Origin of the sequence: Acinetobacter sp. SFA (assembly GCF_001647535.1) — a bacterium.
GTDB classification, from domain to species: domain Bacteria; phylum Pseudomonadota; class Gammaproteobacteria; order Pseudomonadales; family Moraxellaceae; genus Acinetobacter; species Acinetobacter pecorum.
This window is the reverse complement of sequence record NZ_LSZI01000017.1, coordinates 173015-228742: the sequence shown is the minus strand read 5'-3', so window position 1 is coordinate 228742 and position 55728 is coordinate 173015. Positions and strand designations below refer to the sequence as shown.

Genomic DNA, 55728 nt, shown 5'->3' with positions numbered 1-55728 from the left:
CTTGTCCACCTGAAGTGGCCCAAGCCAGTGCATTACCTTGACGATCGGTAATAGTCACAATGGTGTTATTAAAAGAAGCGTGAATGTGTGCGACACCTTCAGAGACGGTACGAGTGACCTTCTTGCGTGCGCGAGTATCTTTAGCCATCTTTTAGCTTCCAGAAATCTTATTTCTTAATAGGTTTGCGCGGACCTTTACGGGTACGTGCGTTAGTTTTGGTGCGTTGACCGCGGACAGGCAAGCTGCGACGATGACGAAGACCGCGGTAGCAGCCTAAATCCATTAAACGTTTAATGTTCATGGAAATTTCGCGACGTAAATCACCTTCGGTCGGAACCTTAGCAACTTCTGCACGAATCGCATCAAGCTGAGCGTCATCTAATTCACGGATCTTAGTAGTTGGAGCAATACCAGCAGCAGCTAAGATAGCTTTTGAAGTATGGCGGCCAATACCAAAGATATACGTTAGAGAGATAACAGCATGCTTGTTATCCGGAATGTTTACACCGGCAATACGAGCCATTCAATTTTCTCCAAAAAGGCAGTAGATAATCAACCGCCCCACAAAAATCTTGAGGGGCGGATAATAACCTAATTCGCCTACAGAAATCAACAGGTCTTAATCAGATTAACCTTGACGCTGCTTATGACGAGGTTCTGCGCTACAAATTACGCGGATAACCCCATTACGACGGATAACTTTACAGCTACCACAAATTTTTTTAACAGAAGCTTGTACTTTCATGATGAAACCTCAAGTGCGCTTATCCCTTAGGATGAGCAGTCGTTTTTCTCATTAACGTTTGATTATCGTACTGGTGCAAAGTGAGATGTGATTGCAGCTGAGCCATAAAGTCCATCACCACTACCACAACAATCAGCAAAGAAGTACCACCCAAATAGAATGGAATACCAAATGAACTTTGCAATATCATCGGCATCAAACAAATGACGGTGATATAAATCGCGCCAATAAACGTCAAACGATTGAGAATATGATCTAAGTAACGAGCAGTTTGCTCACCTGGACGTATACCAGGCACGTAAGCTCCGCTGCGTTTCAAGTTCTCTGACACTTCTTTAGGACTAAATACCAGTGCTGTATAGAAGTAACAGAAAAAGATAATTAACGCACCAAAGAGCACCAAATACAACGGCTGACCAGGCGACAACACCAATGCCAAATCTTGCAGGCTACGTTTAATAAATCCAGCATTTGGATCTGCACTGCCCACCCATTGACCTAAGCTCGCAGGGAACAAAAGCAATGAACTGGCAAAAATTGCCGGAATCACACCCGCCATATTAATTTTTAATGGCAAATGTGTCTGCTGTGCAGTAAATACACGACGACCCTGTTGTTTTTGAGCATAGTTCACCGGAATGCGACGTTGCGCTTTCTCGATAAATACGATCGCTGCCAAGACACCTAAAGACAGTAAACCAAAAATTACCAAGCCGATTAGGCTGGTCTGGCCATTATCTACAGATGACAATGATTGCATAATCAGATTAGGCAATCCGGCAACAATACCCGCAAAGATGATCATGGAAATACCATTTCCCACCCCACGTTCGGTAATCTGCTCACCTAACCACATCAAGAACATGGTCCCGGCAACCAGTGAGGTTACTGCAGGAACATAAAAAGCCAAACCAGTATTCAGGGTAATTCCCTGACTGATGAGGCCCGCACACATACCTATTGCCTGTACCAGCGCCAAGAATAAGGTGCCTTGTCGTGTGTATTGATTAATTTTACGTTTGCCTTGCTCGCCTTCTTTCTTTAAAGCTTCCAGCGAAGGAACCACCGTTGACATCAGCTGCACAATAATCGATGCAGAAATGTAAGGCATGATCCCCAAAGCAAGAATCGACATTCGTTCTAATGCCCCTCCAGAAAACATGTTAAACAAACCCAGGATCGTACCTGAGTTTGCATTAAACAAGTTTTCCAACGCAGCATTATTGATGCCTGGTACTGGAATATGCGCTCCTAGTCGAAACACCAACAACGCACCAATGAGAAACATCATTCGACGAATAATTTCACGGTATTTCACATGAAATGGTTGGCCTTTCATCATGTTGACATGACCTGAAGAACTAGGAGTCATAGACACTGGGGATTACTCCTCGACTTTGCCGCCAGCAGCTTCAACAGCAGCTTTAGCGCCTTTAGTCAATGCAACACCTTGAATAGTGAATGCACGAGTAATTTCACCAGAAAGTACGATACGAGCACGAGTCATGTCTTTACGTACAACGTTCGCAGCTTTTAAAGTTTCTAGAGACACGATGTCGCCTTCAACTTTAGCAAGCTCAGATAAACGTACTTCAGCAGTTTTCAAAGCCAATTGGCTAGTGAAGCCGAATTTAGGCAAACGACGATAAAGTGCTGTTTGACCGCCTTCGAAACCTGGACGAGTACCACCGCTCTTACGTGAGTTTTGACCCTTGACACCACGGCCACCGGTCTTACCAACGCCAGAACCGATACCACGGCCTAGACGAAGGTTGTCACGTTTAGCACCTTCTGCAGGTGCAATTGTATTTAAACGCAGAGTCATGGCTTATTCCTCTACACTAACCATATAGTAGACTTGGTTGATCATACCACGGTTAGAAGGTGTGTCTAACACTTCTACAGTATGACCAATACGACGCAGACCTAAACCTTGCAGGCTAAGCTTGTGATTTTTCAAGCGGTGCGATGCAGATTTAGTCTGGGTAACTTTAATCGTTTTCATGATTGATTACCCTTGAATTTGTTCTACTGAAAGACCACGTTTCGCAGCAACCTTTTCAGGAGTAGTCATATCACGCAAACCATTGAAAGTTGCGTTTACTACGTTAGCAGCGTTAGTAGAACCACGGCATTTAGTCAACACGTTACGTACGCCTACAGCTTCTAGAACTGCACGCATAGCGCCACCAGCAATTACACCTGTACCTTCAGAGGCAGGCTGCATGAATACGCGACTAGCGCCGTGACGTGCATGAATTGGATGCTGTAACGTACCATCAACAAGGTCAACAGTAATCATATTGCGACGAGCAGCTTCAAGTGCTTTAGAGATAGCAGCTGGAACTTCACGTGCTTTACCACGACCAAAACCTACGCGACCATTACCATCACCCACAACAGTTAATGCTGTGAAAGAGAAGATACGACCACCCTTAACAACTTTGGCTACACGATCAACGGCAACCAGCTTTTCAACAAGACCTTCGTTTTGTTCAACTTTAGCCATGATTAGAACTCCAAGCCGTTTTCACGAGCAGCATCAGCCAAGGCTTTGATACGACCATGATATTTAAAACCAGAACGGTCAAATGCAACTTTAGTAACACCAGCTGCTTTAGCGCGTTCTGCGATTAAAGCACCTACTTTTTGAGCTGCTTCAACGTTACCAGTTGTACCCGCACGTAGAGTAGCGTCTAAAGTAGAAGCTTGCGCTAATACTTTGCCGCCATCTGCAGAGATAACTTGAGCATAGATGTGACGCGGAGTGCGGTTTACACACAAACGAGTCGCACCCAATGCACGGATGTGCAAGCGTGTGCTTTTCGCACGACGCAAACGGGATTGTTTCTTTTCGTTCATAAGAACCTCGCGCCTTATTTCTTCTTAGCTTCTTTACGAAGTACAACTTCGTCAGAATAACGAACACCTTTGCCTTTATATGGCTCTGGTGGACGGTAACCACGGATATCTGCAGCAACCTGTCCTAAAGCTGCTTTATCAGCAGATTTAAGAATGATTTCAGTTGCAGTTGGAGTTTCAGCAGTTACACCTGCAGGAAGTGCATAATCGATCGGGTGAGAGAAACCAAGGTTAAGATGAACAACGTCACCTTTAACCGCAGCTTTATAACCAACACCGATAAGCTGTAACTTACGTTCGAAACCTTCGCTCACACCTTTTACAAGGTTGTTAAGCACAGCGCGAGCAGTACCAGCTTGCATCCAAGCGTCTTTCGACTCTTCTACTGGAGCAATAGCTAATGTACCGTCTTCCTGTTTAAGCTCGACCAGCGCATGCAGGTTGAAAGACAATGTACCTTTAGTGCCTTTCACTTCGACCTGCCGGCCGTTCTGAGTAACTGTTACACCGTTAGGTACAGTTACTGGGGCTTTAGCCACACGAGACATGAGGAATCACCTATTAAGAAACAAAAGCAATAACTTCACCACCAACGCCTGCAGCACGTGCAGCGCGATCAGTCATGATGCCTTTGCTTGTAGAAACAATTGCAATACCTAAACCTTGCTTAACGCTTGGAAGTGCATCTTTACCGCGATACTGACGTAGACCTGGACGGCTTACGCGTTTCACAGTTTCAATAACTGGTTTGCCTTCGAAATACTTTAAAGTCAAAGTAAGAGTTGGTTTGCCTTCAGCATCCGCAACTTCTACGTTTGAAATATAACCTTCTTGTTGAAGTAAGTTAGCAATTGCTACTTTCAACTTAGAATTAGGCATAGAAACAGATTGTTTCTTCGCCATTTGTGCGTTACGAACACGTGTTAGCATGTCGGCAACGGTATCTTGCATACTCATCTATAGTGCTCCTTACCAGCTTGCCTTAACAACGCCAGGTACATCACCTTGCATTACTGTTTCACGTAATTTGTTACGGCTTAAACCGAACTTACGGAAGTAACCATGAGGACGACCAGTTAAACCACAACGGTTACGTAGACGTACTGGAGATGCATTACGTGGTAATGCTTGTAATTTCATCATCGCTTCGAAACGTTCTTCGTCTGATGCATTTACGTTTGCAATAACAGCTTTTAATTCAGCACGTTTTGCAGCGTATTTAGCAACAGTAGCTTCGCGTTTCAATTCGCGATTAATCATACCTTTCTTAGCCATATCGACCTCTTATTTGAACGGGAAGCCGAATGCACGCATAAGCGCACGGCCTTCGTCATCGGTGCGAGCAGTCGTAGTAATGGTAATATCCATACCACGAATACGATCAATCTTGTCAAAATCGATTTCAGGGAACATGATTTGTTCCTTAAGACCCATTGAGTAGTTACCACGACCGTCGAATGATTTCGCAGAGAAACCACGGAAGTCACGAATACGAGGGATCGCAATCGAGATCAAACGGTCCAAGAATTCGTACATGCGTTCGCCGCGTAAAGTAACTTTACAACCGATCGGCCAACCATCACGGATTTTAAAACCAGCGATTGATTTACGAGCTAACGTAAGTACTGGTTTTTGACCAGCGATAGCTTGCATATCTGAAAGAGCACCATCAAGGAGTTTTTTGTCAGCAGCAGCCGCGCCAACACCCATGTTGATCGTGATTTTAGTGATGCGAGGAATCTCCATCACATTCTTAACGCCCAATACCTCTTGTAACTGAGCTTTAAGTTCGTCATTGTAACGTGTTTTAAGTCTGGCCATGGCCTATATCAACCTATTACTTCGCTACCGCCACTGATTCACCATTTGATTTGAATACGCGAGTTTTCACGCCATCAATCACTTGGTAACCAACACGGTCAGCCTTTTGGGTTGTAGCATTAAAAACTGCCACGTTTGAAATATGAAGCGAAGCTTCCTGAGTTACAACGCTACCTTCAGCGCCTGTAGCACGGTTCGGCTTCTGATGCTTCTTCACCAAGTTAAGGCCTTCAACCTTAACACGGTCATTAGAAACAGACAGAACAGTACCCTGTTTGCCTTTTTCTTTACCTGCGATCACAATTACTTGATCGCCTTTTTTAATCTTAGCCATGATCGCCTCTTATAGAACTTCAGGAGCCAATGAAATAATTTTCATGAACTGTTCAGTACGAAGTTCACGAGTCACTGGTCCGAAAATACGAGTTGCAATCGGCGCTTTGTTGTTGTTCAAAATAACAGCAGCGTTATCGTCGAAACGAATCACTGAACCGTCTGCACGACGGATACCGAATTTTGTACGAACCACAACCGCATTCATCACGTCACCTTTTTTAACACGTGCGCGTGGAATTGCTTCTTTTACAGTAACTTTAATAATGTCGCCAACAGAAGCATAACGACGATGCGAGCCACCAAGTACTTTAATACATTGTACGCGGCGTGCACCACTGTTGTCTGCTACGTCGAGCATAGTTTCGGTCTGAATCATTGCCCTACTCCAAAACCGAGCAACACCGGTCGAAATTTCGAAAGGCTCAAAGAGTACTCGAAATTGACCGATGATGCAACAAGAACGTTAATTACTCAGCAGCTGCTTCAACAACTTCAACTAGAGTCCAAGACTTAGTTTTAGAAATTGGGCGGCTTTCTTTAATGGTTACAACATCACCAGCTTTCGCTGTGTTGTTCTCATCATGAGCATGTAATTTTGTTGAACGGCGGATTAATTTGCCATACAACGGGTGTTGAACTTGGCGTTCAATAAGCACAACGATAGATTTATCCATCTTGTCGCTTACAACTTTGCCAGTTAACGTGCGGACTGTTTTATCACTCATTGTCCGTTCCCCTGTTTTTCGGTAAGGAGGGTCTTAATACGAGCAATAGTCTGACGAGTAAGTGCAACTTCATGCGATTTACCCAATTGACCAGTTGCTTTCGCCATACGAAGACGGAATTGGTTAAGCTGTTGCTCATCAAGCAAAGCTGTCAACTCTTCTACCGACTTTTCACGTAGATCTTTAGTTTTCATTACATTACCGTCCGAGTCACGATAGCGGTTTTAAACGGAAGCTTAGCTGCTGCAAGCGTAAACGCTTCGCGAGCCAGTTCTTCGTTAACACCATCAATTTCGTACAAGACTTTACCTGGTTTGATTTGGCAAACCCAATATTCCACAGAACCTTTACCTTTACCCATACGCACTTCAAGAGGCTTAGAAGTAATCGGCTTGTCCGGGAATACACGGATAAAGATCTTACCACCACGCTTAATACGACGGCTAATTGTACGACGCGCTGCTTCAATTTGACGCGCAGTCATTTGACCACGTTCAACTGATTTAAGTGCAATAGTACCGAAAGATACTGTGCTACCGCGGTGTGCTAGACCAGTGTTACGGCCTTTCTGCACTTTACGGAATTTAGTACGCTTAGGTTGCAACATGGATTATTCTCCTTTTTCAGCAGAACGATCATTGCGACGACCACGACGCTCTTGACCTTCACCACGACCACGACCGCGTTTAGCTGGACGTTCTTCTGCTGGAGCTGGGTTCATGACTTGTTTCATGCCGCCCAAGATCTCACCACGGAAGATCCAAACTTTAACACCGATCGTACCGTAAGTAGTCTCAGCACGCATAGTCGCATAGTCGATATCTGCACGAAGCGTATGTAGAGGTACACGACCTTCACGATACCACTCAGTACGAGCAATCTCAGCACCACCTAAACGGCCTGAAACTTCTACTTTGATACCTTTAGCACCAGCACGCATGGTGTTTTGTACCGCACGCTTCATAGCACGACGGAACATTACACGTTTTTCCAATTGAGAAGCGATAGCTTCAGCAACTAGACGCGCGTCTAAGTCTGGACGATCAATTTCATTGATACTTACTTGCGCAGGAACACCCATGATAGATGTCAATTCGCGTTGTAGTTTCTCAATATCTTCGCCTTTTTTACCGATCACGATACCAGGACGCGCAGTGCTAATAGTTACTTTAGCAGCGCCTGTAGGGCGTTCGATAAGAATATTGCTGATCATCGCGTTTTTAAGTTTTTTAGTTAAAAACTCACGAACTTGAAGATCTTTAAGCAAGTATTCAGCGTATTGTTTCGGATTCGCATACCAGTTAGCGTTATGACGTTTCACAACACCTAGGCGGATACCGATTGGATGAACCTTCTGACCCATATCAAACCCCTACCTTAACGGTGATGTGACAAGTACGCTTAGTAATACGATCTGCACGGCCTTTAGCACGTGGCATAATACGTTTCAGGCTCATGCCTTCATCAACGTAGATCGTAGAAACTTTAAGATCGTCTACATCTAAACTGTTATTGTGTTCAGCGTTTGCAATTGCAGATTCCAACGCTTTCTTAACTAGAACTGCAGCTTTTTTGTTGCTGAAGTTAAGAATGTTAAGAGCGTGCGCAACAGATTTGCCGCGGATAAGATCTGCAACCAAACGAGCTTTTTGTGCCGAGATAGCGGCACCGCGTAATTTAGCAGTTACTTCCATCATAGCACCCATTAACGTTTAGATTTCTTGTCAACACCGTGACCGCGATAGGTACGAGTTGGTGCAAATTCACCAAGCTTGTGACCAACCATGTGTTCAGAAATGATCACAGGAACGTGGTTACGGCCATTGTGTACAGAAATTGTTAAACCAACAAAATCCGGTAGGATCATCGAACGACGCGACCAAGTTTTGATCGGCTTACGGTTATTAGCCGCGATAGCCGCTTCAACCTTAGCGAACAAGTGCGCATCGACGAATGGGCCTTTTTTCAGAGAACGAGGCATTGTCAGATTCCTTTACTTGTTACTTAACGCGACGGTCGCGAATAATCATCTTAGTCGTACGCTTATTGGTACGTGTTTTGTACCCTTTAGCTTTTTGACCCCATGGGCTTACAGGTTGAATACCTTTATTACGCCCTTCACCACCACCATGTGGATGGTCAACTGGGTTCATCGCCATACCACGAACGGTAGGACGAACACCACGCCAGCGTGATGCACCAGCTTTACCTAGTGAACGAAGGTTGCTTTCTGAGTTAGATACTTCACCTAACACAGCACGGCATTCAACGTGAATTTTACGCATCTCGCCTGAACGTAGACGAACGATAGCGTAAGAACCGTCACGACCCAACAGCTGAACTGAAGTACCAGCTGAACGAGCTAACTGCGCGCCTTTACCGATTTTAAGTTCGATGTTGTGAAGAGTAGAACCGATTGGCATGTTGCGAAGCGGCAAGCAATTACCTGGACGAATTGGAGCATCGTTACCAGACTGTACTTTATCGCCAGCGCGAAGGCCTTTAGGAGCGATGATATAGCGACGCTCACCGTCAGCATACAATACAAGTGCAATGTGTGCAGTACGGTTAGGATCGTATTCGATACGCTCTACAGTTGCAGGAATACCATCTTTGTTACGTTTAAAGTCAACTAGACGGTAGTGCTGCTTGTGACCGCCACCAACGTGACGAGTCGTGATGTGACCGTTGTTGTTACGGCCGCCAGTACGTTTTTTAGCTTCTACCAACGGAGCGTATGGTGCGCCTTTGTGAAGGTGATTATGAACCACTTTCTCTACAAAGCGACGTCCTGGAGACGTTGGCTTACATTTTTGAATAGGCATAATTCTCGTCCTTATTCCGCTGTGCTTTCAGCGGTATCGCCCAAGTCAGCCATTTCTACATCTTGGCCAGCTTTCAGGGTGACGTATGCTTTTTTAACATCAGAACGACGTCCTAATGTTTTACCAAAGCGTTTAGACTTACCTTTAGTGATAGTCGTATTAACTTTAACAACTTCCACACCAAAGAGTTGTTCCACTGCTTTTTTGATTTCAAGCTTGTTTGCATTTAATGCAACTTTAAACACTTGAACACCAGCAGTTTCACCTAAAACTTGTGCTTTTTCTGAGAATACAGGTCCTTGCAGGACTTGATAGATACGTTCGTTGTTCATCCGAGTTCTACCTCAATTTTCTTAGCAGCAGCTACAGACATAACAACTTTGTCGAACGCAATCAAGCTAACCGGATCGATTGCAGCAGCATCAACCACATCAACGTGTGGAAGGTTACGTGCAGCAAGATACAGGTTCTCATCAACAGCATCAGTAACGATCAATGCGCGAGTCGCATTCAAGTCGTTAAGTTTTGCAAGCAATTCTTTAGTTTTTGGAGCTGCAACAGCAAACTCTTCAACTAAAACTAGGCGATCTTGACGAACAAGCTCAGCCAGGATGCATTGCATAGCACCGCGGTACATTTTACGGTTTACTTTTTGAGACCAGTCTTGTGGACGAGCAGCAAAAGTTTTACCACCGCCAACCCAGATTGGGCTACGAATAGAACCAGCACGAGCGCGGCCAGTACCTTTTTGACGGAATGGTTTTTTACCACCGCCAGAAACGTCTGCACGTGATTTTTGAGCTTTAGAACCTTGACGACCACCAGCTAAGTAAGCTGTAACAACTTGGTGTACAAGAGCTTCATTAAATTCACGACCGAACGCAACTTCTGATAATTCAACAGCAGAGCCGGAAACAGTATTTAAATTCACGTTATTTCCCCTCAGGCCTTGATAGTAGGACGAACAGTTACGTCGCCACCAGTAGCACCAGGAACCGCGCCTTTAACAACAAGAACTGAACGCTCAGTGTCGATAGCAACGATTTCAAGACCCTGTGTAGTTACGCGTTCAGCACCTAAATGGCCAGCCATTTTTTTGCCTTTGAACACGCGACCAGGAGTCTGGTTTTGACCAGTAGAACCTAGAACACGGTGAGAAAGTGAGTTACCGTGAGTAGCGTCTTGAGTACGGAAGTTCCAACGCTTAACACCACCTTGGAAACCCTTACCTTTAGAAGTACCAGTTACGTCAACAACTTGACCAACCTGGAACATTTCAACGGTAAGCGTACCACCAACTTCACGACCTTCAAGCTCAGCTTCTGAAACACGGAATTCTTGTACCAGACGACCAGCAGCAACACCCGCTTTCGCGAAGTGACCTTTCTGAGCGTTAGTTACGCGAGATTCGCGACGTTCACCAGTAGTGATTTGAATCGCTTGATAACCATCAGTTTCAAGCGTTTTGATTTGAGTGATGCGGTTAGGATCAACCTCAATCACTGTAACAGGCACAGAAACACCAGCATCTGTAAAGATACGTGTCATACCGCACTTGCGACCGACTAAACCAATAGCCATGTGCATAAACCTCTAAAAAAGCGGCCTAATTAACTTAGAGTGTTAATTAACCCGAAAGCCTTAACCCAATGCGATCTGAACATCAACACCAGCTGCAAGATCTAACTTCATCAATGCATCTACAGTTTTGTCTGTAGGTTGAACGATGTCGATCAAACGCTTGTAAGTACGGATTTCGTACTGGTCACGCGCGTCTTTGTTTACATGTGGTGATGTTAAAACGTTAAAACGTTCAATACGTGTAGGCATTGGAATTGGACCACACACTTGTGCGCCAGTACGTTTTGCGGTTTCTACGATTTCTTGAGCTGATTGATCGATCAGACGATGATCAAAAGACTTAAGACGGATACGAATTCTCTGGTTAGACATACCAGTAAACTCCAAGCCAAATATATAAAGAATCACTCTTGACGCATCTCACCCCACTTTAATGTGGGCAAGTGTCAAGAGCAGTGAATTATCACTAAGGTCATGATCGATGCCACGACTGTAACGATAGTTAACTACTTTATTCGCAGTTAACCCCCTTCCTATTGAAGGGTCGCTTATTATAGCCATTGTTTATTGCATAAGCAAATCTCTTTTATGGTTTTATCCAAGTTTTAAATTGATGACTTAAATAATGGCTTATTGATTGAATATCAGGCAGTTTTTGCCAGAACATATTCTATCGCACGGTTTAATATATGATTTCCTTCAATAAATTTCTGTTTTGGGGTTTTTTTTAGCTCAACCAAGTTTTGTACATATCTTCCTGAAAATTGCCCCAGCTCTTCCTCATTTTCCAAAAACAATTCGAGTGTTTCGGGTGTAATTTCTGGATGAAACTGGAAACCCAATACATTTCTGCCCAGTTGATACATCTGATTACGACAGGCTTCATTTTCTGCCAGATGGATTGCACCTTTGGGCAGTTCAAAAGTTTCATTATGCCACTGTAGAATATTGAACTGCTCCGGCAAGCTAAAACACGATTCCGGCAGATTGACTACCCTCTGCACCGTGGTCCACCCCAATTCCTGCTCCGGATTGCGGCTAACGCCTGCACCCAGGGCATTTGCAATCAACTGCCCACCCAGGCACAGGCCAATTGCCGGTTTACCGTGTGAAAGATAGCGACGCAACCAGCGTTTTTCTATTTTTAACCAAGGGAAATTTGCTTCATCATTCACACTCATGGTCCCGCCCATAATGATCAGCAAATCCACCTCTTCTACCGCAGGCAATGCCTCGATCTCCAGAGGTGGGTCTACAGGTAAAGCAAAAAATTCAGTCGCGGTAATTTGCGCCTGATGCTGCTTCAAAAACTCATAACAACTACCGAAACCTTCACCAGCAATATGCTGAAAATAATGCACTTTTAAATGCGACTTCATGCTCCTCAACCTATTTTTTTAGCTATATGGCTTTAGCTTTTGCAAAAATGAAGCCAAGTTTTTTCTACCCCTGCTGTTTTTAAACAATTCATAACGTAACTGGCAGTGAGTCACAGATTCTCTTAAGCTAGAGTAATATTTGATTACATTTGAGCGCATTCACGTGAAACAAGACTCTCAAACTCGCCTGATTCATGCACCACGAAAGGCCCCTCAATTAATTTCAACCATCCAGCCTCCCCTCTATCGTGCATCGACCATAATTTTTAACAATACCGATGCCCTGTTTAATCGCCATTGGAGCGATGAGTATGATTATAGTTATGGCACGCATGGCACACCCACTACGTTTACTCTTGGCGACAATATCGCCCAACTCGAAGGTGGCTTGTATCATCTGCTCGCACCGAGCGGTTTATCTGCGATTAATCTGGTGAATTCCTGTTTTTTAAGCCAGGGGGATGAGGTTTGGGTAGCTGACAACATCTATGGCCCAAACATGGAACATTTACGCAATCTGGAGAAGCGTTATGGAATTACGGTTAAAGTCTATAATCCGATAGAGATTGAAACTTTTCAGCCTACAGATAACGCCAAACTGATCTGGCTCGAGGCTGCCGGCTCAGTGACCCTGGAATTCCCAGATTTGACCGGTTTGGTGAAAAAGGCGCAGGCGCATAATATGGTGACTGCACTGGATAATACCTGGGGTGCAGGTCTGGCTTTTAATGCCTTTGATTTTGGTCATGAACATTTAAGTGTAGATATTACGGTACATGCACTGACCAAATATCCAAGCGGTGGTGGCGACATCCTGATGGGCTCAGTGGTCACACGAGATAAAGTCTTGCATAACCAACTGTTCCGTGCGCATGCCCTTCAAGGCATTAGTGTTTCTGGGGATGATGTGGCTCAGGTACAACGCAGTCTGGCGTCTATGCAACTGCGCTATGAACATCAGTCACAAAGTTGTCTCACTATTTTGGACTGGCTTAAACAGCAAACTGAGCTTATACAGGTATTGCATCCTGCTGATTCTGACAGCGCAGGCCATCCATACTGGAAAGAAATTTGCAGGCAAGCGCATAGTGCCGGTCTGGTCAGTGTAATCTTTGACAGCAAATACACAATACAGGATATCCGGAATTTCTGTGACAGTTTAAGCCTGTTCAAGCTTGGCTTTAGCTGGGGTGGTCCTGTCAGTCTGGTCATGTTATATAACTTAAATGACATGCGCGTGCTGCAACATTCCCACCTAAAAGACGGCTTACTGGTGCGATTCTGTATTGGTCTGGAACACCCGAAAGACTTGATTCAGGATATCCAGCACGCCTTGGAACAAATGAAAAAACTTAAACATGAATAATAGAAAGATCTATGGATAGATCAGCTGTTATTGCTAAAACTATTCCAGATAGGATACCGACGATGTTCTGTAATCATCATTTGCCCAGCGACCTGGCTTGATTGCAGGCACCACCGGTATCGTAAAGCTCCCGTGTTTAAAAGTATTGGCAGAGAGTTTTTTGAATTGGTGTACCCATGCCAGTGCCGATCTGGGATAGATCTGATGCAAAAAAACCACTCCATTCGCCTTCCGATTTCTGCAATGAGCTTGCTAATGCTGGCATCTAAACAACCCAACAAGCTGAAGAACATACAGCCAAGCAAGGTAGAGAAATAACTTTAGATATTATCGGCACGTTGACCACAAGTGCTGCCTATAGTCTGGACAGAAGAAGAACGAAACAGAAAATTATCCAAGGTTTACTTAACCCCCTTTTCAGGCGCACATAACCCTCTATTTTCCGATCATTATCACACTTCTTATGGAATATTTTTATATTCCATAATTTTTATAGGGTTTTATGGAGTGACACTATTGTAAAGCTTTTTTAAAAGATGTAATTTAAATACATCTTTTAAAAACAACTGCAGACAGCTCCCATGAATCCACAACATATTGAACTTGTACAAGCGACTGTTCCTGTTTTACGTGAAAACGGCGTAGCACTTACTACATATTTCTATAACCGCATGCTGAACAACCATCCTGAGTTGAAAAACACCTTCAACATGGATCATCAAAGTACCGGTCGTCAACCACGTGCCCTGGCTGCGGCAGTCTTGGCCTATGCCGAGAACATCACCAACCCGGGTGTTTTGGCCAAAGCCATCGAACGTATTACCACCAAACATGTCAGTCTGGATATTCAGCCAGATCAATATGCGATTGTCGGTGAAAATCTGTTACATTCGATCAGCGAAGTTTTAGATGTACCCATGGACTCCGAGCTGATTGCAGCCTGGAAAGAAGCATATATGCAACTGGCTGATATCCTGATTGGTGTAGAAAAATCCAAATATGCCACTCTAGCTTCTGAAAATGGTGGCTGGGCCGGCTGGCGCGAATTTGAAGTGGCAGCAGTCAATGATACGGATGCAGGTAAAATCTTTACACTCAAAGCTAAAGATGGTGCAGCGATTGCAAGTGCGGACGCAGGTGAACATATTTCAGTACGAGTACAGGTGCCTGAACAGAACATTCGCCAGCCACAGCAGTTCAGCTTTGATCAGGCTCAAAGTGGACAATATCAGATTACTGTGAAAGCTGAAGAAAACCCAACCGCGTTTTCAGTGGCACAAACACTGATTGACCATTATCAGGTGGGTGATATCGTCGAAGTGTCTGCCCCGCTCAAGCTTTAATGTCAAAAACGGTTTAGACTAACATCAGATCCTGATTAAAAGCTCCATTCGTGGAGCTTTTAGCATTCAATTCTTTCATTTTCTAGCTGTTGAACTTATGCAACTCAATAAATTCACTGACTATGCGCTTCGAATCCTGATGTATGTCGCACAGCCACGTGACTTCCCCTATACCATTGCAGAACTAGCCGAGCGCCTACAGGTTTCGCAAAACCATGCCATGAAAATCGTGCACTTTATGGCAAAACAGGACTGGCTGATTACTACCCGTGGTAAAGGGGGTGGCATACGTTTAAATCCAGCCAGCCTGAACCTTCAGCTAGGACAGATTGTGCGGATTCTGCAACACGACAGCAATGTAGTGGAATGCAATAATCCCCCCTGCGTATTACGTCCAACTTGCGGTTTGAAAGGTATTTTAGATACTGCAGTCGATCAGTTTTATCACAGTCTGGATCAATATACGCTTCAAGATGTTGTTCTACCCAAAGATGCACGCTTTAGTTCAAAGTCCCCGATCGGCCTGATTAATCTTTAAAGTCTTTCAGTTCACATCTTATGAGTTATTCTTGCGGCAATGTTCGCTTGCCTGTGCGACTTCCTTTATAATGCTTCTTTGTAGATCATTTATTGAAGTTGAGTTATGCACCACAGCAGAGGAAAATCCAAAAACAGTAAGACAGCTCATGCGCCTAAGCAAAAGATCAGCTACGAGAAAAAAGTTGATTCTGCCATTACTGAATATGCTGTGCGCTCACTCAACTGGCTACGTAAAGCCGAATTTTTAATGAGTGCGCCCAAACTTAGTCTTTGTGTAGAAGATACTGGCTATGAAATTGCTTTTGCTGGTCGCTCGAATGCAGGGAAATCCAGTGCGATTAATGCCCTGACCAACCAGAAACAGTTGGCACGCGCATCCAAAAAACCTGGCCGCACCCAGATGATCAATTTTTTTAGCCTGGGCAATCCAGATCAGCGTCTGGTCGACTTACCCGGTTATGGTTATGCAGCTGTACCTGAAAAAATGAAACTGGTCTGGCAAAAAGAACTGGAAAATTACCTGATTCATCGCCAGAGTTTACAAGGCCTGGTGCTGCTGATGGACATTCGCCATCCACTGCAACACTTCGATGTGATGATGCTGGAATGGGCCTATTCCCGCCAGTTGTTCGTACATGTCTTGTTAACCAAGTCAGATAAACTGAATCGTGGTCCTGCGTCCAAAGCCTTGCAGGAAGTCAAAGCGGCATTGAAAAAGATGAAGCTGGATTTCTCGATTCAACTGTTCTCATCAATGAATAAACAGGGTCTGGAAGAACTGGCCAGCGTCATGGGTGGCCGTTTGAACTTTACTTTAGATCAAGCCTCTCAATATGATCTGGACAGCATTCCGGAAGCATCAATCCATGATTTCAATGAATCGGATGAACCCCTTGAAGAACTCGAGCTTAGTGAATCTGATTTGGAGCATGTTGCTGAAGTATCGATGCATGCTTTAAATGAAGCTGAAGAGCCGCTTGAACTGCTTGAGCAGGATCCATCTGAGCTTAAAGCAGCAGATGAACTGAATCAGAACAAGCATTCTGAAGATTAACCATCTCATCAGAATTGTCTGGGATCATTCTTGATTTATTAAAACTTCCCTTATAAAAAGCAGACCAATGGCCTGCTTTTTTTTATTTTTAAATGCTTTAGCAGTCTGCTGCTTGAAGATCGGGTTCACGTGTATATCGATCCACCACGACACTGATCATCATATCACCCTGAACATTCACGACTGTGCGTACAGTATCGAGCAAGCGGTCGATCGGTAACAAAATGGCTATCGCCTCGGCAGGCAAACCGACCGACTGCAAGACCATGATCATGGTCACCATACCGGCACTCGGAATTCCCGGCGCACCCAAGGATGCAATCATCGCCGTGGCACAGACCACCAACTGCTGTCCCAGACTGAGATCCAGCCCCATTAAGTTGGCGATAAACAAGGCTGCTGCCGCTTCATAGAGTGCCGTGCCATCCATATTTAACTGGGTACCCAGTGGAATCACAAAACCTGCAGTCTGGGGCCGTACCCCTAAATTTTCCTGTGCGCATTTCATCGACAAGGGCATGGTAGCCGAACTGGAACTGGTGGCAAATGCAGTAATCAGGGCGGCTCTAGTACCCTTAAAGAACGTGATGGGATCCATCTTGCCGAAAACCCACAGCAATAGAGGCAAGACCACAAGACCATGGAAAACTGTGGTACCTGTGACCACTGCAGCAAATTCAGCCAGACGACTCAGTACAGAAATATCTTCAGTAGCGATCAGCTTGGCAAGTAGTGCAAAAATTCCGAGCGGTGCCAATTTCATGATCCAGCCAATCATCAACATCATGATGTCAAAAAACTGGAGACTCAGTTTGCGTACGGTACGGAAGCTGTCTCCACCTGCCACTAGCGCCACACCGATAAACAAGGCGAAAATCACCACTGCCAAAACGTTGCCATCCGCAAAAGCTTTGAACGGATTGATCAGGGTATTCTGAATAAAATTGGTAAAGAAAGATGAAGGTGTCAGGGTATCCGGTGTTTGATGTTGCGCCATGGCATCCTGGAACATCAGTACATCAACACCCTTACCGACATTAAACAGATGGGCACAGGTCAGACCTAAAATGAGCGCCAATGAAGTGGTTGTCACACAGCACATCAGGGTGATTTTCCAGGTTCGACTCAACTGTCCACCGGCCTGCAGATTCGACACCCCGACCACGATTGAAGTAAAAATAAGAGGGATCAAAATCATTTTAAGCAGCCCAATGAAAAGACTGCTGGCAATTCCAACCCCGTACAGGCCGATATCAAAAAACGTGCTTTGTGGAAATGTCGTCAGCAGGAATCCAAACAGCACCCCCAGTACGGCGGCAATTAAAATTTGCGTATTTAAACTCATCTTTTCATGCATTTTTAATATTGATCTTAAGCCGCACTATGCCATGCGTGTTCTATAGAATCGAGTAGTATTTTATAAACAGGTCATGAAAACATGACATTAAATAGCCATTTATATGCTACTTAAAAAAACAAAAAAAAACGAATCTGAACATTCGGTTTGTTGAACAAGAATAACCATTATTGTGTTTCGATTTCACGCAAACGGATCAGGCCTTCCTGAGTCGTACTACAGACCAGTTCGCCATTTTGCCACATCCGGCCAAAGTTCAGGCCACGTGAACTGGCACTTTGAGTCGCATCCATATCATATAGCATCCATTCATCCACCCGAAACGGTCTATGGAAGTACATGGCATGGTCAATACTGGCACATTGCAAACTTGGTGAAAGATAACTCAGACCATGGGGGCGCAGTGCAGTCGTCATCAGAGTAAAGTCAGAATAGAAAGCGGCGATGGCCTGATGCAGGGAAATATCATCCACCTCTGTGGCAATCTGGCCGTGGGTACGGATATAGTGCGCATAAGAAGGTGCTTCAGGTTGCGGCTGGAACGGATTCTGCGGATTGACCGGACGAATTTCGACATGACGATCACGTGTAAAGGTGGCCCGTACATTTTCCGGAATAAACTCGATAATCTGCCGGGTAAGTTCTGCTTCATTTTTCAGGCTTTCTGCCGGTGGATACTCGGGCTCTGAAATCTGATAGTTCAGACCTTCTTCCTGTGGAGCGAAAGACACCATACACATAAAAATGGTACGGCCATGCTGAATGGCACGTACTTGACGGCTGACAAAGCTCTTGCCGTCACGGATACGGTCTACTTCATAGATAATCGGTGCGTTGACATCTCCGCCAAACAAAAAATAGGCATGTAATGAGTGAGCCGGACGGTCTGTGGTATAAGATGCGGCGCGTAATGCCTGCCCTAAAACCTGTCCACCGAACACACGCTTGCCCACCAGATTCCGGCTGATTCCCCGGAAAATGTTTTCTTCTAACTTTTCTAAGCTGAGCAGCTCGACCAGTTCCTGTGTTAAGGCATTCATAAGTAACCTACGTAATATTGGAGATATCCCAAAATGGAAAAACAGATTTAAACAATTGATCTGGAATATTCTGCCACAAAATCAGACTGAAACTCTAAAGATTGCATGACTGTTCTGTCATACTCATGTCATAAGTCACTAGGAAAAGCATCTACTTTCACGCTAAAATTGAACTACTTCTGTTGAAGTTGTTAAAAAAAGATATATCGTTTCATCTTAGAAACCCGCAAAATAAATCCCCTCAGAAGCCCTGTGGTTTTGGTCAGTAAAATTAGGAGCAGCTATGTCCAAGAATGGCTTTGGTCAAATGTATCGCAAGCTTTCAAGTAAACTACTTGATCTTGTGGTTACCCCTCATATTCTTGGGGAAGTACCAAGTGAAGTGACAGCACCTGAATCTGATCAGACTACAGCAGAATCGCAAAAGCTGGTCTGCTACGTTTTACAGAACCATTCACGTAGTAATGCCCTCGTGGTCGATGCAGAAACGCGCCGTTTAAAATTACCGGCTGCACTTGATCCCATGCAACTGGGTAACCACAAGGAAAAAGCATCGTTGCTGTTTTTGCAGCATCATGATGAAAACAACCTGTTGAGTTCTCCCCCGCATGCTTTTCCGCCACGTCTGTTACGCCTGATTGAGGTTCTGGAACAGCATCCTGAGCTGGATGTCGAACTGGTTCCGGTAACAGTACTTTGGGGACGCGAGCCTGAAAAAGAAGATTCCTGGTTTAAGCTGCTGTTTACCGATACCTGGTCTACACCGAGCCGGGTCAAGCAACTGGTCAATATCGGCCTGCATGGTCGCCAGTCTTATTTAGAGTTCCATGAACCGCAGTCTTTACGCGCATTGATTAACTTTGCCAAAGAGACGCATCCAAATTCCGCGCCGGCAACCTATATTGTCAGCACTTTAAATGATTATCTAGATGGTCAGCGTGAAGTCATTCTCGGGCCGGATCTGTCCGACCGCCGTAATGTGATGCATGGTCTGATCAAGTCACCAGATGTACAGGCGGCGATTCGCAATGACAGTATCCGTAGTAAAACCTCGATGCTGGAATCCGAACGTCGTGCCATCGGTTATCTGAACGAAATCGTTTCCGATTATTCTCATTCTACCGTACGTTTTGCCGACAAAGCCCTGACCCGCTTATGGACCCAGCTTTATGACGGCGTGGAAGTCCATAATTTCAGTACCGTGCGTGAACTGGCCAAGGATTATGAAATTGTCTATACCCCCTGTCACCGCAGTCATATTGACTATCTGTTATTGTCTTATGTGATCTATCGCCGTGGTTTGATGGTGCCTTACATCGCAGCGGGCGATAACCTGAATATGCCTTTTGTCGGCCAGATTTTACGCGGTGGCGGTGCTTTCTTTATTCGCCGTACCTTCCGCGGCAACGCGCTCTATACCACGGTCTTTAAGGAATATCTGTATAGCGTCCTGTCACGTAATACCCCGCTAGAATACTTTATTGAAGGTGGCCGTTCACGTACCGGTCGTTTGCTACCGCCAAAAACCGGGATGCTGGCAATGACCGTGCATGGTCATTTACGTGGCAAGTCCAAACCGATTGTATTTGTACCGACCTATATCGGCTATGAACGCCTAATGGAAGGTGGTACCTATGTCGGTGAAATGAGTGGTAAGCCAAAAGAAGCCGAGTCTATTTTTGGTATTTTGAAAACCCTGCGCAAAATTGAACGCATTTTTGGCAAGGTGCACCTGAACTTCGGTAAACCGGTATTTCTGGATGATATCCTGAAACAGCATGGTGCAGAAAATATCAAGATCGAAAAGAACGATGATCCGGTTCCACAAGCGGTTTCTGACGCGGTGAATAGCTCTGCACAGGCTATTCTGGAAAATATTAACAGTGCAGTCGTGATCAATCCGGTATCGTTATTATCTTTAATCTTGCTGGCCACGCCAAAACATACGCTGGATGAAGAAATCTGTATCAAACAGCTGGATACTTATCGCACCTTGCTCACCGCTCTGCCTTATGATGAACGCATGCAGGTTACACCGCTGTCAGGCAAAGAAATAATTGCCTATGCGATGAAGCTGAAACTGATCAAACGGGTGAAGCATGTACTGGGCGATATTATTGCGATTGAAGATAATCAGGCGGTTCTGCTGACCTATTTCCGTAATAATATTGTGCATACTTTTATATTGCCATCCCTGATTGCAGCCCTGACTGAACATAACGGCACCATCCGCCGTCATGATGTGGTCAATATCAGCAGCACCCTATATCCTTTCCTCAAAGCTGAGCTATTTTTAAAATGGCATGAAGATGAGATTCAGGATCAGGTCAATGCCCATATTGACAACCTGATTTCTTCAAAACTGATCACGCAAGATGGCGAAAACCTGATTGCACCTGCACCGAATACTGAAGCGCATCATCAGCTCGAAGTTCTGGCTGCCCCAGTGACCCAAAGTCTGGAACGTTATTACATGACTTTGGCACTGATTACCCAACGTGGTTCAGGCAATATTTCGACTCGCCAGGTGGAAGAGCTGAGCTATCTGGTTGGTCAGCGTCTGTCTGTATTGTATGAGTTCAATTCGCCTGAGTTCTTCGATAAAGCCCTGTTCCAGAGCTTTATTAAAGTATTAACCCAGAAAGGTTATCTGTGCACCAATGAAGACAATGCGATTGTCTTTGATGAACAGCTGGCCAATGTAGCGAAATATGCCGATCTGGTATTGGACGAAGTGAAATTGCAGATGCTGCATCACATTACCGCCTTTACCGATGAAGAACTTAAAGAAGCCCTGGATGCAGTTGCGGCTGAACAAGCCAAGAAACGTGCGAAGCGGAAAAAGAAGTAAGATTAAATAAAAAAGAGAGGCTAAGGCCTCTCTTTTTTATTTAAGAATTTATAAGAAGTGAAAACTGAGAAGCTAATGCCATTATTTAAATATAGCATTCCCTCTCCTGAGCGAGTTTTAAAGCACGGCTTTTAAAACGAAGCGCAAGTGAGGATTAGGGAGAGTTGGTTTTAGATAAAATCCTCCCCTAACCCCTCCTTTGAAAAGGAGGGGAATTCCTCCCTTTAAAAAGGGAAGTTAGGAAGGGTTATTTTTCCCCATCAACTCCAAATAATCCTCATAACAATCTGGATGCTCTAACTCAAATCCCATTTTTTGCATTCGGGTCGCATAAAGTTTCTTACCTGTCACCTGCTCACTTTCCACCTTAAGCAAAGGAAGCCCCATCTGCCGTTGGAACCATTGCAATATTTCATGCAATAATTTTGGATCATTGTTGGTGGCAATATAAGACTTTTCAGGATGTTCCACGTGAATCATCTGTGATAAGAAACGTGATAAATCTTCAATGTGAATCCGGTTAGACCAGTGCAGATTCGGATAACTCGTCATCGAGGTGGCCATTTTTTGCAGACGTGCAACTGAAGCGCCGTAAATCCCGCTTGGACGGATAATCGTACATTGCTCAAGATAAGCTTTTAGATAAGCCTGCTCCATCTGCTGCAAGATTTTGCCCTGAGCATCAATTGGGTGAATTTCAGTTTCGTCATCTACGATTCCACCGGAATTTTGACCACACACTCGTGTCGATGACACCACTACAATCCGTTTCACCGGATGCTGTTTCAAGGCAGCCACAATAGGTTGAACCGAATCCAGATAAGTCTGCTGATAACCTTCAACCGTACTTTGTTTTGGACTAAGTAATACATAGACCCAGTCAATTGGTGTAATTGCTGTTAAATCCAGTTGATGCACATCCTGAATCAGATGAGTTGCGAATGAATCTGTTTTGGGACTCTGGCTAATTGTGCTAATTTGATGACCTTGCTCAAATAGTTGTTTAGCCACACGTCGGGATGTTTTACCATAACCGATAAATAAAATATGCATTGAGCACCGAATCACAAATCTGGTTGAGGGGACATGGCTGCAGTCCATCAGTTACAAGGCGTTGGCAATGCCGCCGCCGCATTACTCGAAAAACTAAATATCTTCAATACTGATGATTTGCTTTTTCATCTACCACGTGACTATGAAGACCGTAGCACGATCATCCCCATGAATCAATTGAGCGTGGGACGCAGCTATCTGCTGGAAGGTATCGTTAAAGGCGTGGATTTTCCACCTGGCAAACGCAAATCCATGGCTGTGCTGCTAGATGATGATTTTGGCAAAGTCACTTTACGTTTTTATCATATTTATAAAGGCATTACCGACCGCTGCAAACTGGGTAACCGTTTAAGAATTTTTGGTGAAGTGCGGGTAGGTGCGCGCGGTCTGGAAATGTATCATCCCGAATTGCAAGTCATTACTGAGGACACACCTTTACCTCAAACCCAGCTCACGGCGATTTACCCTGCGACTGAAGGCCTGACCCAGCCAAAAATACGGGACTATATTCAGCAGGCCTTGGCTCAATACAGCGATCATCTGCCTGAATTGCTGCCAGCAAAATTTAGCAATGGTTATGCGCTGAAACAGGCACTGGAATATATCCATCACCCGCCAGTCAATGCCAATATGCTGCAGCTCGCACAAGGCTCACATCCTGCACAGCAGCGCCTGATCTTTGAAGAGCTGGTAGCGCATCAGATCAGCCTATTGACACGTCGGGCCTTCATCCAGCAGGTCGAAGCGCCTTCATTTGCGCCAAGTCAGACCTATGCCAAACGGTTACTGGCCAGTCTGGCTTTTGAAATGACCGGTGCGCAAAAACGTGTATCCAGAGAAATTGCACAGGATTTAAGAACCAATAAACCGATGTTGCGTCTGGTGCAAGGCGATGTCGGTGCCGGCAAAACTTTGGTTGCTGCTATAGCGGCCTGCCATGCCCTGGAAGAAGGCTGGCAAGTAGCATTAATGGCACCGACCGAGATTCTGGCCGAGCAGCATTATCTCAACTTTAAACGCTGGTTTGAACCTTTAGGCTTAAATGTAGCCTGGTTGTCCGGCAAGCAGAAAGGTAAAGCGCGCGCAGCAACAGAACAGCTGATTCGGGACGGAAGTGCCCATCTGGTCATCGGGACTCATGCCCTGTTTCAGGAGAATGTCGAGTTTGCCAAACTGGGTCTGGTGATTATTGATGAACAGCACCGCTTTGGTGTGGATCAGCGCCTTGCACTCAGAAATAAAGGTCTGGATGGTATGTCACCGCATCAACTGGTGATGACTGCGACTCCAATTCCACGCACACTGGCTATGTCTGCCTATGGTGATCTGGATACCTCTGTGATTGACGAGCTGCCGCCGGGCCGTACCCCGATTCAGACCGTGACCATTCCATTAGACCGGCGCGAAGAAGTCTTGCAACGGATTGCCAGCAACTGTGGTGAAGGCAAGCAGGCATATTGGGTGTGTACACTGGTAGAACAGTCCGAAACTTTAGATGCCCAAGCCGCAGAAGCCACTTTCACTGAAATTCGCGAGCGCTTTCCTGCGCTGAATATCGGACTGGTACATGGCAAGATGAAAGCCGATGAAAAACAGGCGGTAATGCAGCAGTTTAAAAATAATGAATTACAGCTCCTGATTGCCACCACCGTGATTGAAGTCGGCGTCGATGTACCCAATGCCTCCATTATGGTGATTGAAAATGCTGAACGTCTGGGCTTATCTCAACTGCATCAGCTACGTGGTCGGGTCGGTCGTGGCGCCAAAGCCAGCTTCTGTGCCCTACTGTATAAACATCCGCTGTCGCAAAATGGTCAGGAACGTTTAAGAATCATGCGCGAAACCAATGATGGTTTCATGATTGCCGAGAAAGACCTGGAATTGCGTGGCCCAGGTGAACTGCTTGGAACCAAGCAGACTGGCGACATGAATTTCCGTGTGGCCAAACTGGAACGTGATGATCACCTGCTCAATCAGGCACATTATGTGGCCCAGCAGATGCTCAAGGATTATCCTGATCAGGCCGAAGCATTATTGCAACGCTGGCTACCGGAAGCACCGCGCTATGCCTATGTTTAAATTACTGCAACACGGAAAATCCTGGCTCACCCGCTTACAGCCCTGTCAGCTCTGCCTGACCGATTATCAGTCCATTCATTCAGTCTGTGAAGATTGCTGGCGACAATTACCCTGGGCACATCAAACCATTCAACGGCAGGAAATGCAGTTCCAGATTGCCTGCGACTATGCCTATCCGATGGATCGTTTGATTCAACTGTTTAAATATGAACAGAAACTGCATTTGCAAAATTTACTGGCAGGTGCGCTGTTAAGTTTAGACCTGCCTAAAGTCAGTGCGATAGTACCGATGCCGATCTCGAATGAGCGTCTGGCCGAGCGCGGTTATAATCAATCTCTGGTACTGGCCAAACATGTGGCAAAACAGTTGAATGCACCCATCTGGCAACCTGTTCGACGACTAAAACAACACTCGCAAAAGGGCCTAAGCCGGCTGGAGCGAATTGAAGATATCCAGTCACAATTCCAGATCAGCACCATTTCCAAGCTGCGGTATCGTCGGGTGCTGATTATCGATGATGTCGTCACGACTGGCAGCTCGATCCGGGCACTCAGCCAAACACTTGAACAACTGGGTTGTCAAAAAATTTATGCGGCCTGTCTGGCCGGTGCGGGAATCTGAACATTTACGCCTGAGCAAGTAACTGTGACTTCACCCATGGAATGACAATTTCAGTGGTCAAGGGTGCCAGCAAGACCTGCTTTTCGTCCAGATCTATCCATTTCATTTCAGCAATTTCCGCTTCAATTTTTGGTGCCTGATCCAGTCTTACCCAATAGACATAACTCACCAGTTGATGATCAGGCTCATTGGCTGTTGCCGTTTCAAAACGTCCAATGAATTGCTGAATGTGTGCTTGGGCGCCAATTTCTTCCTGAATTTCACGTAACATCGTTGCTTCTGGTGCTTCATTTGGCTCCAGCTTGCCACCAACCTGCATAAAGCAGGACGTTCCTTTCTTGCGAACCACAAGCAGTTGCTGCGCTTCATTTAAAATAATGGCTGCAGCCACTGTAATTATCTTCATCTCTGGTTTATGACTTTATGCTAGGGGGCAGCTTATTTTACAAGATCGGTCTGATCGCTCCTACCCCATTTAGGCTCAGGTGGCTGATAAGTTTCGAATTGACGTAAAATTTCTTCCAGATCATCGCTGACAATTAAAGCATCACTAAAACGTGCCTTGGTAAATCCTTTCTCGGTGGTCATGTAGATAAATTTAAGCAAGTCATCGTAGAAACCATCAACATTTAGAAAAGCACAAGGCTTTTTATGAATTCCCAGTTGCGCCCAGGTCCACTGTTCAAAAATTTCTTCCAGCGTTCCCGCACCACCCGGAATGGCAATAAACCCTTGAGCCAGTTCTGACATTCGGGTTTTACGCTCATGCATATTCTCCACCACGAATAACTTGGTAATATGCGGATGTGCCAGTTCACGATTCACCAGTTGCCTCGGAATTACCCCAATCACCTTGCCACCGGCGGCCAAAGCACTATCAGCGATAATTCCCATCAAGCCAGAACGACCGCCCCCATATACCAGCGTCTGATGCCTGGCGGCCAAGGTCTGACCCACCTTTTTAGCGATCTGGGCATAAAGAGGATCCGAGCCTAGGGCTGAACCACAAAAAATTGCGATAGAATTCATTATTTCATCCTCTAATTGACGGTATATTGTACGTAATCGCTTCCAGCGCGTTTTTTCCAAAAATAACCACTTAATATCAGTGTTTTTATTCAATTCCTTGTCTAAAATACACCCATTCCAATTCACATACTGCGCTAGGGAGAAAAGACAGCATGCTTGAAGCCTTTTACGCCACAGAGCGCGGTAGTTTAGAAGATATCACGATTAATGGTGATTTCGACTTACATCCAGATTTAGTGTGGCTTGACCTGATTGCACCTTCACAAGAAGAGCAGCAATGGATTCTAGATGCCTATGGGCAAAACTTACCGACTTTAAAATCGCTAGAAGATATTTCCTCCAGTGCCCGATTTTACCGTGATGATGACGGAATTTTGCACATCAGCACATATTTCTTAACCAAAAATAAAAACTATCAGGTCGAGAACGAAAATGAAGATGAGTCCAGTATGCTGGCCACGGTACAGACTGTGGCATTTATTCTGCATAAGGATCGTCTGTTTACCTTGCGCGGTGAAAAGCTGGTGGCTTTTCGTGCCTTTCGTGCCCGGGCACGCCGCAATGATTATGACATCGATTATAAAGATCCGACCTGGATTTTATTGGGTCTGCTCGAAGCCAAGCTGGATGAACTGGCCGACATCCTGGAAGATGTCCATAAAGATTTAGAAAAATATTCAACCGAAGTATTGAATAACCGTCATCGTGAGCAAATTCTCGATCTGGATGACATGATTACCCGGCTGGCGCAACTGGAAGATATGCTGGGTAAAGCGCAACTCTGTCTGATCGATTTACGTCGTGTTTTGACCTTCTTGGCGCGTCCACGCGCTTTAGGGAGTCATATTTATGATGCAGATATCAGGGAGCTCAGTGAAGATGTCCGCTCTTTGGTGGAGCATGATGCCTTCCTGTTCCAGAAAGTGCGCTTCCTGCTCGATACTACATCAGGATTCATTAACACCGAACAGAACGATACCATTCGCCGCTTCTCTATTCTGCCAAGTATGCTTGCGCCACCGATGCTGATTGCCAGTATTTATGGGATGAATACCGATGTATTGCCCTTTGCTAAAGGCTCCATGAGTTTCATTATGGTCAGTATTATTTTGATCGGCTTTCTGATCGGACCATTAATTTACTTTAGATGGAAGAAATGGATTTGAGCGAGCTTTAAAGCACTACTTTTAAAGAGAAGCTCAAGAAATACATCTCATCTGATCCATGCCTATTTGAAAAGTAATAAAAAAGCACCTTTCGGTGCTTTTTTATTACTTCTACTGAATGATTTTTAGATCATCCTGGAGATGGCTGGCCTGAATGATATTCATCATCTTCGGTGGAACAGCTTTAAACTGCAGGCCTTGTGCTTTAGGCGTCTGACGCAGCCAGCGCACCAATACTGCCAGAGCCAAGGTACTGCCACTTTCAAGCCCGGCCAGATTAACTACCAGCGGAAACTTGTTCTGTGACTGAATCACACGCAGGCCCTCTAGGTAATAGTCCTGCGCATTGGCATAGTCAATGTTGCCTGACACCTGCAATTCCTGATCCTTGAATACAATCACGGCTCACCTATCTGGTTATTTCTTTTCAATTGCGGCTTCTGCATCTGGTTTAAAGTTGGCAATCGCTGTATCTATATTACCGCCATTACGTTTGACTGTCGCAGCAAACTGGTTACGGAACTGCAAACCTAGGTCAATACCAGATACGTTGATGTTACGGATTTTCCACTGTGAACCTTTATCCACCAACTGGAACGCTACCGGTATTTTCTCACCCTTGTTATTGAAGTCGATGGTCACCACAGGGTTTTTGCTGTTGCTGGCTTTATATGGACGCATGCTGTAAGTCTGATTGCTATATTTCGCAAATGCCGAACCATAGTTTTCAATCAGGGTTTCACGGAAATTCTTTTCAAACTGGGCACGCTGTGCTGGAGTACTTTGTTGCACATAAGTGCCCATGACTGTACGCACAAAAGCTTGTGAATCAATATATGGATCCAGATTTTGACGCACAATGGTTTTGACCAAGGCTGGATTACTCTGTAATTTGCTATGATCAGCCTGTAAACGTTTAACCAAATTATCCGCCACTTGTTTAATAAACTCAGGAGGCGTTTGGCTTGGAGCTGCAAACACTGTACCAGCAACCATGGTGGAAAGAATGCTTGCTGCAAGCGTTTGTTTTACTAAAGTCTTCACTGATATCTCCTCAATCTATTATTCAACGAATGCAGGTTCTGCATCGGTCGATCCTGAAACTGTCGCCTGTTCTGGGGCTGCTTCTTGACTATCCGAAGACTTACCGGCACCGCCAGTAATAAACTTCGTGACTAAATCTTCAATTTCCATGGTGCCTTGGGTATTAGCAATCTGATCACCGCGTTGCAAATAGTTCAGACCTCCACCTGGAATAATTTTCAGGTATTTTTCACCCAGCAATCCATTGGTTGCTACCATAATATAAGCATCTTCATCAATATTAGTGATGGATTTCATGTTAGCTAAGAGTTGTTTTTCCATGTCTTTTTGTTGTGCCGGAGTAGCCGCTGTATAGTCTGAACTATAACGCAACTCTTCCAGCGCATTTTGCTGAACCTGCTTTAGCTGTTCGGCATTAAACGAGGTCAACGAGCCATCCAGCGTCATATGTACGGTCGCCAGACGAGTGACAGGATCCAAGGTAATCTGGTCCACCTGTCCTACTTTTACACCACTTAATGCCACTTTGGCCCGTGGCTTGATCCCATTCACATTTTCAAAAGTTGCCGTCATTTCATAGCTGTCGGAAATATTGTTCCCAACCAGGCCACTGACTCGCATTGCCAGGAAAAATAAGGCAATACCAAACAAAATAACAAAAACACCAACGGCCAGCTCACTAGTACGTGATTTCATTAAACACCTCCGAACATGACCGCAGTCAACACAAAGTCAAAGCCTAAAACGCACAGTGAAGAATATACGACTGTACGGGTTGTAGAAGTTGCAATACCTTCCGAGGTCGGGACACAAGCATAACCTTGGTATACCGCAATCCAGGTACAAATTAATGCAAATACAAAACTTTTAATGATGGTGCCATTCAAGACATCTTTGTAGAATTGCACGCTGCTTTCCATGCCGCTCCAATACGCGCCTTCGTCGGCTCCCAGAAAGTCCACACCGACCATCTTACCGCCCATAATCCCGACTGCAGCAAAGATAACCGAAAGCATGGGCAAGCTGAAAATCCCTGCCCAAAGACGTGGCGAAATTACACGCTTTAATGGATCTACCCCAATCATTTCCATACTGGACAGTTGTTCAGTGGCTTTCATCAGGCCAATTTCTGCGGTCAAGGCTGAACCGGCACGTCCAGCAAACAGCAAAGCCGCAACTACTGGCGCCAGCTCACGCAGCAAAGTCAGTGCAACTGCTGTTCCCAGCATCGACTCACTGCCAAAGGTCGACAAGATGCTAAACATCTGCAAACCAAGAACGGCTCCAATAAACAGGCCAGACACCACAATAATCAGCAGGGACAACACCCCGACCCGGTACATCTGATAAACAAACAGTTTCACTCCAAGCCATGTCGGCATGGAAAATAAAATCTGCAACAGCATCAGGGTCGCGACCCCAATCCCCTGTACACGTTCAATAACGCGTCTACCTAATGCGGCAATTGCATTCATGAACGTACCTCATCACTTAAATAAGCCCGATGACTAAACTGATAATCCACCGGACCTTCTACCGAACCGGTCAGGAATTGCTGTACAAAAGCAGACGGATGCGCCTTGAGTTCTGCCGGCGTACCTTCGCCCTGAATTTTGCCCTCTGCCACCACATAAATGTAGTCAGCAATGGATAGGGTTTCTGCGACATCATGCGAAACAATAATCGTGGTCAAGTCCAGTGCTTCACGCAAAGAGCGGATTAAACGGGTCAACACCCCCATCACAATCGGATCCTGCCCGGCAAAGGGTTCATCGTACATGATCAGCTCAGGATCCAGCGCGATTGCCCGGGCCAAAGCTACGCGTCGGTTCATACCGCCAGACAGTTCAGACGGCATCATCTGCTCTGCACCACGCAAACCAACTGATTCCAGTTTTAGTGCCACGATTTCTTTAATCAAATGCTCTGGCAGTTTGGTATGGGCACGAATTGGAAACGCGACATTTTCATACACACTCATATCGGTAAACAAAGCACCGCTCTGAAATAACATGCCCATACGTGCACGTGCTGAAAAAAGCTCGGAACGCGACATTGAGGCAATATCTTTGCCGTCCAACAAAACTTGGCCATGTTCCGGTGTCAGCTGTCCACCAATTAACCTTAATAAAGTGGTTTTACCGGTTCCGGATGGCCCCATGATGGCAGTAATCTGCCCACGACGAATATTCAAACTCACGTCGTCATAAATCACGCGCTCACCCCGCTTGAAGCTCAAATTCTTGACTTCAATCAGAGATTGACGAGTATCTCGCGCTGTTTGATTTTTCATAGCTGAGTTTATTCCTGCATTTTTTCAGCATGCATACTATAAAGGAACGACGTTCAAAATGTTAGCAGTTGAAAAAGATGGGTTAATATCATAATAAAATGACAATAATTGAATATTTCGGATTTTTTATAGAAAAAATATGTACTTAAGTTTAAGTCAAATAGCTTGCTTAATTAAAAAGACTGTATAAATAGTAGATAATATTACATAAAATCAAGGTCAATGCGATATATGGCATATACACCTCTATCAATTGAGATCGAACAGTTAAGCTTTTCATATCAATAATTATCATAACCCTGACTAAACATGAATTAGTAGACATTTTACGTTAAAAAGTAAAAAACTCAATGCATAAAAAAACCGGTATTTCTACCGGTTTTTTATCTTCATCTAGCGACTGAATTAGTCGTTAAATTTGCGACGTGGACGATCTTCACCACCGAATGAACGTTCAGTACGTGGCTTGTCATCAAAGTTGCGACGAGCTGGACGATCACCAAAATCACGTTTTGGACGGTCATCACCGAATGAACGTGCTGGACGATCACCGAAACCACCTTCACGACGTGGAGCTGGACGATCACCAAAATCACGTTTTGGACGATCACCATAACCGCCTTCACGAGCTGGTTTGTAATCTACACGGTTACCACGGTTGTCATCATTAGAGCGAGGACGGTCACCAAAACTACCTTCACGACGTGGAGCTGGACGATCACCGAAGTCACGCTTTGGACGGTCATCAAATGAACGTTGTGGACGATCACCAAAACCGCCTTCACGACGTGGAGCTGGACGATCACCGAAATCACGCTTCGGACGGTCATCAAACGAACGTTGTGGACGATCACCAAAACCGCCTTCACGACGTGGAGCTGGACGATCACCGAAGTCACGACGTGGACGATCTTCGCCACCGAACGCTGGACGTTCGCCACGAGGTTTGTCATCGAAGCTACGACGTGGACGATCATCACTGCCTTCACGACGTTTGAAATTGCTTTCACCTTCAAAACGACTACGACCACCGCCATCACGACCACGACCACCGCCGAAACCGCCACGACCACGACCACCGCCATCACGACCACGACCGCCGCCATCACGACTACCGCGTGCAGGAGGTGGAGATGGCTCAAGGCCTTCAATTTCAGATACGTTCAGACGCGCATCAAGGAAGTCTTCCAAAGCACGGATTTTACCGCGTTCACGGTAAGTCGCCAAAGTAATGGCTTTACCAGTACGACCCGCACGACCTGTACGACCGATACGGTGTACATAGTCTTCGTTCTTCATTGGAAGACCGAAGTTGATTACGTGTGAAATAGTTGGTACGTCAAGACCACGTGCCGCAACGTCAGTTGCAACCAAGATCTTCGCACGACCTTCACGAATGCTACGTAAACGACGGTTACGAACCGTTTGTGGCATAGCACCATGAAGCGCTACAACTGATAAACCTGCTTCAGCAAGCTCTTCAGCCAACATATCTGTGTCTTCTTGAGTTGACGCAAATACAACTGCTTGATCAACGTCTTCTTCGTTTAACCAGTGAGTCAGTAATTTTTTCTTGTGTTCGAAACCGTCAGTCCAATGCAAAGTCTGAGTAATATCAGTATTTGTAGAGTGACCTGTTTCGATCGAAATACGCATTGGATCATTCATCATGCGTTCAGCAAGTGTAATGATACGTGGTGCAAACGTCGCAGAGAACATAAGAGTCTGTTTGCGGTTTGCAGCCAACTCACCAATTGCTTCCAAGTCTTCAGAGAAGCCCAGGTCAAGCATACGGTCAGCTTCATCGACGATTAACGCGTCAACTTTATCCAATTTGATTTGACGACGATTCACCAAGTCAAGTAAACGACCTGGAGTTGCAACAACAACTTGCGCGCCTTTTAACTGTTGAATTTGCTTACCAAAAGGCATACCGCCCATGATTGCTGCAATACGAACACCTTTCATATGACGTACAAGCGCAATTGCGTCTTGACACACCTGTTGTGCCAATTCACGAGTCGGTGAAATCACCAAAATATTCGGTTGAGTAACCGCTTTCATACGGTCTTTAAACGGTACTAATGTATCTTGGTTTGCCAACGCATTTAACGTAGGCAGTAAGAATGCAGCAGTTTTACCAGAACCTGTTTGGCTTGATACAAGAAGGTCTTTACCTTCAAGTGCAGCTGGAATCGCTTGTTCTTGTACAGGAGTAGGAGTAGTAAAGCCTAAAGCGTCGAGAGCCTGGGTTAGAGATTCGTCGAGAGAAAAATCAGCAAAAGTTTTGCTCATAGAGAGTGTTCACCCTGAAGTGGGTGCTCCATTAAATAAATTACAATATGGACATCGGCAAAAAGCGGCACAGCAAATAGAGCTGAAAAAGTTAGGATTCAGCAGCGATCCGAATAACGACGATGTGGATATAACGCACGTATATGATTACGGCCGCAAACCTGAAGGAATCGCTTAAGCGATTGGGGCGCGAAGGATATGTCCTCTCTATGGACAGAACGCGCATACAATGATTAGAAGATAGTGTTCAGGTAAAGAACGGAAAATTAAGTGCGTGCCGAAATTATAGCAGAATATTCCACAATGTCATTAAGTTTTAAAACTAATTTTCTTTATTCATAAATTATGTATAATTTTCTTATACTTAAAGAATTATAAAAGTGTAGTTATTGGTCTAAAAAGTCAATTTTCTGTAATTCACCGGACATTTCCGATATCTAGTCAGTGTTAAAAATATAGACATTACCCGATTAAAAGAAGATAAGTATATAAAAAAGGCATCCCGAAGGATGCCTTTTAGAATATTAAATCTGCTTCATCTAAACCCGATTATTTTGCTGCTTCACCCCAAGCAGGAACAACTGCTTGCATTAAAGGCTTAAGCATTTTCATTGAACAAGCCAAAACTTGACCATTTTCCATAGAGTCGCTACCACCACGTGCATCAACTACAGTACCGCCTGCTTCTTTCACGATCAATTCACCCGCTGCGATATCCCAAGGTTTCAAACCAAGTTCAAAATAAGCGTCGAAACGACCGGCAGCCACATAAGCCAAATCCAATGCTGCAGAACCTGAACGGCGATATTGCGCACCAGCTTCAGTAACATTTAACAAAGACTGGAAATGATTCTTGGCATAAGACACAACTTCGCCATTACGTTTGGCACGATACGCATGACCAACAGCCATAAAGGTATTTTCCAGGCTGTCTTTGACATTCACACGAATACGGCGCTGGTTCATCATGGCACCACGACCACGACTGGCAGAGAATAGCTCATCTTTCACCGGGTCATAAATCACCCCGTGTTGAGTAATGCCTTTGTGCTGAACTGCGATAGAAATACAGAAATGCGGGAAACCGTTAATGAAGTTTAAAGTGCCATCTAGCGGATCGATCACCCAACACCAATCGGCGTCATGACCATTACCTTCCTGATAGCCAAATTCTTCACCAAGGAAACTGTGATTTTTATAGCTTTTACGTAGGGTATCGATGGTCAACTGCTCCAGATAACGATCTACACGCGTTACCGGACCATCAATTCCTTTTTCTTCGACTTGTAGATCGAGTTTATGACGATTCTGATGCGCTTTTAAAAGCTCTTGACCAACTAACTGAGCCGCACGCGCAGCCATCACCACCATAGGTTCCATTGAACACCCACTACAAATTTGAAGACACTGATAAAGAATAATGCATAAAAGCCCCAATATCTTAGCAAATATCGGGGCTTTTTTGGGAAAAATGTGTCTAAAATTTTTAAGAACTTATGACAAAACGCTTTGCCCTAAGCTGGACCAAGCCTGATTGATCGATTTTTCAATGCCTTGCGCATCTAGGCCAGCCTGTTGCAACATCTGGGTATGGGTCGCTTGCGCCATGAATGTATCATCCAGACCCAGATTCAGGATTGGTTTAACAATCTGTGCTTCTGCCAGATACTCATTCACTGCACTGCCCGCACCGCCCATCACCGCATGTTCTTCCACCGTGACAAACAGACTGGTCGTCAAGGCCAGATCGTCCAGCATTTGGGTATCTAGCGGTTTGACAAAACGCATGTTGATTACCCGCATGCCAATTTCATGTTTCATGGCAAATGCTTCAGCAGCGTCGACTGCAGCCTGTACCCGGCTACCAAATGCCAGCACAGAAATATATTCATCATACTGCCCGTTAAAACTGGCCACGATTTCCGACTGACCGATCGGAAACTCCATCATCTTTTGCTGGATCTCGACACCCAGTCCATTGCCACGTGGATAACGTACGGCTGCAGGTCCTGGATACAAATACGCGGTATGCAGCATTTGACGGCATTCATTTTCGTCTTTCGGCGCCATGATTACGATATTCGGGATAGTACGCATATAGGCATAATCATATGCACCGGCATGCGTCGGCCCATCTTCACCGACCAGACCGGCACGATCAATACCAAAAGTGACATCCAGATTCTGCAAGGCTACGTCGTGTACCAGCTGGTCATAACCGCGTTGCAGGAAAGTCGAGTAAATTGCAACCACCGGCTTCAAGCCTTCACAAGCCATACCGGCAGCCAAGGTAACTGCATGCTGTTCGGCAATCGCGACATCAAAGAAACGTTCCGGATATTCTTTGGCAAATTTGACCATGCCTGAGCCTTCGCACATCGCAGGTGTGATTGCGAGCAAACGTGCATCTTGTGCCGCTTCATCGCAAAGCCATTGTCCAAATACATCCGAATATTTCGGTGCAGTATTGCTGGCGGCAACAGCATTGAGTTTACTAATCGCGTGATATTTGATTTGATCTGATTCTGCCGGAGCAAAGCCTTTGCCTTTCTTGGTATAGATATGAATCAGGCGGGGGCCTTTACGTTTTTTCAGCGCATTAAAGACATGCACCAGCTGTTTGACATCGTGACCGTCATAAGGACCAAAATAATCAAAGCCAATGGCTTTAAACAGGTTGTCTGCTGCATCGGTTGCTGCACTGTGTAATCGCGAGTTATACAGCCACTCCGGATGCGGCTGTACATAAGCCTCTCCCTCTTCAGTCACGTTGATGAATTCACCACGCTCCCAAATTGCGGCTAAATGCTTGGCAAAACCACCAGTACTGCAAGAAATCGACATATCATTATCGTTCAGCACCACCATCAGATCCGCCTGATGTGCTACCGCATCATTCATGGCTTCAAAAGCCATACCTGCCGTCATGGCACCATCACCAATGATCGACACCACCTCACATGGCTTGTTTTGATAACGGCGCGCTAGAGCCATGCCAAGACCGGCAGAAATCGCAGTAGACGAGTGGCCTACCCCAAAAGTATCAAATTCAGATTCTTCACGTGCCGGAAAGGCTGCCAGACCATCTTTAGCACGAATGGTGGTGAGCTGTTCACGACGACCTGTCAATGCTTTATGCGGATAGGCTTGATGACCGACATCCCAGATCAGGCGGTCATGCGGCGTATTAAAGCAATAATGTAAGGCCACGGTGAGTTCAATTACACCAAGGTTGGCACCAAAATGTCCGCCACTTTGCCCGGCAGCATACAAAATGAATTGACGTAACTCATCTGCCACTTGTTCTAGCTGGCTTTGCTCGAGTGCACGCAGTTGCTCAGGATGATTGATCGCATCAAGCAACGGTGTTACAGGGCGTTGAGTTGGGATTTCTGTATACAGCATATTATGGCAAAGCCTTCTAAAGCCTGGCAAATCTAAAGCTAGGTCAATGGGGAGTACCCGATCATATAGCTGAATTGTAGCAGCTTCAATTCAGCTACGCTTCTAGCGATGCAATATTAAACAATGATCTCGTCGGGGTGAAAAAATCGCAGCCTACGATTATCCTGAATAATCTTACTATTTATCAACTATTATCGTTCGCTTTCTACAAAAAAGAAAATCTAATGCAGAATTTCGACTTTGCAATTCTACCAATGTTCAATCATTACGCTATACTTTAGCTAATTTCAGGATTTAACGGGTTCAGCTGTGCCAATCGAGTTTGTCGCAACGTCAAGATTACCTACCGCTCACGGTGAATTTAAAATTACTGTATTTCAAGACCCTAAGACCGGTGAAGAGCATGTCGCACTGTCTAAAGGACTTGAGGAAGTATCAGATGAACCTGTGGTGGTCCGTGTACATTCTGAATGTTTAACCGGTGATGCCTTTGCTTCACTCAAATGCGACTGTGGCCCGCAATTACAAGCAACTTTAAAACTGATCAATGAATTGGGCCGCGGAGCTATTCTGTATTTGCGTCAGGAAGGGCGTGGTATTGGCCTGACCAATAAAATTCGTGCTTACGCCCTGCAGGATCAAGGCCATGACACCGTAGATGCCAACCTGATGCTGAACCTGCCGGCGGATGCACGCCAATATGATATGTGTAGCATTATGCTGGATCATTTACAGATAAAATCGGTACGTCTCGTGACCAACAACCCTTCAAAAATAGAAGCCTTAAAAGCACAAGGCATTAATGTAGTCGATCGTGTCCCGCTAACAGTAGGCTTAAACCCGTTTAATGAACAATACCTTAAGACCAAGCACGAACGCATGGCACATCTTTATAAAAAGGATGATTTTTAATATTTTTAAACCCTGTCCTACCTTATTTTAACTGAATCCTTCCAAACCTCCCTTTCTTGCGCTTCGACTTAAAGCCATGTTTAAGTCTGGCTCAGGGAGGCTTTCTCTCTCTTTCTTAAAAATGGGGTTTAGGAGGAGATTAAATCGTCATCGAGAAAATCCGACTTTCTGGCATCCGTCGCTTTAAACGTAAATCAAAAGCCATACAAATATTGCGTACAAATGGTTTCCCTTTCTCCAGAATTGTGACTGACGAGTCTGAAAATTCAATTAAACCATCCTGTGCCATTTCCTCAAGCTGTTCCAAAACCTCATCAATTTCAGGAAAAAGCATCTCGGAATTTTCCCATGAGGTGCTAAAGCTGCACATCAAATTTAGAATATGTTGCCGGATGATCAGATCTTCCTGGTTTAAGACATGTCCTTTAAATACCGGAATTTCATTGCGCGCCAGGCATTCATAATATTCTTCAATGGTTTTCACATTCTGCGCAAAGCTGTACCAGCTATCGCTGATTGAAGAAATCCCGAGTCCAATCATCACCTGGGTTTTAGAGGCTGTGTATCCCATAAAGTTGCGATGCAATGTTCCAGCTTGAAAGGACTGGTACATCGCATCTTTTTCTAAGGCAAAATGATCCATGCCGATTTCATGATAACCATGTGCCAGAAGTTTCTTTTTACCCGCTTCATAGCATTCCCGTTTGATCGCATCTTTGGGTACATCGGCATCTTTAAAACCGCGCTGACCATTGCCTTTAATCCAGGGCACATGTGCATAGCTATATAAAGCCAGACGGTCCGGCAAAAGCGAATTGGTTTGCTCAATAGTATTTAAGACATCATCCAGACTCTGAAATGGCAGACCAAACACCAGATCATGAGAAATCGATTCATAGCCAATTTCTCTTGCCCATTCGGTTACCTGTTTAACATTTTCATACGGCTGAATCCGGTGAATCGCCTTTTGCACGGTTTCATTATAATCTTGCACCCCATAACTGACCCGACGAAAACCAAGGTCATACAATCCTTGCAAATGCTCACGCGTGGTATTATTAGGATGGCCTTCAAAACTGAATTCATGTACAGGCGCTACGTCGGCTTTGGCCAGAATGCCTTGAATCAGTTGAGCCAGATGCGCCATTGAAAAAAATGTCGGTGTTCCCCCACCCAAATGAATCTCTTTAATTATGGGCTTTTCTTGTAATAGCTCACAATATAAATCCCATTCTTTCAGCACTGCCTGAATATAAGGCTGTTCAACTTCATGGCGTTTGGTCACACGCTTATGACACCCGCAGAAGGTACACAGACTTTCACAAAATGGCAGGTGGATATACAAGCTAATGCCTTCACTTTGATTGGATTCCGCAAAAGACTTTTTTAGCGTTTGCTTCCATTGTTCCAGCGAGAAATTCTGCTCTTCCCAATACGGAACCGTGGGATAACTGGTATAGCGCGGACCGGGAACATTATATTTTTGAATCAGGGAATTGACCTGTACCGACATGACACCCACCTTTACCATCGAAAAATGCTCAAGCCAATGAGCGCTTGCAAGTTATTGTGCTGAGCTTGAAAAAAGAATTCAACCTAGCCCTTTGGTCGGATTTAATGGTGCATTCTGTTTATGAATAGTGGAATGTAAGGTCTGGGCTGATGAATTGCATCACCAAATAGACCTTAATCTTTGACTGATTTTATGCTTTGATGTAATTAGTTTTTTATTTCCCTACGAGGGTTCTGATGCAGCATCCTACATCTACGGATATTCAACGCGTTCGTGAATTTCTCCTCGACTTGCAGGCACGGATTTGTGCGGCACTGGAGCAACAGGAACGTGCTGGCGGCGGTACGGCCGAATTTATTATTGATGACTGGGAGCGCCCGGAAGGTGGTGGCGGCCGTTCACGTGTTCTGCAAAACGGCACGGTCATTGAAAAAGGTGGGGTAATGTTCTCCCACATCAACATTTCCAAACTGCCCGCTTCTGCGACTGAACGCCATCCCAATATTGCCGGTGCCAAAGCGCAAGCAATGGGAGTATCACTAGTCATCCATCCAAAAAACCCGAATGTGCCCACCTCACATGCCAACGTGCGTTTATTTGTCGCAGAGAAAGAAGGTCAGGATCCGATCTGGTGGTTTGGTGGCGGTTTTGACCTGACCCCGTTTTATCCGAATGATGAAGATGTACTGTCTTGGCATCAAACGGCGCATGATCTGTGTGCTCCATTTGGTGCAGAAGTTTATCCTGAACATAAACAATGGTGTGATCACTATTTTTACCTGAAACATCGTGACGAGCAGCGCGGTGTGGGCGGCTTGTTTTTTGATGACCTGAATCAATGGGATTTTGAAACCTGTTTCCAGTATATGCAGGCTGTAGGCAATGGTTATTTGGAAGCCATTCTGCCAATTTTCCAGCGCAATCAGGATAAACCCTATACCGAAGCACAACGCGAATTCCAGTTATACCGTCGTGGTCGTTATGTAGAGTACAATCTGGTTTATGACCGCGGCACCCTGTTTGGTTTACAGACTGGCGGCCGGATTGAATCGATTCTGGTCAGCCTACCCCCGCTTACCGGATGGTCATATCGCCCGGAATGGGATGAAGGCTCACCCGAAAAACGCTTAACAGATTATTACCTAAAACCACACGACTGGTTAACAGAATTAAGATCCCAAGCAATGAAATGATACAAACAGCCCTCAAATGGAGGGCTTTTTTAATGGAAAGTTCCTCTATACTGTCGAATAGAAATATCTGATTTGATCGCAGCACCCTATCGCTACATCGATCAACTTCTATTTGATGTTTAGTGAGAAATAAAAATGCATAATCTTCAATTAAATCTACCTATATTGGCCTTTTGGCTTTTCCTTGCTCTCGCCATCAGTGCGATGAGTACCGCACTTTTGAGTCACAACCTGATTCTGGATGGCGCAGCTATTCTGGTGAGTATTCTGACTGGGGTTGGAGTCGTTTTTAGTATGGCGCTGATATTTGCGGAACATATTATTGATATTTGCAGTTCCTAACATGCTGACAACCTAGCAGTAATTAAAGATTGCGCAGGCTTTAGTCCCTGCGCTTTTTCACGTATATTGATGGCCATTTCCGCACATGGACATTGTGAAATGAGCAAACAATTTGCCGTGATTGGTAACCCGATTGAACAGTCACGTTCTCCAGAATTGCATCACGCCTTTGCTGCTAAAACTGGAGTCGACCTGAGTTATACCAAGCGTCTGGCTCCACTGGATGGCTTTGAAGCCAATATTCAGGACTTCTTTAGTCAGGGTGGTAGTGGCCTGAATGTTACTGTCCCCTTCAAAGAGCAGGCTTTTATCCAATGTCAGGTGTTGAGTGAACGGGCCAAAATTGCCAAAGCCGTGAATACCCTATGGATGGAAAATGGGGTCCTGCATGGCGACAATACTGATGGTCAGGGCCTAGTCGAGGCGATCCGTGCTTTAGACTGGCCACTGGACAATACAGCTATCTTAATTATTGGTGCAGGCGGTGCCACGCGTGGCGTGATTTATCCCCTGGCGCAGGCGGGTGCGAAAAAAATCGTGATTGCCAATCGCACCTTGGCACGCGCGAAACAGCTGGTTGCTGATATTCAGAATGCCGTACCGCAAATCGAATTACAGGCAATTTCTCTGGATAATCTTAGCGGTGAATTTGATCTGGTGATTAACGCGACTTCTGCAAGCCTCAGCGGTGATACCCTTATTCTACCGGAAACGTTACAGTTTAAGAGGGCCTATGAAATGGCCTATGGTAAACCCTCTTCCTTTCTGGATCAGGCCAAGGCGCGCGGTGTTCCCACGTCAGAAGGCTTTGGAATGCTGGTCGGTCAGGCGATTGAATCTTTTTACATCTGGAATGGCATCAAGCCGGACTTAAAAGAGTTTCTTTAAAAGCCCTATCTATCCAATGAGTTCAGTTCGGGTTGTAACTATAGCCCGCAACTGAATTTCCTCTAACCGTCCAGAAGCTGTGACACCATGGATTGGTTCTAGTGACATTTTAGAAGCCGGCCTGTTTTAACTTAAATTTGAGCACAATTCATACAAAAGTATACTGGACATATCACCTTTTAATTTATTAAAGTCCAATGTGATAACAAGTTTTCAATCTTCCTGCAATATCTATACTAGTCAATAAAATTAACCGAGTTAATTGACTGGAATTAAAAATCGATTCGCTTTTCTGACATTTTTATTCACTGAATTCATCAATGTTTTTTTATCTCCAATGTGAATAATCAAAGAATCGATACAGATAATCCAAAACTATTTCAATCAGGATTAAACGCATGCCAGCATATAAAGCCCCTTTACACGACATTCGCTTCCTTATGAATGAAGTGCTTGACTACCCTGCGCACTACCAGAATTTGTCGAATGGTGAATATGCCGATGCCGACACAGTAGATATGATCTTAGAAGGTGCGGCAGATTTTTGTGAAAATGTACTGTCACCTTTGAACCAAAGCGGTGATGAAGAAGGCTGTCATTTTGAAAATGGCGAAGTAAAAACCCCGAAAGGCTTTAAGGAAGCTTACGAACAGTTCGTACAAGGTGGCTGGCAAGGTCTGTCTTATCCTGAAGAGTTTGGTGGCCAAAACCTGCCCATGTCTTTAAACCTGATCAAATCAGAAATGATGGGTACTGCGAACTGGTCATTCCAGATGTATCCGGGTTTAAGTGTGGGCTGTATCAATACTATTATCCAGTATGGTACCGATGAGCAGAAAAACACGTATCTGCCTCACCTGGTTGCAGGAACTTGGGCGGGCACCATGTGTCTGACTGAACCACAATGTGGTACGGATCTGGGTCAGGTAAAAACCAAGGCAGAGCCGAAAGAAGATGGCACTTATGCGATTTCAGGAACTAAGATTTTTATTTCCGCAGGTGAGCACGACCTCACTGAAAATATCGTACATATTGTACTGGCACGCCTTCCGGATGCACCGCAAGGCACCAAAGGGATTTCCCTGTTTATCGTACCGAAATTTATTGCTGCTGCAGATGGTGGGATCGGTGAACGCAATCCAGTAAACTGTGGCTCGATAGAACACAAAATGGGGATTCGCGCTTCAGCAACGGCTGTACTGAATTTCGACAATGCGACTGGCTACCTGATTGGTGAACCAAACAAAGGCCTGCATGCCATGTTTACCTTTATGAACACGGCGCGTATTGGTACTGCAATTCAGGGCATCTGCCATGCTGAATTGTCATTCCAGGGTGCTTTGCCTTATGCCAAAGAGCGTATGTCAATGCGTGCCCTGTCTGGCAAAAAAGATCCAGAAAAAGTAGCGGATGCAATCATTCATCATGCCGATGTACGCCGCATGCTGTTGACGCAAAAAGCCATTGCTGAAGGTGGCCGTGCCATGATTTATCATGCAGCACAAATTGCCGATAATATGAATGATGCTTTGCTGCGTGGCGATACCGCTGCTTTTGAACAGCATGATGATCATCTTGGTTTCTACACCCCTATCCTGAAAGGCTTCTTGACCGAAATGGGCTATGAAGCATCAAATCATGGTATGCAAGTCTTTGGTGGACATGGCTATATCAAAGAATGGGGCATGGAACAGATCGTACGTGACTCACGTATTTCTACCCTGTACGAAGGTACTACAGGTGTTCAGGCACTGGATCTGATCGGCCGTAAAGTGCTGTTGACGTCGAAAGGCAAAGTGATTCGTGATTACACTGCTGAAATTCTGAAATTCTGCGGTCAGCATGCGCGCAATAAATACATGCGCCGTTTCGCCTGGGATTTAACCAAGCTCTGTGCACAGTGGAATGCCTTAACCGTGCGTATTATGCTGGCTGCACGTAAGGACCGCGACATCGTGTCTTCTGCGTCAGTCGATTTCCTGATGTTCTCCGGTTATGTGATGATGGCCTACTTCTGGGCACAGCAAGCTGCAGTTGCTTCAGCCAAACTGGCATCTGGTGATGGTGCGGAAGTTCCAGAATTCTATAAAGCAAAAATCAAAACTGCTGATTTCTACTTTGAACGTATTCTGCCACGTACCCAAGGTCATGCAGAAGCGATGGTGAATCCGTCTAAAACCATGACGGCACTCGCGCCAGAACACTTTAGCTTCGATTACTAAGCTGTAAATTGTCTCAAAAAGAGCGTTTCGGCGCTCTTTTTATTGACTCAAATATCTTTCTTTTAGCTTAAAAAACCTTTCTGGATATAAAATATACAAATTTAATTTTATATTTTTCAACACCCTAATAAATTAGCCAAATAAAACGCTTGTATATCTCAAAATAAGCGGTATGATAACCCCAACTAGAAAAATTCTTGTTTTGGTTAGTCTTCTTTTAAGTATCGCAGTTTTAGTCATAAACCTTCGTATTACAGATCAAAAAGCTCCATCCTTTTTATTTTTCAAAGTTACAGTTAGTCATCTGAAATTTTGGCTATAAATTCATACGATTCAATAGGTTATATTATGTCTAATACAGTTAACGGTACAGTAAAATGGTTCAACGAAACTAAAGGTTTCGGTTTCATTCAACAAGAATCAGGTCCAGACGTTTTTGCTCATTTCAGCGAAATCACTGGTTCAGGTTTCAAAACTTTAGTTGAAGGCCAAAAGGTTTCTTTCAGCGTAGCTCAAGGTCAAAAAGGCCCTACAGCTGTAAATATCGTTGCTCTATAATTTAGAAGCAAGATATTGAAAAAAAGCACTCCTAGAGTGCTTTTTTTGTGCCTGAGATTCTTAAAGTCTGCTCTTCTCTTTTCCAAGATTACATCGGAGATCTGAAAATAGATAATCTCTAGGCTATAAAAAATTCCTGATCTGGGGAAATCTGCGCAATAAAAAAACCCTCATATAGATTTACGAGAGTTTTTCCAAAAATGAGCAGCGAATTAAAATCAGTTAAAGAAATTCTTCCAGCACCGAATTTAAAAAGATATGCCCCTGCTCGGTACATGAAAGCCGGTCTTGATCATCGACCATTAATTTTCTGTCACGCAAAGAACTGAGCAACTCATTCAAGCGATCCAGACCTAAACCGGTACGTTCGGCATAGAGTTTGGCTTTCACCCCCTGATTTAAACGTAACGCATTCATCATAAATTCAAAAGGCAAGTCGGCATCTTCAATGCGCTTAAACTGCAGATGTTCGGCAGGTACTTTGGCTAAGTAGTCCTTAGGTAAACGGGTTTTCTGGAACCGATATACACCATCCGGCTGAGTGACTTTGCCATGTGCTCCAGCACCAATTGCCAGATAGTCACCAAACTGCCAGTAATTCAGATTATGCGCTGAAGGCAATTCTTTCCGCCAAGCCGAAACTTCATAGTTGATAAAACCCTGAGCTTTTAAGTAGAGCTCACCCTGCTCCTGAATATCTTCCAATACTTCATCCACAGGCAAAATCGGTTGAGTCCGGAAAAATACCGTATTTGGCTCAATCGTTAGCTGATACCAGGAAATATGCGTAGCACCCTGTTCTACCGCCAGTTTTAAATCATGTAAAGCTTGTTCTAAAGTTTGTTCCGGTAAACCATGCATCAAGTCGACATTAATGCGCTGAAAACCTGCTTCACGTGCCAGCCCAATGGCAGAAATCGCATCTTCATTGCTATGGATCCGTCCCAAACGCTTGAGATGAGCGGTATTAAAACTCTGCACCCCAATCGACAGACGGTTAATTCCGGCCTGCAAATAACCGGCAAACGGATCATGTTCGACTGTGCCGGGGTTGGCTTCCAGCGTAATTTCACAGCCTTCGGCAAAGGGAATAATGGCTTTGAGCTGATCAAATAACCATTGATAGCCTGGGGCGGAAATCAGTGACGGTGTTCCCCCACCAATAAAAACACTGTAAATCTGCCGGCCTTGGGCAAAATCGACCTGAGTTTTAAAGTCTTCCACCAGTGCTCGTAAATATTCCTGTTCCAATTCCAGTGATAGCTGACCATCCGGAACCGCATGCGAATTGAAGTCACAATAAGGACATTTGCGCACACACCAAGGCATATGAATATATAAGGACAAAGGGACAGCAGCAGGATTCAATTCAGCCAAAGAACTACTCAAAAACGATTACAAGATATAGCGGAATTTTAACATGACTCGGCGGCAACACTGCTAAAATTAAATTTGATCGTGTGATATGTCTAAAAATTTAAATAGAATTAGTCAGTTAAAATTATGAAAATATCTTCTCAACTTATTATTTTACTTCCTTTGGTTTTTGCAATCGGTGTTTTATTGACACTCCAGACTGCAATTAATACACAACTGAAAGAATATTTATATTCTCCTATTCAAGCTGCATTTTTTTCCTTTTTGATTGGTACAATAGTGCTCGCCGTAATCGTACTTTTTCAGTCCAATCCCAAACCCGGTTTACAGGAATTGATGAGTGTTCCCTGGTATTTATGGCTAGGGGGAATCGTGGGTGTATACGCGATTAGTATGAGCATTTATGCAGCACCCAAACTTGGCTTTCTGGTTCTTAGCGGTCTCATTATTTTTGGTCAGATGGTAATGTCGATGCTGGTCGATCATCTGGGATTATTGGGTAATGAAAAAATGCCGGTTAACTGGCAACGTCTTTTAGGCGGCGTGGTAATTTTTATTGGTGTGCTTCTCACTTTACAACGCTAAACCTTCTATTTAAGCACATGATCACGATGAGTAATTTTTGTGTCGAATGTTTCACCAATTACAACCTTTAGTTTTGAATTAAAAAAACTTTTTCATCTGATGCTGCCTATTCTGGTGACCCAATTTTCTCAGGCTGGTCTGGGCCTGATTGATACCATTATGGCCGGTCACCTGTCTGCTACCGATCTTGCCGCGATTGCCGTCGGAGTAGGACTCTGGATTCCGGTGATGCTGCTATTTAGTGGCATTATGATTGCCACGACGCCTTTGGTTGCCGAAGCTAACGGCGCACGTACACCTGAAAAAATTGCCACCATTGCACGTCAATCGCTTTGGGTTGCCCTGATTCTTGGGGTAATTGCCGGCCTGATTTTACAAGTTTTGCCAGCCCTTTTACCTCTCTTGGGCGTACCGGAAAGCTTGCAGCCTAAAGCCAGTTTATTCCTGCATGCGAGTGGTTTTGGTATGCCTGCGGTAACCATGTATGCAGCCTTACGCGGCTACTCAGAAGCGATTGGAAATCCTCGCCCGGTCACCGTGATTAGTTTATTGGCCCTGGTTTTGCTGGTTCCGCTGAACTATATCTTTATGTATGGTATTGGTCCTGTTCCGGCCCTAGGCAGTGCAGGCTGTGGGTTTGCCACAGCGATTTTGCAGTGGTTAATGCTCATGACTCTGGCACTGTATATCTTTAAAAACAGAGCCTATCAGCGTACTCAGCCTTTTACTCACTGGGAAAAAATAAACCCGGAATGGGTGAAGCGTATTCTGCAACTGGGTTTTCCAATTGGATTGGCGATCTTCTTTGAGGTCAGTATTTTCAGTACAGCAGCAATTGTGCTGAGTCCTTTGGGAGAGACCATTGTCGCTGCCCATCAGATTGCTATTTCCGTCACTTCACAACTGTTCATGATTCCCATGTCACTGGCGATTGCCCTGACCATTCGGGTTGGCACCTACTATGGTGAACAGAACTGGCAAGCCATGCGAAAAGTGCAATATCTTGGCCTGATCACTGCCACTATTCTGGCGATCCTGACCATGATTCTGCTTTGGGTTTTCCGCAATGAAATTGTGGCACTCTACACTTCAGATCTGATCGTAAGCCAAATTGCGGTGTATCTGATTCTGTTTGCTATTGCCTATCAGCTGATGGATGCCTGGCAGATCAGTGCAGCAGGTTGTCTGCGTGGCATGCAGGATACCAAGGGGCCGATGTGGATTACCATGCTGGCTTACTGGGTCATCGCCTTTCCGGTTGGGGTATATTTATCCCGCTTTACCGAGATGGGCGCCGCCGGTGTTTGGGTTGGCCTGATCGTGGGTTTAAGTGTTGCCTGTGTTTTATTGCTGGCACGACTCTATAGCAATAACAGACGTTTAAGCTTAAAAGTGTAAAAACTTAGCGACTTTCAAGCAATCTTAAATATTGGGTAGGTGACATGGATGTCACCGTTGAACTGTGATACAGGGAAGTAGCATCAGATCAACGAGATGGTTTTGTTACTTTTGCCATGACAAAAGTAGGAGCTACACCTATGTGACAGCATAAAAATAAAAGATGAGAGCATAGCCTTGAGCATTCTAATTTCGATGTAGAAGTTAAGAATTAGCTCCCAAAGCCTCCTTCAATCCTTCTGGAATCTCTGATTCATCCGCTACATCTTTGGTCACCACCTGCCCCACAATCACATCCGTACCATTAAAAGTCATGGTGGGTGGACCATATAACTCATAACCTTCATTTAAGGCACGGGTCACCCGCGCACAAAAATGCACATCATCCTTCCCAGTAAAATATCGATAGACTTTCATTGAATTTTCTTCATTACAGCAATCTGTTTATTCTAAGCTTTTAGCCATAAAACAACATTCAGAATTAATACTCAGCCTTATCTAAAACGATGATGGATTCCGGCATATTCTTTTAGTTTAGCCAAGGAGATAAAGATAAATCTTTATCAAATCAAAGATGATGCATTAAACATGGAGAAGCAGAAGGAAATCACAACATAACCTCTACAATTAAATCTAGGCAATTGAACCGTTGTCACCTATGATCAAATACATCCATTCATTATTGGTTTCAAGGAATCTCGCATGGCAAAAACGGCTAGTACACCCGGTCGTCGCTTTATGAAACTTGCCGGAATGACCGCAAGTATTGCAGGTAAAACCCTCTCCAATTCCATTAAAAATTTAACTGCCGATGAAGAGCAGAAAAATACTGCGCGCAGCAAACTGTTTCAGGATATTGGGGTACAGATTGCAGATACCTTGGGAGAGATGAAAGGCGCAGTCATGAAAGTTGGCCAGATTGCCTCGCAATATAAAGACGTTTTCCCGCCCGAAGTCGCCAAAGCCATTGCCAAGTTACAACGTCAGGCACCACCCATGCCATTTAAAGAAATTCAGGCACAGGTAGAAAAAGAACTGGGTAAACCCTTAGCACAGCTTTTCCAGCACTTTGATGAACAGCCATTTGCTGCAGCCTCGATTGGTCAGGTACATAAAGCGATCCTGCCAGATGGCCAGCAAGTTGTGGTCAAAGTGCAGTATCCTGGGGTAGATGAAGCCTGCGAAAGTGACCTGAAACAAGTCCGTCTGGCACTGCGCATGATGGGCGTGTTAAAGATTGACCGTAAACTTCAGGATCAGCTGTTTAAGGAAATTCAGCAGAGTCTGGACAATGAGCTGAACTATGAAATCGAAGCACAGAATCTGGAAATCGCCCGGACTTTCCATGAATCTCTGGACAGTAAAATTATAATTCCGAAAGTGTTTCATGAGTACTCTTCACGGCATATTCTGACTTTGAGCCAGGAGCTTGGGGAAAGTATTGAAACCGCTAGCACTTGGCCACTCGAGACCCGAAATGCTTTGGGACGCCGTTTATTCCGTGCCATTGGTCAGGAAATTTTCTATCTGAAACGCTTTCACTGCGACCCGCATCCCGGCAATTTCGCCTTCCGTGAAGATGGCTCTGTAATTGTTTATGATTATGGTGGCGTCAAGACCTTGTCGACTGAAGTGGTTGAACATTTCAAAGAGCTGATCCATGCCGCACGCAAGAAGAATATTCCCGTAATCGAACAACAACTGGATGCACTGCATTCTTTGACTGAAACCGGAAAATTCCCAACAGAATTGTATGAACAATGGCTGGAAGTACTCATGCGTCCTTTAGTCACCCACTATGATTTCGCCGAAAACTCAGCGCATCATGATGGTATGGAACTGCTGAAACCTTCCTTAAAATACTGGGATGTGTTTAAACCTTCTCCAGATACCTTAATGGTGAACCGGACGATTTCAGGGCAGTACTGGAACCTGATTCATCTTAAAGTAAATGATGATTTAAGTGATGTATTTGAAGAGCTCGTACCCAGTCGCAGTTAAATAGAGACGACTGGCTTACGCGTTGTAACCCTAAATTACTTGAAAGCGTAAATGTTACATTATAACATTTGATCAATAATCAAGAGGAATTTAGATATGCGTTCAGATATCCACCCTGAGTATCGTGAAGTGTTGTTCCATGATACCAATGCCGATGCCTATTTTGTGATTGGCAGTACCATGAACTCCAGCCAGACTAAAGAATATCAAGGTAAAACATATCCTTATGTAACACTAGATATTTCAAGCGCTTCTCATCCTTTCTATACGGGTGAGCAACGTCAGACCAGCAATGAAGGTCGTGTGGCAAGCTTCAACAAACGTTTTGGCCGCTTTAAACGTGGTTAAAAATGAAAACCGTCGATTATCTCAATCTTCGAATCGTGGTTTATGTCAGGAAATAACCTCCAGTTTCCTGACTTTTTTATGTCCGTTTTAACTGTGCGATAGCATCCATGACGTTAAATAAAAGCCCAGCGCCAGAACCATAATGCCGATGATTAAGCTGGATAATGCATATAATACCGCTAGGCCCATAGCCCCTTGCTTGAATAGCAAAAAGCTTTCCAGACCGAAACTGGAAAATGTAGTAAAACCACCGAGAATTCCCACCATTAAAAACAGACGAGCTTCCTGTTGAAGGATTGGATATTTTTGGCTACAGGCAAAAAAAATCCCCGCACATAAACAGCCTAGAATATTGATCCACCAGGTGGGCCAAGGAAACTGCATTTGTGGTTTAAACAGCCAAAGTCCTGCTGCATAACGCAGACTGGCACCGACTGCCCCACCCATTGCCACCCAAAGCCAGCCCATATTTTTTCCTATCTATTTATTGATCAAGTTTATCTTATCCAAATTTTTAAACTCAACATGGATAATTTTCACTATTATCTTGAACGGAAAATCAATTAAATACCATGGAACTTCGCAAGAAAATTGCTATATTTATCGCATCGAATTTTCATGAATGGCACAGGAAAAACAGCATGGCACAGGATTTATTGGCCCAGTTAGCGGCAGGCGAAGCAAAATTTGCAGATGTGATTGCATATATTGACTCGCGCTATACGCATACACCAACTGCATTTAAAAATGGCCAGCAAAATAATACGGCTACAGAAAACCAGGGCAGCGCCAAAGTCTTTTCTTTTGCACAACTCAATGGTCTGGATCAGGCACAGACCTTAAGCCTGTTTGCTGAGCATTATGCTGCTGTACTGGCGACGCCAGAGTCGACCGATCATCAGAATATCCGCCAGTTTATGCTTAATGGGTGGGATGGAATTACCTTTGAAGGTCAGGCCCTAATTGCAAAATAAGTCTTCAACAGATAAAAAAACCGTTCATAGGAACGGTTTTTTTAGGCATCTCAGCAGTATGCTGGATGTCTGTTTAGCTCTTACCAACTTTTTCTATCCACTGAATGGAACTGACGCGGAAAACTTCACAAGCACCATCCCCCGTATCGGTCGGGGTTAAAGAAGATGTCCAGACCAGATCTTTATCCCGAACTTCAACCAGCTCCCCGTGCATACGCACCAGATCGCCACGCTTCACCTTTTTGATTGCCTTGGCAATTTCAGGATTGGCGGGAATGATATGCATATTGGACACCATCTGCTTGGCTTGTTCTACCGGTACCGGTACCCGATCCATTTTCCAGTTCAAATAACGGTCATATTGATTCACGGTGATATGCCGGGCAATTTCAGGCTCAGCAAATAACCCCCAACTGACTGCATAATCAATCGGAGAGAATTTGGCTTGCGGATCAGAACTATAAACCTTAGAACCCAAAATACGGAAATCACCTTTAAAAGGCTGCAAGACCGAAATTGACTGACCTTTGACCACAGGAGGCAAACCTTTGGCAATATTATGCTCAACAGAACTGTAGCCAGAAATAGGCAGTAACAGGCTGGCGAGCAAAGCATAATGTTTAAAGTGTTTGAACATAATTTTTAATCTAATCCTAATCAAGTTGCTTAAACGTTTTAAGGATATCTTCTTTGATCTTACGTATTTTTTAATGAATAAACAGTTGAACTTGGTAACAAACTGAACAAATTTGGTCAGCTCGGGATATGCCGATTATTTTATTTTCGGTTAAGCTAGAACAAATTCTCATCTCATTAAAATGGCCCGGATGCTGTATAAAATTTATCAACAACATATCTTTCCACATCTTTTAAATCAGGTCATGCAAACCCCGGCTTTGATGGACTTACGCCGCGAATTGCTCTTGGAGGTGTCAAATGAAGTGCTGGAAATTGGTTTCGGTACCGGGCTGAATCTGCCGTTTTATCAACTGGTTGACAAGCTATATGCGTTGGAACCGAATGCTGATATTTTCAAACTGGCAGAAACGCGGATTCAGCAGGCTGCGTTTCCGGTTGAGCATATTCAGGCCAGCGCAGAAAATTTGCCTTTTGCAGCGAATAGCCTGCAACATGTGGTTTCAACCTGGACACTTTGCAGTATTCCAGATCTCGAACAGAGCTTAAAGGAAATTTATCGGGTGCTACAGCCGGGTGGTACTTTACATGTAGTCGAACATGTGCTGAATCGGCAAAATTTAAATATCCAGTGCCTGCAACATTTACTTACTCCTATTCAAAAGAAAGTCGCAGATGGCTGTCATCTGAACCGCGATATTGAAAATGCCTTGCTGGAAACCGGTTTTGAAATAGAAAGCTTGAATTATATTGATGCGGCAGGTCTACCCCAGATTGGTCAGCATATGCTGTTGGCTCGACTGCGTAAGTCAAAAGACTAACTCCCTCTGATCTTTTTAGTGATGTTGAATCTGAGTCACTCGCAGTAACTGGCAATGGCCACGATATTTAGAACCTGTACCCACCGTAAATTCTTGTCCAGTCGTGCCTGAATGAACGGTAACCAGATCACCACTAAGAGTAATTTTCTGTCCTGGTTTTAACCGGCGAATCTGATCGGCAATTTTTTCAGTGGCAGCAATCAGACTGAAATGCTGTACATGCGTATTGATGAAGTTATGATCCGCCTCGCTGATTTGTCCTTCAACCTGATAACAGCGTTTTACTTCATCAAACTCCAATGTTGCCTGCATGGCTGGCAACGGCTGAGTCAGCAACAGCACATCAATATTGCTGAGATAGGCCAGATCATTAAAACTCCCCACCACAGGACTCGCCTGATGCAGAACCCGACGGGTGGGTTTTACAAAGCGCTGATCATGCACAATATAGATTTCTGAAATATGCTTGACCGGTTCTACTTTAAAATTTTTAAGTACGCCTTTTTCTTGCAGATGTGGAATAGCACGAAAAAACTCATTCCAGACCCAAAGTCCAAGTATAAACAGCAGTGCAGTGATCAGTAGTTTTTGCATAGTTTTTTTATTCTGCATGAGGTTTGGATTAATCCTCAAAATCAATCCGAACAGTTTCAAAACGTACCCGTCCTTCCTGAATCGATCGGGCAATGGCTTGCTGGCCTTTGGTCAGACGTGCACCTCCACTTTTAATATCAATCAAGACGACTTCAATATCTTCGGCTGCGCCTTCCCCGTCACGAAAATCGCTATAGCCGTCAAAGACCACATAATCTACCGGATCGCCCAGAAACTTAGCATCACTCGGCAGATATTGAAATTCCGGCATGATCGGTGCGAGCTGTTCAGCCATTTTGCCTTTGAGAACGGCACGGCTAGTATTTACACTGCGCTTTTGCGCGGCAATGAGGGATTGCTGATGCTCCAGTTCCAGCTCGGCGATATACTGCTCATATTCGGCCTTGATCCGTCCGTTGCGTGTCTGACTTAAAATAATAGTGGTCAATACCACCCCGATACATGCGCCAATCAGCATGGCCATCCATATGGACATTCAATCTTCCTAATTTACTTGATTTTTATAACATCGCATTCGACTGAAGTTGAGGATATCGGCCATTTGCATACTTGAAAAGAATGATATGCTAGGCTGGAACAGAATAAAATCACCTTGAGTCATGAAAACAATTTTAGTTGCGAATCAGAAAGGCGGTTGTGGTAAAACCATGACAGCCATTAGTTTGGCGTCAGCACTCGCACAAAAGGGTTATACGGTGGCATTGGCCGATGCCGACAACCAGAAATCCACATTGCAATGGCTTAAGCACCGCCCGGCACAGGCGGCACCTATTCAAAGTCTGGACTGGCGCAATAGCAAATCCATTGGTGATGCTCCCAAGCAGATTGAATACCTGATTATTGATGCACCAGGTGCGTTAAGTGACGATCATGCGGAACAGCTGGTCAGTGAAGCACATGCGATTATCATCCCGATCCAGCCTTCTTTTTTTGATATCGATTCAACCCGCCGTTTTCTCAAACATTTACAGGACATTAAACGTATCCGCAAAGGCAAGGTCGAAATTTTGCTTCTGGCCAATCGCACCAAAGCAAATGCAGCCAGCAATCAGGATATACAACAATTTTTTGACAAAATCGACCAACAGCCGGTGGCCTGGATTTCGGAACGCGCCCCTTATAGCCGTTTAGCGATGGAAGGTCTTTCAGTCTTTGATAAACAACAAAAAATTTACCGGGAACTGCAGGATCAATGGCAACCGGTACTAAATGCGATTATTGATGATCCAAGTCAATGGTTTTGAGTCAATAGACTGAATCAGGCTGCAGCTCTTGGAAAATAATCACGCTACTTGGCAATGCAGCATTTTCGATCGCTTTTTTTTCAGTTAATATGCCTGAACACGACCTAAAAAATGAGTCATTAAATTCAGTGCAACAATACGCGCCTATATTACAAAAAGTCTTATTATTTGGATTGTTCTTTATCCTGATTTTTTTGAGTTTTCATATACTCAAGTATTTCATCATTCCTGTAGTTTGGGCGGCAATTATTGCCTATATGACTTGGCCCCTGTATCAGTCAGTGTTACGCATGTGTGGCAATCGCCCGACACTGAGTGCGACCCTGATGATTCTGGCCGTGATTCTGGTATTTGGTCTTCCGTTTATTTTTGCTATTTTCATGTTGCAGCATGAAGGCCGTAACCTGTATATGGAATTGCAGCGACAGGTCTTTTCCGGTCATTTGAATGTACCTGATTTTATTCGTGGACTTCCGATTGTCGGCAAGGAGATCAGCCGAACCTTAAATGAAATCAATACCGATCCGCAGAGTATTGCGCTGTCGGTATCGACCTGGATTCAAGGGCATTTGAATTATGGCAAAGTGGTACTGAACGAAGTCAGCAAAAATATATTTAAATTATGTTTTGCCATACTTTCGCTGTTTTTCTTCTACCGGGATGGCCAGACTATTTTAAATCAGGTGCGTAAAGCCTTTGAAATGGTGGTCGGACCACGTGTGCATCATTATTTTTCTACTATCTCTGCCACTACCCGGGCGGTGGTCTATGGGGTCGGTTTAACTGCAATTGCCCAGGCCCTGCTGGCAGGTATGAGTTATTTTGTTGCAGGGGTTCCAAATCCGATGGTTTTAACCATTGTGACCTTTATTTTTGCCCTGATTCCTTTTGGTCCACCTCTTGCCTATAGTTCGGTCGCACTGTGGCTGTTTTCGCAAGGACAAACCATTGAAGCTATCGGAGTCATGGTTTGGGGTGTCTGTGTGGTCAGTACCGCCGACAACGTCATTCGTCCCCTGGTAATTTCTGGTGCAACGCAGATTCCTTTCCTGCTGATCATGTTTGGAGTGCTGGGCGGTATTGCCAGCTTCGGTCTGGTGGGGATATTTATTGGCCCGGTGATTCTCGCTGTACTTCTGGCTATCTGGCGTGAATGGTTACATGAAAGTAATATAAATGAACCATTAATGATGCCTAAAGCGACCCTGGCACATGAGATTGATCCGGAAACAAAAGAGACACCGCCCAAAGCACCTTAAAGCACCTTAAAGCATATATTTAATCGACTT

At 44.6% G+C, this 55728-nt stretch carries 66 protein-coding genes and 2 pseudogenes (1 of these 68 running past the window's edge); 22 read left to right on the top strand and 46 right to left on the bottom strand.

The window, feature by feature from the left end:
* The 26 genes and pseudogenes from rpsK to AY607_RS09455 form a co-directional block, all read right to left on the bottom strand.
* Positions 1-148 carry the start of a 30S ribosomal protein S11 gene (rpsK, locus tag AY607_RS09575; protein WP_004281491.1) on the bottom strand. The gene continues 239 nt to the left of window position 1, outside the view, so 148 of the gene's 387 nt are visible here — the first part of the coding sequence; its start codon is at positions 146-148; its stop codon lies off the left edge, out of view.
* 19 nt (positions 149-167) lie between these two features.
* Positions 168-524, bottom strand: coding sequence for a 30S ribosomal protein S13 (gene rpsM, locus AY607_RS09570; protein ID WP_004281492.1), 357 nt, complete (start codon positions 522-524; stop codon positions 168-170).
* A 105-nt stretch (positions 525-629) separates the two neighbouring features.
* A complete protein-coding gene (gene rpmJ, locus AY607_RS14865; protein ID WP_000867907.1) occupies positions 630-746 on the bottom strand; it encodes a 50S ribosomal protein L36 in 117 nt (38 codons plus the stop codon).
* Positions 747-765: 19 nt separating this feature from the next.
* Positions 766-2085 (bottom strand): preprotein translocase subunit SecY, encoded by a 1320-nt coding sequence (gene secY / locus AY607_RS09565; protein WP_171254898.1) that lies wholly within the window; start codon positions 2083-2085, stop codon positions 766-768.
* A 45-nt stretch (positions 2086-2130) separates the two neighbouring features.
* Complete coding sequence (gene rplO, locus AY607_RS09560; RefSeq protein WP_064094518.1) at positions 2131-2571, bottom strand: 50S ribosomal protein L15; 441 nt, start codon at positions 2569-2571, stop codon at positions 2131-2133.
* A gap of 3 nt (positions 2572-2574) precedes the next feature.
* A complete protein-coding gene (gene rpmD / locus AY607_RS09555; RefSeq protein ID WP_004281495.1) occupies positions 2575-2751 on the bottom strand; it encodes a 50S ribosomal protein L30 in 177 nt (58 codons plus the stop codon).
* A 6-nt stretch (positions 2752-2757) separates the two neighbouring features.
* Positions 2758-3255: a 30S ribosomal protein S5 gene (gene rpsE, locus AY607_RS09550; protein ID WP_004281496.1), complete on the bottom strand. Its 498-nt coding sequence runs from the start codon at positions 3253-3255 to the stop codon at positions 2758-2760.
* A gap of 2 nt (positions 3256-3257) precedes the next feature.
* Entirely contained in the window at positions 3258-3608 is a 351-nt protein-coding gene (gene rplR / locus AY607_RS09545) for a 50S ribosomal protein L18 (RefSeq protein ID WP_004281497.1), read from the bottom strand.
* Between the two features lie 14 nt (positions 3609-3622).
* Entirely contained in the window at positions 3623-4156 is a 534-nt protein-coding gene (gene rplF, locus AY607_RS09540) for a 50S ribosomal protein L6 (RefSeq protein WP_064094519.1), read from the bottom strand.
* A gap of 13 nt (positions 4157-4169) precedes the next feature.
* Complete coding sequence (gene rpsH / locus AY607_RS09535; RefSeq protein WP_064094520.1) at positions 4170-4565, bottom strand: 30S ribosomal protein S8; 396 nt, start codon at positions 4563-4565, stop codon at positions 4170-4172.
* A gap of 12 nt (positions 4566-4577) precedes the next feature.
* Positions 4578-4883 carry a 30S ribosomal protein S14 gene (rpsN, locus tag AY607_RS09530; protein ID WP_004732275.1) on the bottom strand — a complete coding sequence of 102 codons (306 nt, stop codon included), beginning with the start codon at positions 4881-4883 and terminating at the stop codon, positions 4578-4580.
* A gap of 9 nt (positions 4884-4892) precedes the next feature.
* Positions 4893-5429: a 50S ribosomal protein L5 gene (gene rplE, locus AY607_RS09525; protein WP_004645057.1), complete on the bottom strand. Its 537-nt coding sequence runs from the start codon at positions 5427-5429 to the stop codon at positions 4893-4895.
* A gap of 16 nt (positions 5430-5445) precedes the next feature.
* Positions 5446-5763 carry a 50S ribosomal protein L24 gene (gene rplX / locus AY607_RS09520; protein ID WP_004281502.1) on the bottom strand — a complete coding sequence of 106 codons (318 nt, stop codon included), beginning with the start codon at positions 5761-5763 and terminating at the stop codon, positions 5446-5448.
* Between the two features lie 9 nt (positions 5764-5772).
* The gene (rplN, locus tag AY607_RS09515; RefSeq protein ID WP_004281503.1) at positions 5773-6141 is read right to left on the bottom strand and encodes a 50S ribosomal protein L14; all 369 of its coding nucleotides are present in this window, start codon (positions 6139-6141) and stop codon (positions 5773-5775) included.
* A 91-nt stretch (positions 6142-6232) separates the two neighbouring features.
* The gene (rpsQ, locus tag AY607_RS09510; RefSeq protein ID WP_004281504.1) at positions 6233-6490 is read right to left on the bottom strand and encodes a 30S ribosomal protein S17; all 258 of its coding nucleotides are present in this window, start codon (positions 6488-6490) and stop codon (positions 6233-6235) included.
* Positions 6487-6684 (bottom strand): 50S ribosomal protein L29, encoded by a 198-nt coding sequence (gene rpmC, locus AY607_RS09505; protein WP_004281505.1) that lies wholly within the window; start codon positions 6682-6684, stop codon positions 6487-6489. Before rpmC ends, rpsQ begins: the two co-directional genes overlap by 4 nt.
* Complete coding sequence (rplP, locus tag AY607_RS09500) at positions 6684-7097, bottom strand: 50S ribosomal protein L16 (protein ID WP_004281506.1); 414 nt, start codon at positions 7095-7097, stop codon at positions 6684-6686. Before rplP ends, rpmC begins: the two co-directional genes overlap by 1 nt.
* A pseudogene (gene rpsC, locus AY607_RS09495) lies at positions 7037-7853 on the bottom strand (30S ribosomal protein S3). Before rpsC ends, rplP begins: the two are co-directional and overlap by 61 nt.
* A 1-nt stretch (position 7854) precedes the next feature.
* Positions 7855-8184 (bottom strand): 50S ribosomal protein L22, encoded by a 330-nt coding sequence (gene rplV, locus AY607_RS09490; RefSeq protein WP_001982638.1) that lies wholly within the window; start codon positions 8182-8184, stop codon positions 7855-7857.
* An 11-nt stretch (positions 8185-8195) separates the two neighbouring features.
* The gene (gene rpsS / locus AY607_RS09485; RefSeq protein ID WP_004673001.1) at positions 8196-8471 is read right to left on the bottom strand and encodes a 30S ribosomal protein S19; all 276 of its coding nucleotides are present in this window, start codon (positions 8469-8471) and stop codon (positions 8196-8198) included.
* A gap of 19 nt (positions 8472-8490) precedes the next feature.
* Positions 8491-9315: a 50S ribosomal protein L2 gene (gene rplB, locus AY607_RS09480; protein ID WP_064094522.1), complete on the bottom strand. Its 825-nt coding sequence runs from the start codon at positions 9313-9315 to the stop codon at positions 8491-8493.
* Between the two features lie 11 nt (positions 9316-9326).
* Positions 9327-9647 (bottom strand): 50S ribosomal protein L23, encoded by a 321-nt coding sequence (gene rplW / locus AY607_RS09475; protein WP_004281510.1) that lies wholly within the window; start codon positions 9645-9647, stop codon positions 9327-9329.
* Entirely contained in the window at positions 9644-10246 is a 603-nt protein-coding gene (gene rplD / locus AY607_RS09470) for a 50S ribosomal protein L4 (protein WP_035265093.1), read from the bottom strand. The genes rplW and rplD overlap by 4 nt, the downstream gene beginning before the upstream one ends.
* A gap of 11 nt (positions 10247-10257) precedes the next feature.
* Entirely contained in the window at positions 10258-10896 is a 639-nt protein-coding gene (rplC, locus tag AY607_RS09465) for a 50S ribosomal protein L3 (protein WP_064094523.1), read from the bottom strand.
* Between the two features lie 60 nt (positions 10897-10956).
* Entirely contained in the window at positions 10957-11268 is a 312-nt protein-coding gene (gene rpsJ, locus AY607_RS09460; RefSeq protein WP_000070912.1) for a 30S ribosomal protein S10, read from the bottom strand.
* Positions 11269-11540: 272 nt separating this feature from the next.
* Entirely contained in the window at positions 11541-12275 is a 735-nt protein-coding gene (locus tag AY607_RS09455; RefSeq protein WP_064102406.1) for a type 1 glutamine amidotransferase, read from the bottom strand.
* A gap of 163 nt (positions 12276-12438) precedes the next feature.
* On the opposite strand from AY607_RS09455, the gene AY607_RS09450 reads away from it, so the two are divergent.
* The 4 genes and pseudogenes from AY607_RS09450 to yihA form a co-directional block, all read left to right on the top strand.
* Positions 12439-13641: a PLP-dependent transferase gene (locus tag AY607_RS09450; RefSeq protein WP_064102405.1), complete on the top strand. Its 1203-nt coding sequence runs from the start codon at positions 12439-12441 to the stop codon at positions 13639-13641.
* 581 nt (positions 13642-14222) lie between these two features.
* Positions 14223-14984 (top strand): globin domain-containing protein, encoded by a 762-nt coding sequence (locus tag AY607_RS09445; protein WP_064094526.1) that lies wholly within the window; start codon positions 14223-14225, stop codon positions 14982-14984.
* Positions 14985-15081: 97 nt separating this feature from the next.
* The gene (locus tag AY607_RS09440; RefSeq protein ID WP_064094527.1) at positions 15082-15522 is read left to right on the top strand and encodes an RrF2 family transcriptional regulator; all 441 of its coding nucleotides are present in this window, start codon (positions 15082-15084) and stop codon (positions 15520-15522) included.
* Positions 15523-15627: 105 nt separating this feature from the next.
* Positions 15628-16404, top strand: a pseudogene (gene yihA / locus AY607_RS09435) (ribosome biogenesis GTP-binding protein YihA/YsxC); the annotation flags it as partial.
* A gap of 271 nt (positions 16405-16675) precedes the next feature.
* On the opposite strand, the gene AY607_RS09430 reads toward yihA, so the two are convergent.
* Both AY607_RS09430 and AY607_RS09425 read right to left on the bottom strand, forming a co-directional pair.
* Positions 16676-17923 carry a dicarboxylate/amino acid:cation symporter gene (locus AY607_RS09430; protein ID WP_064102404.1) on the bottom strand — a complete coding sequence of 416 codons (1248 nt, stop codon included), beginning with the start codon at positions 17921-17923 and terminating at the stop codon, positions 16676-16678.
* Positions 17924-18102: 179 nt separating this feature from the next.
* Positions 18103-18975, bottom strand: a complete 873-nt coding sequence (locus AY607_RS09425; protein WP_064094530.1) for an acyl-CoA thioesterase — start codon at positions 18973-18975, stop codon at positions 18103-18105.
* A 283-nt stretch (positions 18976-19258) separates the two neighbouring features.
* Here AY607_RS09425 and plsB point away from each other — a divergent pair, with 283 nt between their 5' ends.
* Positions 19259-21826 (top strand): glycerol-3-phosphate 1-O-acyltransferase PlsB, encoded by a 2568-nt coding sequence (gene plsB, locus AY607_RS09420; RefSeq protein WP_064094531.1) that lies wholly within the window; start codon positions 19259-19261, stop codon positions 21824-21826.
* A 237-nt stretch (positions 21827-22063) separates the two neighbouring features.
* On the opposite strand, the gene AY607_RS09415 is transcribed toward plsB, so the two are convergent.
* A complete protein-coding gene (locus AY607_RS09415) occupies positions 22064-22879 on the bottom strand; it encodes an NAD(P)H-binding protein (RefSeq protein WP_064102403.1) in 816 nt (271 codons plus the stop codon).
* 33 nt (positions 22880-22912) lie between these two features.
* On the opposite strand from AY607_RS09415, the gene recG reads away from it, so the two are divergent.
* Together recG and AY607_RS09405 are read left to right on the top strand one after the other, a co-directional pair.
* Positions 22913-24958: an ATP-dependent DNA helicase RecG gene (gene recG, locus AY607_RS09410; protein ID WP_064102402.1), complete on the top strand. Its 2046-nt coding sequence runs from the start codon at positions 22913-22915 to the stop codon at positions 24956-24958.
* Positions 24945-25580 (top strand): ComF family protein, encoded by a 636-nt coding sequence (locus tag AY607_RS09405; RefSeq protein WP_064094534.1) that lies wholly within the window; start codon positions 24945-24947, stop codon positions 25578-25580. Before recG ends, AY607_RS09405 begins: the two co-directional genes overlap by 14 nt.
* 4 nt (positions 25581-25584) lie before the next feature.
* Here the strand turns inward: AY607_RS09405 and AY607_RS09400 are convergent, their stop codons facing one another.
* Complete coding sequence (locus AY607_RS09400) at positions 25585-25986, bottom strand: NUDIX hydrolase (RefSeq protein ID WP_064094535.1); 402 nt, start codon at positions 25984-25986, stop codon at positions 25585-25587.
* 32 nt (positions 25987-26018) lie between these two features.
* Complete coding sequence (locus AY607_RS09395) at positions 26019-26609, bottom strand: TIGR00730 family Rossman fold protein (protein ID WP_064094536.1); 591 nt, start codon at positions 26607-26609, stop codon at positions 26019-26021.
* Positions 26610-26761: 152 nt separating this feature from the next.
* Here AY607_RS09395 and AY607_RS09390 point away from each other — a divergent pair, with 152 nt between their 5' ends.
* Positions 26762-27775 carry a magnesium and cobalt transport protein CorA gene (locus tag AY607_RS09390; RefSeq protein WP_064094537.1) on the top strand — a complete coding sequence of 338 codons (1014 nt, stop codon included), beginning with the start codon at positions 26762-26764 and terminating at the stop codon, positions 27773-27775.
* A gap of 111 nt (positions 27776-27886) precedes the next feature.
* Here AY607_RS09390 and AY607_RS09385 read toward each other — a convergent pair whose 3' ends face one another.
* From AY607_RS09385 to dxs, 8 genes are all read right to left on the bottom strand, one after another.
* Positions 27887-28177, bottom strand: coding sequence for a lipid asymmetry maintenance protein MlaB (locus AY607_RS09385; protein WP_064094538.1), 291 nt, complete (start codon positions 28175-28177; stop codon positions 27887-27889).
* 15 nt (positions 28178-28192) lie between these two features.
* Positions 28193-28819: a phospholipid-binding protein MlaC gene (locus AY607_RS09380; RefSeq protein ID WP_064094539.1), complete on the bottom strand. Its 627-nt coding sequence runs from the start codon at positions 28817-28819 to the stop codon at positions 28193-28195.
* Between the two features lie 18 nt (positions 28820-28837).
* The gene (locus AY607_RS09375) at positions 28838-29515 is read right to left on the bottom strand and encodes an outer membrane lipid asymmetry maintenance protein MlaD (RefSeq protein ID WP_064094540.1); all 678 of its coding nucleotides are present in this window, start codon (positions 29513-29515) and stop codon (positions 28838-28840) included.
* Positions 29515-30294, bottom strand: coding sequence for a lipid asymmetry maintenance ABC transporter permease subunit MlaE (gene mlaE / locus AY607_RS09370; protein ID WP_005248230.1), 780 nt, complete (start codon positions 30292-30294; stop codon positions 29515-29517). Before mlaE ends, AY607_RS09375 begins: the two co-directional genes overlap by 1 nt.
* Positions 30291-31112, bottom strand: coding sequence for an ABC transporter ATP-binding protein (locus tag AY607_RS09365; protein WP_064094541.1), 822 nt, complete (start codon positions 31110-31112; stop codon positions 30291-30293). The genes mlaE and AY607_RS09365 overlap by 4 nt, the downstream gene beginning before the upstream one ends.
* A 405-nt stretch (positions 31113-31517) precedes the next feature.
* Complete coding sequence (locus AY607_RS09360; protein WP_064094542.1) at positions 31518-33407, bottom strand: DEAD/DEAH box helicase; 1890 nt, start codon at positions 33405-33407, stop codon at positions 31518-31520.
* Positions 33408-33956: 549 nt separating this feature from the next.
* Entirely contained in the window at positions 33957-34787 is an 831-nt protein-coding gene (locus AY607_RS09350) for an inositol monophosphatase family protein (RefSeq protein WP_034608351.1), read from the bottom strand.
* Positions 34788-34901: 114 nt separating this feature from the next.
* Positions 34902-36812 carry a 1-deoxy-D-xylulose-5-phosphate synthase gene (dxs, locus tag AY607_RS09345; RefSeq protein WP_064094543.1) on the bottom strand — a complete coding sequence of 637 codons (1911 nt, stop codon included), beginning with the start codon at positions 36810-36812 and terminating at the stop codon, positions 34902-34904.
* Positions 36813-37121: 309 nt separating this feature from the next.
* On the opposite strand from dxs, the gene ribA reads away from it, so the two are divergent.
* Positions 37122-37724: a GTP cyclohydrolase II gene (ribA, locus tag AY607_RS09340; RefSeq protein ID WP_064094544.1), complete on the top strand. Its 603-nt coding sequence runs from the start codon at positions 37122-37124 to the stop codon at positions 37722-37724.
* Positions 37725-37863: 139 nt separating this feature from the next.
* On the opposite strand, the gene hemN is transcribed toward ribA, so the two are convergent.
* The gene (hemN, locus tag AY607_RS09335; RefSeq protein ID WP_064095162.1) at positions 37864-39237 is read right to left on the bottom strand and encodes an oxygen-independent coproporphyrinogen III oxidase; all 1374 of its coding nucleotides are present in this window, start codon (positions 39235-39237) and stop codon (positions 37864-37866) included.
* A gap of 236 nt (positions 39238-39473) precedes the next feature.
* On the opposite strand from hemN, the gene hemF reads away from it, so the two are divergent.
* The 5 genes from hemF to AY607_RS09310 all read left to right on the top strand — a co-directional run bounded on the left by hemF (position 39474) and on the right by AY607_RS09310 (position 44440).
* Positions 39474-40430: an oxygen-dependent coproporphyrinogen oxidase gene (gene hemF, locus AY607_RS09330; RefSeq protein WP_064094545.1), complete on the top strand. Its 957-nt coding sequence runs from the start codon at positions 39474-39476 to the stop codon at positions 40428-40430.
* 135 nt (positions 40431-40565) lie between these two features.
* A complete protein-coding gene (locus AY607_RS09325; RefSeq protein WP_064094546.1) occupies positions 40566-40772 on the top strand; it encodes a hypothetical protein in 207 nt (68 codons plus the stop codon).
* A 99-nt stretch (positions 40773-40871) separates the two neighbouring features.
* Positions 40872-41660, top strand: a complete 789-nt coding sequence (aroE, locus tag AY607_RS09320; RefSeq protein ID WP_064095163.1) for a shikimate dehydrogenase — start codon at positions 40872-40874, stop codon at positions 41658-41660.
* Between the two features lie 398 nt (positions 41661-42058).
* Positions 42059-43882, top strand: coding sequence for an acyl-CoA dehydrogenase C-terminal domain-containing protein (locus AY607_RS09315; RefSeq protein WP_064094547.1), 1824 nt, complete (start codon positions 42059-42061; stop codon positions 43880-43882).
* Positions 43883-44230: 348 nt separating this feature from the next.
* Positions 44231-44440 (top strand): cold-shock protein, encoded by a 210-nt coding sequence (locus AY607_RS09310; RefSeq protein WP_004281542.1) that lies wholly within the window; start codon positions 44231-44233, stop codon positions 44438-44440.
* Between the two features lie 222 nt (positions 44441-44662).
* Here AY607_RS09310 and hemW read toward each other — a convergent pair whose 3' ends face one another.
* Positions 44663-45817 carry a radical SAM family heme chaperone HemW gene (gene hemW / locus AY607_RS09305; RefSeq protein WP_064094548.1) on the bottom strand — a complete coding sequence of 385 codons (1155 nt, stop codon included), beginning with the start codon at positions 45815-45817 and terminating at the stop codon, positions 44663-44665.
* Between the two features lie 126 nt (positions 45818-45943).
* Here hemW and AY607_RS09300 point away from each other — a divergent pair, with 126 nt between their 5' ends.
* Together AY607_RS09300 and AY607_RS09295 are read left to right on the top strand one after the other, a co-directional pair.
* Positions 45944-46402, top strand: coding sequence for a DMT family transporter (locus AY607_RS09300; protein ID WP_005249857.1), 459 nt, complete (start codon positions 45944-45946; stop codon positions 46400-46402).
* A 39-nt stretch (positions 46403-46441) separates the two neighbouring features.
* Entirely contained in the window at positions 46442-47800 is a 1359-nt protein-coding gene (locus AY607_RS09295) for an MATE family efflux transporter (RefSeq protein WP_064102401.1), read from the top strand.
* 204 nt (positions 47801-48004) lie between these two features.
* Here the strand turns inward: AY607_RS09295 and AY607_RS09290 are convergent, their stop codons facing one another.
* The gene (locus tag AY607_RS09290) at positions 48005-48217 is read right to left on the bottom strand and encodes a DUF1737 domain-containing protein (protein WP_064094550.1); all 213 of its coding nucleotides are present in this window, start codon (positions 48215-48217) and stop codon (positions 48005-48007) included.
* A gap of 285 nt (positions 48218-48502) precedes the next feature.
* Here AY607_RS09290 and AY607_RS09285 point away from each other — a divergent pair, with 285 nt between their 5' ends.
* Positions 48503-49801 carry an ABC1 kinase family protein gene (locus AY607_RS09285; protein WP_064094551.1) on the top strand — a complete coding sequence of 433 codons (1299 nt, stop codon included), beginning with the start codon at positions 48503-48505 and terminating at the stop codon, positions 49799-49801.
* 96 nt (positions 49802-49897) lie between these two features.
* The gene (locus tag AY607_RS09280) at positions 49898-50149 is read left to right on the top strand and encodes a type B 50S ribosomal protein L31 (protein WP_004732342.1); all 252 of its coding nucleotides are present in this window, start codon (positions 49898-49900) and stop codon (positions 50147-50149) included.
* 87 nt (positions 50150-50236) lie between these two features.
* Here AY607_RS09280 and crcB read toward each other — a convergent pair whose 3' ends face one another.
* On the bottom strand, positions 50237-50617 hold the full coding sequence (crcB, locus tag AY607_RS09275; protein WP_064094552.1) for a fluoride efflux transporter CrcB: 381 nt from the start codon (positions 50615-50617) through the stop codon (positions 50237-50239).
* 173 nt (positions 50618-50790) lie between these two features.
* On the opposite strand from crcB, the gene AY607_RS09270 reads away from it, so the two are divergent.
* Complete coding sequence (locus AY607_RS09270; protein WP_064094553.1) at positions 50791-51123, top strand: HopJ type III effector protein; 333 nt, start codon at positions 50791-50793, stop codon at positions 51121-51123.
* 73 nt (positions 51124-51196) lie between these two features.
* On the opposite strand, the gene AY607_RS09265 is transcribed toward AY607_RS09270, so the two are convergent.
* Entirely contained in the window at positions 51197-51760 is a 564-nt protein-coding gene (locus tag AY607_RS09265) for a hypothetical protein (RefSeq protein WP_064102400.1), read from the bottom strand.
* A gap of 190 nt (positions 51761-51950) precedes the next feature.
* Between AY607_RS09265 and AY607_RS09260 the strand changes: the two genes are divergently transcribed.
* Positions 51951-52580 (top strand): class I SAM-dependent methyltransferase, encoded by a 630-nt coding sequence (locus AY607_RS09260; RefSeq protein ID WP_064102429.1) that lies wholly within the window; start codon positions 51951-51953, stop codon positions 52578-52580.
* A 15-nt stretch (positions 52581-52595) separates the two neighbouring features.
* On the opposite strand, the gene AY607_RS09255 is transcribed toward AY607_RS09260, so the two are convergent.
* Positions 52596-53174, bottom strand: coding sequence for a hypothetical protein (locus AY607_RS09255; RefSeq protein WP_064094555.1), 579 nt, complete (start codon positions 53172-53174; stop codon positions 52596-52598).
* Between the two features lie 28 nt (positions 53175-53202).
* Positions 53203-53670 carry a Holliday junction resolvase-like protein gene (locus AY607_RS09250; RefSeq protein ID WP_064094556.1) on the bottom strand — a complete coding sequence of 156 codons (468 nt, stop codon included), beginning with the start codon at positions 53668-53670 and terminating at the stop codon, positions 53203-53205.
* A 124-nt stretch (positions 53671-53794) separates the two neighbouring features.
* Between AY607_RS09250 and AY607_RS09245 the strand changes: the two genes are divergently transcribed.
* A complete protein-coding gene (locus AY607_RS09245; RefSeq protein ID WP_064094557.1) occupies positions 53795-54439 on the top strand; it encodes a ParA family protein in 645 nt (214 codons plus the stop codon).
* A gap of 89 nt (positions 54440-54528) precedes the next feature.
* Positions 54529-55698, top strand: coding sequence for an AI-2E family transporter (locus tag AY607_RS09240; protein WP_064102399.1), 1170 nt, complete (start codon positions 54529-54531; stop codon positions 55696-55698).
* Positions 55699-55728 lie beyond the last annotated feature (30 nt).

What these genes read in the sequence shown, in the direction of transcription:
- AY607_RS09280 (WP_004732342.1), top strand. Translation starts at nt 49,898, where the DNA reads ATGCGTTCAGATATCCACCCTGAGTATCGTGAAGTGTTGTTCCATGAT.
- rplB (WP_064094522.1), bottom strand. Translation starts at nt 9,315, where the DNA reads ATGCCTATTCAAAAATGTAAGCCAACGTCTCCAGGACGTCGCTTTGTA.
- AY607_RS09325 (WP_064094546.1), top strand. Translation starts at nt 40,566, where the DNA reads ATGCATAATCTTCAATTAAATCTACCTATATTGGCCTTTTGGCTTTTC.
- rpsS (WP_004673001.1), bottom strand. Translation starts at nt 8,471, where the DNA reads ATGCCTCGTTCTCTGAAAAAAGGCCCATTCGTCGATGCGCACTTGTTC.
- rplC (WP_064094523.1), bottom strand. Translation starts at nt 10,896, where the DNA reads ATGGCTATTGGTTTAGTCGGTCGCAAGTGCGGTATGACACGTATCTTT.
- AY607_RS09350 (WP_034608351.1), bottom strand. Translation starts at nt 34,787, where the DNA reads ATGGAACCTATGGTGGTGATGGCTGCGCGTGCGGCTCAGTTAGTTGGT.
- AY607_RS09250 (WP_064094556.1), bottom strand. Translation starts at nt 53,670, where the DNA reads ATGTCCATATGGATGGCCATGCTGATTGGCGCATGTATCGGGGTGGTA.
- secY (WP_171254898.1), bottom strand. Translation starts at nt 2,085, where the DNA reads ATGAAAGGCCAACCATTTCATGTGAAATACCGTGAAATTATTCGTCGA.
- AY607_RS09375 (WP_064094540.1), bottom strand. Translation starts at nt 29,515, where the DNA reads ATGAAATCACGTACTAGTGAGCTGGCCGTTGGTGTTTTTGTTATTTTG.
- AY607_RS09290 (WP_064094550.1), bottom strand. Translation starts at nt 48,217, where the DNA reads ATGAAAGTCTATCGATATTTTACTGGGAAGGATGATGTGCATTTTTGT.
- AY607_RS09455 (WP_064102406.1), bottom strand. Translation starts at nt 12,275, where the DNA reads ATGAAGTCGCATTTAAAAGTGCATTATTTTCAGCATATTGCTGGTGAA.
- AY607_RS09270 (WP_064094553.1), top strand. Translation starts at nt 50,791, where the DNA reads ATGGCACAGGATTTATTGGCCCAGTTAGCGGCAGGCGAAGCAAAATTT.
- AY607_RS09315 (WP_064094547.1), top strand. Translation starts at nt 42,059, where the DNA reads ATGCCAGCATATAAAGCCCCTTTACACGACATTCGCTTCCTTATGAAT.
- rpsQ (WP_004281504.1), bottom strand. Translation starts at nt 6,490, where the DNA reads ATGAGTGATAAAACAGTCCGCACGTTAACTGGCAAAGTTGTAAGCGAC.
- rpmD (WP_004281495.1), bottom strand. Translation starts at nt 2,751, where the DNA reads ATGAAAACGATTAAAGTTACCCAGACTAAATCTGCATCGCACCGCTTG.
- rplR (WP_004281497.1), bottom strand. Translation starts at nt 3,608, where the DNA reads ATGAACGAAAAGAAACAATCCCGTTTGCGTCGTGCGAAAAGCACACGC.
- AY607_RS09310 (WP_004281542.1), top strand. Translation starts at nt 44,231, where the DNA reads ATGTCTAATACAGTTAACGGTACAGTAAAATGGTTCAACGAAACTAAA.
- AY607_RS09405 (WP_064094534.1), top strand. Translation starts at nt 24,945, where the DNA reads ATGCCTATGTTTAAATTACTGCAACACGGAAAATCCTGGCTCACCCGC.
- AY607_RS09255 (WP_064094555.1), bottom strand. Translation starts at nt 53,174, where the DNA reads ATGCAAAAACTACTGATCACTGCACTGCTGTTTATACTTGGACTTTGG.
- rplV (WP_001982638.1), bottom strand. Translation starts at nt 8,184, where the DNA reads ATGGAAGTAACTGCTAAATTACGCGGTGCCGCTATCTCGGCACAAAAA.
- AY607_RS09400 (WP_064094535.1), bottom strand. Translation starts at nt 25,986, where the DNA reads ATGAAGATAATTACAGTGGCTGCAGCCATTATTTTAAATGAAGCGCAG.
- AY607_RS09260 (WP_064102429.1), top strand. Translation starts at nt 51,951, where the DNA reads ATGCTGTATAAAATTTATCAACAACATATCTTTCCACATCTTTTAAAT.
- AY607_RS09245 (WP_064094557.1), top strand. Translation starts at nt 53,795, where the DNA reads ATGAAAACAATTTTAGTTGCGAATCAGAAAGGCGGTTGTGGTAAAACC.
- AY607_RS09265 (WP_064102400.1), bottom strand. Translation starts at nt 51,760, where the DNA reads ATGTTCAAACACTTTAAACATTATGCTTTGCTCGCCAGCCTGTTACTG.
- rpmJ (WP_000867907.1), bottom strand. Translation starts at nt 746, where the DNA reads ATGAAAGTACAAGCTTCTGTTAAAAAAATTTGTGGTAGCTGTAAAGTT.
- rpsH (WP_064094520.1), bottom strand. Translation starts at nt 4,565, where the DNA reads ATGAGTATGCAAGATACCGTTGCCGACATGCTAACACGTGTTCGTAAC.
- AY607_RS09360 (WP_064094542.1), bottom strand. Translation starts at nt 33,407, where the DNA reads ATGAGCAAAACTTTTGCTGATTTTTCTCTCGACGAATCTCTAACCCAG.
- rplP (WP_004281506.1), bottom strand. Translation starts at nt 7,097, where the DNA reads ATGTTGCAACCTAAGCGTACTAAATTCCGTAAAGTGCAGAAAGGCCGT.
- AY607_RS09240 (WP_064102399.1), top strand. Translation starts at nt 54,529, where the DNA reads ATGCCTGAACACGACCTAAAAAATGAGTCATTAAATTCAGTGCAACAA.
- crcB (WP_064094552.1), bottom strand. Translation starts at nt 50,617, where the DNA reads ATGGGCTGGCTTTGGGTGGCAATGGGTGGGGCAGTCGGTGCCAGTCTG.
- rpsE (WP_004281496.1), bottom strand. Translation starts at nt 3,255, where the DNA reads ATGGCTAAAGTTGAACAAAACGAAGGTCTTGTTGAAAAGCTGGTTGCC.
- dxs (WP_064094543.1), bottom strand. Translation starts at nt 36,812, where the DNA reads ATGCTGTATACAGAAATCCCAACTCAACGCCCTGTAACACCGTTGCTT.
- AY607_RS09285 (WP_064094551.1), top strand. Translation starts at nt 48,503, where the DNA reads ATGGCAAAAACGGCTAGTACACCCGGTCGTCGCTTTATGAAACTTGCC.
- aroE (WP_064095163.1), top strand. Translation starts at nt 40,872, where the DNA reads ATGAGCAAACAATTTGCCGTGATTGGTAACCCGATTGAACAGTCACGT.
- AY607_RS09300 (WP_005249857.1), top strand. Translation starts at nt 45,944, where the DNA reads ATGAAAATATCTTCTCAACTTATTATTTTACTTCCTTTGGTTTTTGCA.
- AY607_RS09430 (WP_064102404.1), bottom strand. Translation starts at nt 17,923, where the DNA reads ATGAGTTTAAATACGCAAATTTTAATTGCCGCCGTACTGGGGGTGCTG.
- rpsM (WP_004281492.1), bottom strand. Translation starts at nt 524, where the DNA reads ATGGCTCGTATTGCCGGTGTAAACATTCCGGATAACAAGCATGCTGTT.
- rpmC (WP_004281505.1), bottom strand. Translation starts at nt 6,684, where the DNA reads ATGAAAACTAAAGATCTACGTGAAAAGTCGGTAGAAGAGTTGACAGCT.
- AY607_RS09365 (WP_064094541.1), bottom strand. Translation starts at nt 31,112, where the DNA reads ATGAAAAATCAAACAGCGCGAGATACTCGTCAATCTCTGATTGAAGTC.
- AY607_RS09395 (WP_064094536.1), bottom strand. Translation starts at nt 26,609, where the DNA reads ATGAATTCTATCGCAATTTTTTGTGGTTCAGCCCTAGGCTCGGATCCT.
- hemF (WP_064094545.1), top strand. Translation starts at nt 39,474, where the DNA reads ATGCAGCATCCTACATCTACGGATATTCAACGCGTTCGTGAATTTCTC.
- rplF (WP_064094519.1), bottom strand. Translation starts at nt 4,156, where the DNA reads ATGTCTCGTGTGGCTAAAGCCCCAGTAACTGTACCTAACGGTGTAACA.
- rpsN (WP_004732275.1), bottom strand. Translation starts at nt 4,883, where the DNA reads ATGGCTAAGAAAGGTATGATTAATCGCGAATTGAAACGCGAAGCTACT.
- rplW (WP_004281510.1), bottom strand. Translation starts at nt 9,647, where the DNA reads ATGAACAACGAACGTATCTATCAAGTCCTGCAAGGACCTGTATTCTCA.
- AY607_RS09390 (WP_064094537.1), top strand. Translation starts at nt 26,762, where the DNA reads ATGCTTGAAGCCTTTTACGCCACAGAGCGCGGTAGTTTAGAAGATATC.
- AY607_RS09425 (WP_064094530.1), bottom strand. Translation starts at nt 18,975, where the DNA reads ATGAATGCCTTAACACAGGAACTGGTCGAGCTGCTCAGCTTAGAAAAG.
- AY607_RS09440 (WP_064094527.1), top strand. Translation starts at nt 15,082, where the DNA reads ATGCAACTCAATAAATTCACTGACTATGCGCTTCGAATCCTGATGTAT.
- rplN (WP_004281503.1), bottom strand. Translation starts at nt 6,141, where the DNA reads ATGATTCAGACCGAAACTATGCTCGACGTAGCAGACAACAGTGGTGCA.
- AY607_RS09445 (WP_064094526.1), top strand. Translation starts at nt 14,223, where the DNA reads ATGAATCCACAACATATTGAACTTGTACAAGCGACTGTTCCTGTTTTA.
- mlaE (WP_005248230.1), bottom strand. Translation starts at nt 30,294, where the DNA reads ATGAATGCAATTGCCGCATTAGGTAGACGCGTTATTGAACGTGTACAG.
- rpsJ (WP_000070912.1), bottom strand. Translation starts at nt 11,268, where the DNA reads ATGTCTAACCAGAGAATTCGTATCCGTCTTAAGTCTTTTGATCATCGT.
- recG (WP_064102402.1), top strand. Translation starts at nt 22,913, where the DNA reads ATGGCTGCAGTCCATCAGTTACAAGGCGTTGGCAATGCCGCCGCCGCA.
- rplO (WP_064094518.1), bottom strand. Translation starts at nt 2,571, where the DNA reads ATGACTCTGCGTTTAAATACAATTGCACCTGCAGAAGGTGCTAAACGT.
- plsB (WP_064094531.1), top strand. Translation starts at nt 19,259, where the DNA reads ATGTCCAAGAATGGCTTTGGTCAAATGTATCGCAAGCTTTCAAGTAAA.
- rplE (WP_004645057.1), bottom strand. Translation starts at nt 5,429, where the DNA reads ATGGCCAGACTTAAAACACGTTACAATGACGAACTTAAAGCTCAGTTA.
- hemN (WP_064095162.1), bottom strand. Translation starts at nt 39,237, where the DNA reads ATGTCGGTACAGGTCAATTCCCTGATTCAAAAATATAATGTTCCCGGT.
- AY607_RS09415 (WP_064102403.1), bottom strand. Translation starts at nt 22,879, where the DNA reads ATGCATATTTTATTTATCGGTTATGGTAAAACATCCCGACGTGTGGCT.
- rplX (WP_004281502.1), bottom strand. Translation starts at nt 5,763, where the DNA reads ATGGCTAAGATTAAAAAAGGCGATCAAGTAATTGTGATCGCAGGTAAA.